This window comes from Providencia sp. wls1914, assembly GCF_009706645.1.
GTDB lineage: Bacteria > Pseudomonadota > Gammaproteobacteria > Enterobacterales > Enterobacteriaceae > Providencia > Providencia zhijiangensis.
This window is the reverse complement of the sequence record NZ_WLUN01000016.1, coordinates 1,153,429-1,198,737: the sequence shown is the minus strand read 5'-3', so window position 1 is coordinate 1,198,737 and position 45,309 is coordinate 1,153,429. Positions and strand designations below refer to the sequence as shown.

Annotated in this window: 33 protein-coding genes, 10 pseudogenes and 1 riboswitch (1 of these 44 only partly in view); of the genes and pseudogenes, 19 read left to right on the top strand and 24 right to left on the bottom strand. The window is 42.7% G+C overall.

Annotated elements, in window-relative coordinates:
- A pseudogene (locus GKR74_RS16395) lies at nt 1–961 on the top strand (Rpn family recombination-promoting nuclease/putative transposase); the annotation flags it as partial.
- 91 nt (nt 962–1,052) lie between these two features.
- On the opposite strand, the gene pgtP reads toward GKR74_RS16395, so the two are convergent.
- The gene (gene pgtP, locus GKR74_RS16390) at nt 1,053–2,432 is read right to left on the bottom strand and encodes a phosphoglycerate transporter PgtP (RefSeq protein ID WP_132494322.1); all 1,380 of its coding nucleotides are present in this window, start codon (nt 2,430–2,432) and stop codon (nt 1,053–1,055) included.
- 400 nt (nt 2,433–2,832) lie between these two features.
- Between pgtP and GKR74_RS16385 the strand changes: the two are divergent.
- From GKR74_RS16385 to pgtA, 3 genes and pseudogenes are all read left to right on the top strand, one after another.
- Nucleotides 2,833–4,074 (top strand): annotated as a pseudogene (locus GKR74_RS16385) (ABC transporter substrate-binding protein).
- A pseudogene (gene pgtB / locus GKR74_RS16380) lies at nt 4,059–6,101 on the top strand (two-component system sensor histidine kinase PgtB). The pseudogenes GKR74_RS16385 and pgtB overlap by 16 nt, the downstream one beginning before the upstream one ends.
- Nucleotides 6,058–7,305, top strand: coding sequence for a two-component system response regulator PgtA (pgtA, locus tag GKR74_RS16375; RefSeq protein ID WP_154604382.1), 1,248 nt, complete (start codon nt 6,058–6,060; stop codon nt 7,303–7,305). The pseudogene pgtB and the gene pgtA overlap by 44 nt, the downstream one beginning before the upstream one ends.
- 63 nt (nt 7,306–7,368) lie before the next feature.
- Here pgtA and GKR74_RS16370 read toward each other — a convergent pair whose 3' ends face one another.
- Entirely contained in the window at nt 7,369–8,277 is a 909-nt protein-coding gene (locus GKR74_RS16370) for a gluconeogenesis factor YvcK family protein (protein ID WP_154604381.1), read from the bottom strand.
- Nucleotides 8,278–8,758: 481 nt separating this feature from the next.
- A riboswitch (molybdenum cofactor riboswitch) is annotated at nt 8,759–8,894 on the top strand.
- Between GKR74_RS16370 and moaA the strand changes: the two genes are divergently transcribed.
- From moaA to GKR74_RS16345, 5 genes and pseudogenes are all read left to right on the top strand, one after another.
- On the top strand, nt 8,884–9,864 hold the full coding sequence (moaA, locus tag GKR74_RS16365; RefSeq protein WP_154604380.1) for a GTP 3',8-cyclase MoaA: 981 nt from the start codon (nt 8,884–8,886) through the stop codon (nt 9,862–9,864). It overlaps the preceding riboswitch by 11 nt.
- A 26-nt stretch (nt 9,865–9,890) precedes the next feature.
- Nucleotides 9,891–10,406: pseudogene (moaC, locus tag GKR74_RS16360) on the top strand (cyclic pyranopterin monophosphate synthase MoaC).
- Nucleotides 10,367–10,609: pseudogene (gene moaD / locus GKR74_RS16355) on the top strand (molybdopterin synthase sulfur carrier subunit); the annotation flags it as partial. The pseudogenes moaC and moaD, both read left to right, overlap by 40 nt.
- Nucleotides 10,610–10,614: 5 nt before the next feature.
- Nucleotides 10,615–11,067: a molybdopterin synthase catalytic subunit MoaE gene (gene moaE, locus GKR74_RS16350; RefSeq protein WP_154604377.1), complete on the top strand. Its 453-nt coding sequence runs from the start codon at nt 10,615–10,617 to the stop codon at nt 11,065–11,067.
- Nucleotides 11,068–11,220: 153 nt separating this feature from the next.
- Nucleotides 11,221–11,928: a Bax inhibitor-1/YccA family protein gene (locus GKR74_RS16345; RefSeq protein WP_036949765.1), complete on the top strand. Its 708-nt coding sequence runs from the start codon at nt 11,221–11,223 to the stop codon at nt 11,926–11,928.
- Nucleotides 11,929–12,010: 82 nt separating this feature from the next.
- On the opposite strand, the gene GKR74_RS16340 is transcribed toward GKR74_RS16345, so the two are convergent.
- The 5 genes and pseudogenes from GKR74_RS16340 to cecR all read right to left on the bottom strand — a co-directional run bounded on the left by GKR74_RS16340 (nt 12,011) and on the right by cecR (nt 17,785).
- The gene (locus tag GKR74_RS16340) at nt 12,011–13,117 is read right to left on the bottom strand and encodes an ABC transporter permease (protein ID WP_154604376.1); all 1,107 of its coding nucleotides are present in this window, start codon (nt 13,115–13,117) and stop codon (nt 12,011–12,013) included.
- Nucleotides 13,093–14,265 (bottom strand): annotated as a pseudogene (locus GKR74_RS16335) (ABC transporter permease). Before GKR74_RS16335 ends, GKR74_RS16340 begins: the two are co-directional and overlap by 25 nt.
- Nucleotides 14,265–16,019 (bottom strand): annotated as a pseudogene (locus GKR74_RS16330) (ATP-binding cassette domain-containing protein); the annotation flags it as partial. The pseudogenes GKR74_RS16335 and GKR74_RS16330, both read right to left, overlap by 1 nt.
- Before the next feature lie 8 nt (nt 16,020–16,027).
- Nucleotides 16,028–17,020, bottom strand: a complete 993-nt coding sequence (gene hlyD, locus GKR74_RS16325; RefSeq protein ID WP_154604373.1) for a secretion protein HlyD — start codon at nt 17,018–17,020, stop codon at nt 16,028–16,030.
- Nucleotides 17,021–17,047: 27 nt separating this feature from the next.
- A pseudogene (gene cecR, locus GKR74_RS16320) lies at nt 17,048–17,785 on the bottom strand (transcriptional regulator CecR).
- A 289-nt stretch (nt 17,786–18,074) separates the two neighbouring features.
- On the opposite strand from cecR, the gene rhlE reads away from it, so the two are divergent.
- From rhlE to GKR74_RS16305, 3 genes are all read left to right on the top strand, one after another.
- Complete coding sequence (rhlE, locus tag GKR74_RS16315; protein ID WP_154604371.1) at nt 18,075–19,478, top strand: ATP-dependent RNA helicase RhlE; 1,404 nt, start codon at nt 18,075–18,077, stop codon at nt 19,476–19,478.
- Nucleotides 19,478–20,437 (top strand): tRNA dihydrouridine(16) synthase DusC, encoded by a 960-nt coding sequence (gene dusC, locus GKR74_RS16310; protein WP_154604370.1) that lies wholly within the window; start codon nt 19,478–19,480, stop codon nt 20,435–20,437. The genes rhlE and dusC overlap by 1 nt, the downstream gene beginning before the upstream one ends.
- Nucleotides 20,438–20,604: 167 nt before the next feature.
- The gene (locus GKR74_RS16305) at nt 20,605–20,853 is read left to right on the top strand and encodes a GlsB/YeaQ/YmgE family stress response membrane protein (protein WP_006660163.1); all 249 of its coding nucleotides are present in this window, start codon (nt 20,605–20,607) and stop codon (nt 20,851–20,853) included.
- A 109-nt stretch (nt 20,854–20,962) separates the two neighbouring features.
- On the opposite strand, the gene GKR74_RS18275 is transcribed toward GKR74_RS16305, so the two are convergent.
- From GKR74_RS18275 to GKR74_RS17930, 4 genes are all read right to left on the bottom strand, one after another.
- Nucleotides 20,963–21,331: a hypothetical protein gene (locus tag GKR74_RS18275; RefSeq protein WP_154604369.1), complete on the bottom strand. Its 369-nt coding sequence runs from the start codon at nt 21,329–21,331 to the stop codon at nt 20,963–20,965.
- Nucleotides 21,332–21,341: 10 nt separating this feature from the next.
- Nucleotides 21,342–21,806, bottom strand: a complete 465-nt coding sequence (locus GKR74_RS16295) for a hypothetical protein (protein ID WP_154604368.1) — start codon at nt 21,804–21,806, stop codon at nt 21,342–21,344.
- A 133-nt stretch (nt 21,807–21,939) separates the two neighbouring features.
- Nucleotides 21,940–22,779 carry a 3-mercaptopyruvate sulfurtransferase gene (sseA, locus tag GKR74_RS16290; RefSeq protein WP_154604457.1) on the bottom strand — a complete coding sequence of 280 codons (840 nt, stop codon included), beginning with the start codon at nt 22,777–22,779 and terminating at the stop codon, nt 21,940–21,942.
- Nucleotides 22,780–22,815: 36 nt separating this feature from the next.
- The gene (locus GKR74_RS17930) at nt 22,816–22,977 is read right to left on the bottom strand and encodes a hypothetical protein (protein ID WP_165906914.1); all 162 of its coding nucleotides are present in this window, start codon (nt 22,975–22,977) and stop codon (nt 22,816–22,818) included.
- 240 nt (nt 22,978–23,217) lie between these two features.
- On the opposite strand from GKR74_RS17930, the gene dinG reads away from it, so the two are divergent.
- Entirely contained in the window at nt 23,218–25,329 is a 2,112-nt protein-coding gene (dinG, locus tag GKR74_RS16285) for an ATP-dependent DNA helicase DinG (protein ID WP_154604367.1), read from the top strand.
- An 81-nt stretch (nt 25,330–25,410) separates the two neighbouring features.
- On the opposite strand, the gene dps is transcribed toward dinG, so the two are convergent.
- The gene (gene dps / locus GKR74_RS16280; protein ID WP_154604366.1) at nt 25,411–25,914 is read right to left on the bottom strand and encodes a DNA starvation/stationary phase protection protein Dps; all 504 of its coding nucleotides are present in this window, start codon (nt 25,912–25,914) and stop codon (nt 25,411–25,413) included.
- Nucleotides 25,915–26,206: 292 nt separating this feature from the next.
- Nucleotides 26,207–27,094 (bottom strand): threonine/homoserine exporter RhtA, encoded by an 888-nt coding sequence (rhtA, locus tag GKR74_RS16275; RefSeq protein WP_154604365.1) that lies wholly within the window; start codon nt 27,092–27,094, stop codon nt 26,207–26,209.
- 301 nt (nt 27,095–27,395) lie between these two features.
- On the opposite strand from rhtA, the gene GKR74_RS16270 reads away from it, so the two are divergent.
- Complete coding sequence (locus tag GKR74_RS16270) at nt 27,396–27,974, top strand: TIGR00730 family Rossman fold protein (RefSeq protein ID WP_154604364.1); 579 nt, start codon at nt 27,396–27,398, stop codon at nt 27,972–27,974.
- Between the two features lie 180 nt (nt 27,975–28,154).
- Nucleotides 28,155–29,753 (top strand): ABC-F family ATPase, encoded by a 1,599-nt coding sequence (locus GKR74_RS16265; protein WP_108479408.1) that lies wholly within the window; start codon nt 28,155–28,157, stop codon nt 29,751–29,753.
- Between the two features lie 90 nt (nt 29,754–29,843).
- Here GKR74_RS16265 and GKR74_RS16260 read toward each other — a convergent pair whose 3' ends face one another.
- The 3 genes from GKR74_RS16260 to moeA form a co-directional block, all read right to left on the bottom strand.
- Nucleotides 29,844–30,179, bottom strand: a complete 336-nt coding sequence (locus GKR74_RS16260; RefSeq protein ID WP_036949717.1) for a zinc ribbon domain-containing protein YjdM — start codon at nt 30,177–30,179, stop codon at nt 29,844–29,846.
- Nucleotides 30,180–30,383: 204 nt separating this feature from the next.
- On the bottom strand, nt 30,384–31,130 hold the full coding sequence (moeB, locus tag GKR74_RS16255; RefSeq protein WP_336431347.1) for a molybdopterin-synthase adenylyltransferase MoeB: 747 nt from the start codon (nt 31,128–31,130) through the stop codon (nt 30,384–30,386).
- A 4-nt stretch (nt 31,131–31,134) separates the two neighbouring features.
- Nucleotides 31,135–32,376 carry a molybdopterin molybdotransferase MoeA gene (moeA, locus tag GKR74_RS16250; protein ID WP_154604363.1) on the bottom strand — a complete coding sequence of 414 codons (1,242 nt, stop codon included), beginning with the start codon at nt 32,374–32,376 and terminating at the stop codon, nt 31,135–31,137.
- Between the two features lie 426 nt (nt 32,377–32,802).
- Between moeA and folE the strand changes: the two genes are divergently transcribed.
- Together folE and yeiB are read left to right on the top strand one after the other, a co-directional pair.
- Nucleotides 32,803–33,462: a GTP cyclohydrolase I FolE gene (folE, locus tag GKR74_RS16245; protein ID WP_036949713.1), complete on the top strand. Its 660-nt coding sequence runs from the start codon at nt 32,803–32,805 to the stop codon at nt 33,460–33,462.
- 3 nt (nt 33,463–33,465) lie between these two features.
- Nucleotides 33,466–34,647: a DUF418 domain-containing protein YeiB gene (gene yeiB, locus GKR74_RS16240; RefSeq protein WP_154604362.1), complete on the top strand. Its 1,182-nt coding sequence runs from the start codon at nt 33,466–33,468 to the stop codon at nt 34,645–34,647.
- Here the strand turns inward: yeiB and sanA are convergent.
- From sanA to GKR74_RS16225, 4 genes and pseudogenes are all read right to left on the bottom strand, one after another.
- The gene (gene sanA / locus GKR74_RS16235) at nt 34,644–35,348 is read right to left on the bottom strand and encodes an outer membrane permeability protein SanA (protein WP_036949704.1); all 705 of its coding nucleotides are present in this window, start codon (nt 35,346–35,348) and stop codon (nt 34,644–34,646) included. The genes yeiB and sanA overlap by 4 nt on opposite strands.
- 202 nt (nt 35,349–35,550) lie before the next feature.
- Nucleotides 35,551–36,399: a YncE family protein gene (locus tag GKR74_RS18270; RefSeq protein WP_336431354.1), complete on the bottom strand. Its 849-nt coding sequence runs from the start codon at nt 36,397–36,399 to the stop codon at nt 35,551–35,553.
- A 294-nt stretch (nt 36,400–36,693) separates the two neighbouring features.
- Nucleotides 36,694–37,584: pseudogene (locus GKR74_RS18265) on the bottom strand (rhomboid family intramembrane serine protease); the annotation flags it as partial.
- Between the two features lie 168 nt (nt 37,585–37,752).
- The gene (locus tag GKR74_RS16225; RefSeq protein ID WP_154604360.1) at nt 37,753–39,450 is read right to left on the bottom strand and encodes an NAD-dependent malic enzyme; all 1,698 of its coding nucleotides are present in this window, start codon (nt 39,448–39,450) and stop codon (nt 37,753–37,755) included.
- A gap of 429 nt (nt 39,451–39,879) precedes the next feature.
- Between GKR74_RS16225 and GKR74_RS16220 the strand changes: the two genes are divergently transcribed.
- Entirely contained in the window at nt 39,880–40,476 is a 597-nt protein-coding gene (locus GKR74_RS16220) for a hypothetical protein (RefSeq protein WP_154604359.1), read from the top strand.
- A 27-nt stretch (nt 40,477–40,503) separates the two neighbouring features.
- A complete protein-coding gene (locus GKR74_RS16215) occupies nt 40,504–41,196 on the top strand; it encodes a hypothetical protein (protein WP_154604358.1) in 693 nt (230 codons plus the stop codon).
- A gap of 308 nt (nt 41,197–41,504) precedes the next feature.
- Here the strand turns inward: GKR74_RS16215 and cdd are convergent, their stop codons facing one another.
- From cdd to metG, 4 genes and pseudogenes are all read right to left on the bottom strand, one after another.
- Entirely contained in the window at nt 41,505–42,401 is an 897-nt protein-coding gene (cdd, locus tag GKR74_RS16210; RefSeq protein ID WP_154604357.1) for a cytidine deaminase, read from the bottom strand.
- 179 nt (nt 42,402–42,580) lie between these two features.
- Nucleotides 42,581–43,276 carry a CidB/LrgB family autolysis modulator gene (locus tag GKR74_RS16205; RefSeq protein ID WP_036949690.1) on the bottom strand — a complete coding sequence of 232 codons (696 nt, stop codon included), beginning with the start codon at nt 43,274–43,276 and terminating at the stop codon, nt 42,581–42,583.
- Nucleotides 43,270–43,743: pseudogene (locus GKR74_RS16200) on the bottom strand (CidA/LrgA family protein). Before GKR74_RS16200 ends, GKR74_RS16205 begins: the two are co-directional and overlap by 7 nt.
- 168 nt (nt 43,744–43,911) lie before the next feature.
- Nucleotides 43,912–45,309: the 3' portion of a methionine--tRNA ligase gene (gene metG, locus GKR74_RS16195; RefSeq protein ID WP_154604355.1), read on the bottom strand. 630 nt of this gene lie beyond the right edge of the window; 1,398 of the gene's 2,028 nt are visible here — the last part of the coding sequence; its start codon lies off the right edge, out of view; its stop codon occupies nt 43,912–43,914.

The following is a 45,309-nucleotide window of genomic DNA, read 5'->3' as shown; positions in this document are numbered from 1 at the left end:
GACCCAATCAATTGTAGCTCCTCATGATTCAACCTTTAAAGGCTTTATGAGCAAAGTGGATAATGCGCGGGATTTTTTTGAAGTCCATCTTCCTAATCGCATTAAACACCTTTGCAATTTTGATACGTTGAAGTTAGCCAGCGCTTCATTTGTGGATAAAACATTGCGCTCTCGTTTCTCGGACATGCTCTATTCCGTTCAAACGCTCAAGGGTAAGGGATATTTTTATTTCTTGGTGGAGCACCAATCTTCCCCCGATAAGCTGATGGGTTGGCGGCTGATGCATTACGCATTTTGCGCGATGAATCAGCATTTGCAGCAGGGGCACCAAACTTTGCCGCTGGTGGTTCCCATCCTGTTTTATCATGGAAATCAATCCCCTTATCCCTATTCCCAATCATGGACGGATTGCTTTGAGTGGTCTGATTTAGCTCATAGTTTGTACTGTAATCCATTGCCTTTAGTGGATGTGACAGTGGCAAGTGACGATGAACTGGTGAATCACCGAAAAGTCGCGGCGATGGAGTTAGTTCTCAAACATGCTTCTGTGAAAGATGACCTTATGGTGCTGTCAAAGCGCTTAGCGCAGGTGATCCATGAGAATGAAAACCACCGTGATGACGTTATTTTAATCATCAACTATCTGTTTAGTGTGATGGATACGCCGACATACAAGAAGATAGTCAAAACATTAATAGAAAAAACCGAAGGATATCAGGAGACCGTTATGACCATTGCCGATCGTTTAAGAATTGAAGGGTTAAAAAAAGGGTTTAGGCAAGGAAGAAGAGAGGGCAGAGAAGAAGGCAGACAAGAAGGTCGTGAAGAGGCTAGACAAGAGGAGCAGGAGAAGGCCAAACAACGTATTTATGCCCAAGTTTTGACCAGCTTAAGTTTAGGTTTAAACATTGAGGTCATTAGTCAAATTACAGGCTTATCCCCGACAGAAATCGAAGCAATTCATTGATACATCATTCATTGAGACATAAAGAAGGCGGAGTTCAGTGAGAAGCCGAACTCCGCCATATTTTTAGTCAAATTTTTTAGCGTGATTACGCGTTCGCTAATTGACCTTTTGCTATTACCGATTGACGGTTACGCTCAAGTTCTAATGCACCTAAGTGAGACAGCACACAGAAGATAATGCAGCAAACAATTCCCCCTAAGAGCAGATAGAAACCGGCATGCCAGCCCATACGGTCAACCACGAAACCAAATAAGCTAGTACCTAAAGTTGCGCCAAGGATATAGCTCATAAAACCACGTAGGCCGACGGCTGAACCAACTGCGAAGCTTGGCACGATTTCCATTGTTTGTACTGACGCTAAGAACTGAGGCACATAGATTAAGCAACCAACTACTGCAGCAAAGAAGGTGACGACAGCTAATGATTGGCTTTGCCAGTAACCGATGAGGCAGAAGAAAATCAGTGTCATACAGACAATAGCTAACGGCATTCTACGACCTTTAAACAGTTTGTCTGTTAACCAACCCGCTAATAAAGTGGATGGAATCGCTGCCCATTCGAAGAATAAAAATGCCACGCTCATCTGATCTTTAGAGAAGTTTTTCTCTGTCAGCAGGTAGATTGGTAGCCAACTGATCACGCCGAAACGCACCATATACACAAAGACATCAACAAAAGAGATATACCACGCATTTTTGTTTTTCAGCACATAGGTACAGAAAATTTGGAAGGCGCTCATATTCTCTGGTGATTGCTCTTTTTGCGCCGAAGTCAGGATCACTTTTTCTTCTGGCATCATTTGGTCAAGCGCTGGTAAACCCTCTTGTTTTGGGGAACCTTTACCTAATACCAACACAACCCCTGCAAATAAAATCGCAATACAAGCGGGAACCATGTAACTCGCACTTTGCCAGTGCTCAGTGCCTAATACAGCGAAAGCAGCACCGACGATTGGGGCAACAATACCACCGCCCACGTTATGAGAAATATTCCAAAATGCACCGATACGACCACGTTCACGACGCGGGAACCAGTTTGCAATGGTGATAAATGACGGACCCACACCCATGCCTTGGAACATACCATTAAGCACTACAAAACCAACGAATAACCAGAATGCGTTACTAAACCCCATTCCGAAGTTGACGATGGCACAGAGGATCAAACCAAATGCCATAAATGCTTTTGGGCTAGCTTTATCGGCAAGGCTACTCATCACGCCTTTGCTGATCCCGTAAGCAATCAGCATACAGCTGGTTAATAGACCAATTTGAGTCGTACTTAAATCTAAGTTTTCTTTCAAATATGGGGTAGAGAGCGTGAAGTTGTTACGAACAATATAGTAAGCCAAATAGCCTAAGAAAACGCTGAGCAGTGCTTGAACACGATAGCGTTTATAGGCGGCAGGAACTTTTTCTGGTGCAATTTGTTTTTTTGCCGTGGCTGGCGTTAAAAATGACAGCATAGGTTCACCTGTGAAATAGAGTAAAAAGAAATTCCCTGATGTTTTTTGTCGTTTTATTTCTGACAGGCTCATCATGTTCTTGTTGAAAAAATATCGCAATATGAAGGGTTTGGGTCAAAATTGACCCAATTTTGTATAGTGACGAGTCAAATTGACCCATTCATAAATTAACGGGAATGGATTTCAAAAAATGAACAACTAAGGGTTGATTTAATCGCATAACAATGAGAATAAAGCGGGTAAGTTTTGTCGTATGCCCATAAATCCGAAAAGGGTAAAATTTGTCTCAAATGCACTTTTTGACAAACTCACACTATTGTTACTTTCTTTGATATGAATCACATCTACCCAGGGGATGACTACGCTTATGAGACTAATAACACCAATTCGTCCACTGATAATGCAGCTCTGTTTTTTTATTATCTTTCTAAACAGCGTGGGAATTAGTCATGCGAAAAATGATGAGTTGGTGATAGCGACAACATTCTCACCCGAAGCGACACAGGCGATAGTCACGAATTGGAATGCGCGAGAGGATGGGATGCCTATCCGCACGATTAACCGAACCAGTGCATCATTAGAGCGCTTGTTAGATACCGATGCTTTGGAAAATGTCGATTTAATTCTGACCTCCTCGCCGATGCTGATGCACCATTTGCAGCAGCATAATCGGTTGAGTGCATTGCCGGATATTCCTGAGTATTCCCAGCGCTTAATTCCTGAATCTTTAAAAGGTTCCGTTGCTGCGGTGGCATTTTCTGGATATGGCATTTTGACTAACCGAAAATGGATGGAACAAAACAAATTACCCATTCCAAAGACATGGGATGACCTGACAAATAGCCAATATCAAGGCTCGTTACTGATAAGCAGTCCATCTCGCTCTGATACCTATCATTTAATGATTGAGTCGCTATTACAGCAGCGAGGATGGGAAGATGGATGGCGTATTTTACTGGGAATGTCGGGGAATTTAGCGACTGTTTCATCCCGCAGTTTTGGGGTTGCCGATAAAATCAAAGTGGGGTTAGGTGGGGCTGCACCGATTATTGATAACTATGCAAATGTGCTATTAACCGACCCTGAACTCGAGTTTCACTATCTGCCGGATTCAGCCACATCTCCAACATTTATTGCGATCACTCGCCATAGTTTAGCGCCAGAAAAAGCGCGAAAACTGATTGATTTTTTACTCAGTGAACAAGGGCAACAAGTGTTTGCAGACAGCAGCACAGGAAAATACCCAGTTACGCCTCTTGAGGATGATAACCCTCGAAAAGCGCAGCAAAGCCAACTATTAGATTCCCCTAAACCGCTAGATGTCCATTTGGTATTACAGCGTCAACGATTAGTTCAGCAACTGTTTGATGCGGCGATCACGTTTCGTTTAACGGAATCGAAAGATGCTTGGCGTGCGGTGTATATGGCGGAAGCTAAGTTAAAACATCCTTTACCAGAAGTTCGAGCACTACTGACGGCGATGCCAGTCAGTGCGAAAGAAAGTGAGGATCCTGCTTACTATTCGCGCTTTGAAGATAATCGCAAAGCGGAAGAGGAATATATGCGCTGGCAGCATTTTTTTCAGGAGCAGCAGCGCCAAGCCATCAGTGTATTGGAAGCGATTAAATGAAAACATCGATAGTGAAATTGATGGGGCGCTTTAGTATTACGGCTATTTTACGTGGAGCATTTATCGCGGGTGCATTGATGACATTGATCGTCAGCTGCGTCAGTTTGTATGCATGGCAAGAGCAAAATAAGCAGATCCGCTACGCACTTGGGGACTATTTTCCCAAAATGCAGGCTTCATTTTTGATTGAAGGACAGCTAAATACCTTAGTTAATGAGTTGAACGAATTTTTAAAAGCGCCAAATACAGCAACAAGATTACAACTACGCAACCAGATCACGGCACATTTGGCGCAAATCGCCGCGTTTAACCAACAATTAAATGGGGAGGATCAACAGCAGATTTCCTTGATTTTGTTGCAAAGTCAGGATCTTTTGCAGCGTCTGGATAAAGCGCTGTATGCCTTGTTTTTAGCACGGGAAAAAATTAATACGCTCTCTTCTCGGATCAACTGGCTACATGACGACTTTAGTACGGAGCTCAACTCGTTATCGCAAGATATCAGCCTGCAGCAAGGCTCTTTACTGGACAAAATTGAGCAAGATCCTCGTCAAGCAAAAGGGCTACAAAGTCGGTTACGTAACGTCCAAGGGGAGTTGCAGTTAATTTATACACTGGCGCGTTTGGAAGAGCAGATCACCAATATTTTGACGGGACGCTTGAAGGATATTCAAGGGGATAATGCTTTTGATGATCCCATCGATGTTGGCGGTTATGCCCGCTATTTAGGGTATTTAAAAACGAATTTGGCAGCCAATGAAGAGGCGTTGAATTTATACCCAAGTTCAGTAACGCTGCGTCAAACCATCGATGAGTTATTAGATATTGGCCTTTCTGATAACCAAATGCTTGAAGTCCTACAAAATTATCAAACAGCAAAAAGAGCCTTGAATGAAGCGACAACCGAAAAGGAGCGAATTTTGGCTGATTTTCGCTCTCAGCTTGATTTGCAACTTGGGAGTAGCCACTTTCAGCTACAAACACTAAACCAGCGTTTAGCGAACATTATGTCGTGGAGTGGCACAATTATTATTATTACCGCAGGGTTGGCGTTACTGTTGGTATTACTGTTCAATATGCTGTTTATTCGCCCTCGCTTGGTCAAGCGCTTTACCGCATTAAATCAGGCAGTGGCTCGGATCAGTATTGGGGATTTGACGACCCATATTCCTGTCGAAGGTCGCGATGAGTTAGGACGAATTGGCACACTGTTACAGCGCAGTATTGCTCAAATTAATCAACAGAAAATTCAGTTAGAACAAGAAATTGCAGAGCGTAAGGCAATAGAAGAAAACTTAAGAACCACGCAAAATGAGCTGATCCAAACGGCAAAACTCGCCGTCGTGGGGCAGACGATGACCACCTTAGCTCACGAAATTAACCAACCGCTAAATGCGCTCTCGATGCACCTGTTTATGGCGAAAAAAGGGTTGCCAGAGCAAGATGATGACACCTCGTTGATGGCGATAAATAAGTCAGAGCAACTTGTGGCTCGAATGGATGGCATTGTGCGTTCACTTCGCCAATTTGCTCGCAAACGTGATGATAATGAGCAATTACAACCTGTGAATTTACGCCAATCAATTCAAAGCGCTTGGGATGTTCTGAAGCTTCAACATAAAACCCGCAAAGTGATATTAAGTTATCCAGATATATTGCCTAAGGTGCTGGGGGATGAAATTGGTATTCAGCAGGTGTTGGTTAACTTGCTCTCTAACGCGCTTGATGCCAGCCCCACAGAGGCAGAAATCACCGTTGATTACAGCGAAACCGCGGATAATTTGTTGTTGACCTTGTGCGATAACGGAACGGGTTGGCCACTGCATTTGGCGGATACATTAATGAAACCCTTTACGACAAGTAAAGAGATTGGGCTGGGTGTTGGGTTATCCATTAGCCAATCGATTATGCAACAAATTGGTGGTGAGTTAAGAATCGCTTCTACACTGCGTGGAAATGGGTGTGTAATTTTAGAATTTAAAAAGGTACTTGAAGATGCTTGATGACAACCATGACATATTGCTGATTGATGATGATAAAGATGTATTGGAAGCGTATTGTCTATTACTCGAACAAGCGGGGTACCGAGTTCATGCGTGTGATAACCCATTGACAGCAAAAGAGTTAGTCCACCGCGATTGGTGTGGTATTGTTCTTAGTGATGTGTGTATGCCGGAATGTTCGGGCATTGAGCTAATGACACTCTTTCTCGCCAAAGACAAACATCTCCCTGTGGTATTGATCACTGGGCATGGGGATGTGCCAATGGCGGTGGAAGCGGTCAAAATGGGCGCATGGGATTTTCTACAAAAACCCATTAACCCGGAATATCTTTTAGAGCAAGTTGCCAAAGCGTTGGCGGCACGGAAACAGCGTGTATTGCAGCGCCGGTGGGGTAAAAACCAATTGATGCTCAATTTTGTAGGGAGCAGTGAATGGTCTTTACAAGTTCGCGGGCAGCTTCAAGGGTTATCGGAAACTCTTGCCGCCGTGTTTTTACAAGGAGAGTTAGGTAGCGGCCGCACTTATTTAGCTCGCTATCTACATCAAATTAGCACACCGCAGCACGCGCCATTGGTGATCAAAACATTATTAAATGAGCAAGAAGTGCCTGTTGAAACATGGGTCTCTGAGGCTCACTCAGGCACATTGGTGATTAAGAATATTGAGTTACTTCCTGTAAATCAACAGCGTTATTTGGTTCAGCATTTACAACAAGACCAACGGGGATTTCGCTTGATTGGGATTTCGGATCAGCCGCTGCTTACTTTGACTAAACAGCAGCAAATCATTGCGGAACTCTATTATTATTTCTCATTAACCCAAGTGAATTGCTTGCCACTATCTCAGCGTAAGGCGGATATTCCGGTTTTGTTCCAGTATTATTTAGAGCTGGCTTGTACTCGATTGAATCAGAAACTACCTGAACTGGATGAGTCTTTTGTCAAAAAATTGAGTCGGCGTCATTGGCCTGGAAATGTAACGGAGCTAGCCAACGCAGCGGAGCTATATGCGGTTGGCATTATGCCGATGGGGGAAACGGCGAATCCGTTATTAACGTCGGTAGCGCCAACGGCATTAGATCAACAAATTGAAAATTATGAACGGCAGATTATTACTGAAGCGCTGAATATTCATCAAGGGCGAATTAACGATGTGTCGGAATATCTGCAAATGCCGCGGAAAAAACTCTATTTGCGCATGAAAAAGTATGGATTAGATAAGCACCATTATCGGACATAAATTATTGGAGATAAATAGAGAGAAAGTTGCAGGGATTGACCTGCAACTTGAAATTTCAGTGAATTACAGAAGGGGAATGGTCTCTTCGATGGCTTTTAACAGTAAGTTTCTATCATGGCGATAAGGAATATCATCCGCCTCTAATACTCGCTGAGTCACTTTGCGTTCTTGGCGGATTGTCGTGACATCGGTACGCGGTCCAACAATCACCGCATCGATTTTTTTGCGGCCAATATAACGCTCCATCATCACTAATTTTTCAGGAAGTGTAAGGCTGGCAGCGGAGGTGCTGATTTCTTTGCCTAGATTACCGATATACACCATCGGCGCTTGGCTCTCTTTCAGGGCGCAGGCGATATCATCGAGTAATAACAGGGGCATTAAGCTGGTAAAAAAACTACCGGGGCCGATTAAAATCAAATCAGCACGATGGATAGCATCAAGGGCTTCAGTGGTCGCTTTAACGGGCGGGTATAAACGCAGTTCTTGCGGTAACTCCTGTAAAGCATCCACGTTAACTTCACCGTAGACTTCATTTCCCATATCATCAATAGCCATCAGGTCTACTGGTGATTCAGACATCGGGATTAATTGTGCATCCACTTTCAGCATATTGCGGATTAAATTGATGGCTTCAAGTGGGCGAACACTTAAATGGTCAAGGGATTTCAGCATTAGGTTACCGAGATTATGCCCTGATAATTCCCCTGTTCCCGCAAATCGGTATTCAAACATCTTAGAGGCAATGGATGGCTCTGTAATCAACTGATTCAAGCAATTACGCATATCACCCCAAGCAATCCCTCCTTCAGAACGACGAATTCGTCCTGTAGAGCCACCATTATCCGTGGTGGTGACAATGCCAGTTAGACGGGAGCCTAAAGATGAGAGAGAAGACATCACTCGACCAAGTCCATGTCCACCCCCAAGGGCGACGACGTGATTAAGATTTGTCAAACTACGGTTTGGCATAGTGTTCCTATTTAAACAATCAATCTATTTAAACTGTCAATCTAGCTAAATTATCAATCTAGAATCAGTGCTAAAACAAAATTGGCGCTAATCTATCATAAAACACGATTCGAAGTTTACTTGCTGTGATAAAAAACAATAAAAGAGAATATTCTCGATCGGTATCACAAATTTCTTGATTATGTTCTGAATAAAAGTACGAGATAAAACTGATCTACAACAAACAATGTGCACAGAGTTAACCTCATTTTGACGAGATTTTGACAGATAGGCGTTTGTCATCACATGGAAATAGCAAAAAATTATCCATAATAATAAGGACTTCTGAATCTAGCGGCTATTTTCTGTAAGTCGTTGTATATTAAGTTATATATCGTTTTTGGATTCGCTTTTTCATCTGCAATGGGCTAAAATCCTTACAGAAAATAAGTGAACCCAGTGATGATCGTCTTAACTCTCTAGGCTTAATCAACTCACAGGGTTCCAGATAAAACTCCTAGCCTTTGTGTCTAAGTTCTCCTGAATATGATGCTCTGGCCGTGACCTTGAGTCACCAGGGTGCAAGATAGAAATGTCTGCATCTCCCGTATTTGGAAAGGTGTGAATATGCAGCAACTTGTCGATCAATTTGACCGAAAATTTTACTATCTTCGTTTATCTATCACTGATGTTTGCAACTTCCGTTGCACATATTGCCTGCCTGATGGTTACAAACCGAGTGGCCGCCATGAATTTCTGACACTTGATGAAATCCGTCGAGTGAGCCGCGCTTTTGCTGAGTTAGGGACTGAAAAAGTCCGTATCACTGGCGGCGAGCCAACGATGCGTAAAGATTTCACCGATATCATCGCCGCTATCAAAGAAAATAATTCCATCAAAAAAATTGCCGTAACAACCAATGGTTATCGTATGGCGCGTGATGTACAAGCATGGCGAGATGCAGGTTTGAATGCCGTGAACGTGAGTGTGGATAGCCTTGATCCTCGCCAATTTGCCGCGATCACAGGGCAAGATAAATTTTTCCAAGTCATGAAAGGGATCGATGCGGCATTTGATGCAGGCTTCGAAAAAGTCAAAGTCAACGCGGTCTTGATGAAAAACGTCAATGATATCGCTCTTAAATCTTTCCTCAATTGGATCAAACACCGTCCAATTCAACTGCGTTTTATTGAACTTATGGAAACAGGGGAAGGCAGCAACCTATTCCAACGTTACCATGTGTCTGGTGAAACCGTTCGTGATCGCCTCATCGCAGAAGGCTGGTATATGCAGCCACGTTCTCGTAGCGATGGACCAGCTCAAGTCTTTAGTCACCCTGATTACCAAGGGGAAATTGGGCTGATCATGCCGTACGAAAAGGACTTTTGCCAAAGCTGTAACCGTCTCAGGGTCTCTTCTTTAGGCAATCTGCATTTGTGTTTATTTGGTGAAAATGGCATTCCACTGCGTGATTTACTGGGTGATGAAAACCAGAATGAAGCCCTAAAAGCACGTATCCAAAGTGGGTTAATGTCTAAGCGAGAAACCCATTTCCTTCACCAAGGCGACAGCGGGATCACCCCGAATCTTTCCGTTATCGGCGGTTAATAACTTTTTGATTTTCAGGAGTAATTATGTCCCAACTGACCCACCTCAATGCGTCGGGCGAGGCGCACATGGTTGATGTATCAGCTAAAGCAGAAACTGTCCGTGAAGCACGCGCAGAAGCGTTTGTGACGATGAACCCAGAAACTTTAGCCATGATTGTGGATGGCAGTCACCATAAAGGGGATGTTTTTGCGACGGCACGTATCGCGGGGATCCAAGCGGCAAAAAATACGTGGCAGTTGATCCCGCTGTGCCATCCTTTACTACTGACCAAAGTGGAAGTCATTCTTGAAGCTGAGCAAGCCCATAACCGTGTGCGCATCGAAACTTGTTGCCGATTGACAGGGAAAACGGGCGTCGAAATGGAAGCGTTAACGGCGGCTTCTGTCGCGGCATTAACTATCTACGACATGTGCAAAGCGGTACAAAAAGATATGGTTATTGGTCCTGTGCGTTTATTAGAAAAAACGGGCGGAAAGTCCGGTCATTTTAAGGTGGAAGCATGATCACTGTCCTCTTTTTTGCTCAAGTTCGTGAGTTAGTTGGCACTGACCGCTTAGAGTTAGTGGCACAGTACCCAACAGTAGAATCTTTGCGCCAAGCATTGGCACAAAAAGGGGATCGTTGGGCGCTGGCCTTGGAAGATGGCAAATTATTAGCTGCTGTTAATCAATCGTTTGTTTCTGCTGACCATCCCCTGAATGCGGGTGATGAAGTGGCTTTCTTCCCACCAGTTACCGGGGGATGATCATGGACAATACCCATATTGCGGTACAAACCGAGAATTTCAGTGTCGGCGAGCAGTATACGTGGCTCGCTGAATGTGACAGTGATGGCGCCGTAGTGACATTCACAGGTAAAGTTCGTAATCATAATTTAGGGGACAGCGTAGCGGCGCTGACTCTTGAACACTATCCCGGAATGACAGAAAAAGCCTTAGCGGACATTGTGATGCAATCTCGCGAACGCTGGCCGCTGCAACGCGTGAGTGTGATCCACCGTATCGGTACTTTACAACCCGGTGAAGAGATTGTATTCGTGGGTGTGACCAGCGCACATCGTAATGCCGCATTCCAAGCCGCTGAATTTATAATGGATTACCTGAAAACCAAAGCACCATTCTGGAAAAAAGAGTCTCTTCCTGATAATGAGCGTTGGGTGGAAGCCAAAGAGAGTGATGAAGCCTCTGCAAACCGTTGGTAGTCTTAAATAGTTACGCGGAAAATGCGAATAAGCCGAATGGTAATGTCAAAATATTGTGATAAACTTTGGAACAAATTTGTCCGATCACAGTAAGGATTACTCTGTTGGTGGTTTTGCTGGGTCGATTTTTCTTAAAATGGAAGGGTAACCATCATGGGTCAATTTGATCAACGTAATGATTCTCTTGTCCAGAATGCCAGTACTGGTGTTCAGGCATTTATGTCGCAAGTCTACGGTTGGATGACCGTCGGGTTATTACTGACAGCTTTTGTTGCTTGGTATTCCTTAAGCAGCGGTCTGTTTTTCACTATCGCAACGAACAAAGTTCTGTTCTTTGGAATGATCATCGCTGAACTCGGTTTAGTGATGGGCCTGTCTTTCTTACTGCCTAAAATGAGCGGCGCGATTGCAACTGGGATGTTTATGCTATACGCATTACTGACTGGTTTAACTATCTCCGTTATTTTAGCGGTTTATACGGGTGAGTCTGTTGTTGGAACGTTCATCATTACCGCAGTTATGTTTGGTGCGTTAAGCTTCTACGGCTACACTACTAAGCGTAGCTTAACAGGAATGGGTAACTTCCTGTTTATGGCGCTGATTGGTCTGGTTGTGGCTTCTCTAGTTAACATCTGGCTGCAAAGCTCCATGATGTACTGGGTGATTACTTACGGTGGTGTGTTACTGTTTGCTGCATTAACTGCCTATGACACTCAAAAACTGAAAGAAATGGGTGAGCAAATCAACCAAGATGACAGAGAAAATATGCGTAAATACTCCATTATGGGCGCGTTATCTCTGTACTTAGACTTCATCAACCTGTTCCTGATGTTACTGCGTATTTTCGGTGATCGCCGTTAATTGCTAATCAAGCAGATTGAAAATATGAAACCCCGCAATCAGTTAATGGTTGCGGGGTTTTTTTATGATATCAATCTGATTGCTAGGCTATCTTTTTGCGAAATAAGTAATAAGCCAGAGAGCTGGTTATCAGGAAGATAATCAGAAGAGGCCATAAGCTATGAAATACCACGGAAAAATCGGCATCTTTGAGGTAAATCTGCTTAGTGATATCTGTGAAGTGGCGGATGGGATTTACCCACGTAATATCCTGTAGCCAAACGGGCATATTCTCGACGGGGGAGATATAACCGGATAGTAACACCGCGGGCATCATAAACACGAACACACCAATAAACGCTTGCTGCTGGGTTGAGCACAATGCGGAGATAAGTAAACCAAATCCCACGAGTGATAAACCATAAAAAATCATCGTGCCATAGAACAGTAATAGTGAACCCGCGAACGGAATTTTGTAGCAAAAAATCCCAATCACTAACACCAATGTGGCTTGTGCAGTGGCAACGACTAAGGCAGGAATCGCTTTGCCAATAAAGATTTGCCATGTGGTGAGTGGCGAAACTAACAGTTGGTCGAGTGTCCCTTGCTCACGTTCCCTTGCAATAGACAACGAGGTGACGATAAGTACCCCAATCGTTGTAATCAATGCGACTAATGACGGCACAATAAACCATTTATAATCTAAATTTGGGTTGTACCAGTTGCGGACAATCAACTCACTGTTATTGGGCTGCGCTTGGGTTTGAGTGAGTTCCTGCTGATACTGCATGACAATTTGTTCGATATAGTTAGCCGCTATTTGGGAGCTATTCGAGTTTCGCCCATCCAGCAGCAACATCATATTCGCCGTATGATGGCTAGCGATATCGGCACTGAAATTTTGATTAAAGCGGACGACTAACAAGGCGTTACGGTTATCTAATGTCTCACGAATCTCAGGTTCATTTTTCAGTAACAGCACATGGGAAAATGCGCTGGTTTTCGCTAAGCGTTGAGTGAGTTCAATGGAATGCTCACCATTATCTTGGTCAAAAATGGCAATGGTGGTGTTAGTGACTTCTAAAGTCGCCGCCAGTGGGAAGAGGATCATTTGGAAAATGACGGGCATGATCAAAATAATTCGCGTCTGTTTTTCCTGCAATAGTGATTGCAACTCTTTCATAATTAAGGTGTAAAGACGATAAAACATATTTCACCTCAATCCAAACGGCGACGCGTTTTCAGCGCCGTTAAGCCAATGAATAATATCGCTGAAGCAATCAGCAATAAGAAATCGGTGAGTAACACCAAATAGATATCTCCCGCTAAAAATAAGGTTTGTAAGCTGCTGACAAAGTAGCGAGCAGGAATGAAGTAAGTCACAACTTGAATAAATACTGGCATGCTATCAATTTCAAAAATAAACCCAGAAAGCATAATAGCAGGCAAAAAGGCTGCATTTAGCGCCACCATCGCCGCATTGAACTGATTACGGGTAATGGTTGAAATCAGTAATCCCATCCCTAATGCGGTGGCTAAATAGAGGCTGGTTATCACAAATAAAATCAATAAAGAGCCTCGATAAGGAATATCGAGCACGAATGTCGTCACCAACATACACAGCACCATGACGAACGACCCAAGAATTTGATAGGGCAATAATTTGGAAAGCAGTAATTCAGTACGAGTTATTTGGGTGGAAAGTAGAGCTTCCATGGTGCCTCGTTCCCATTCTCGGGCTATCACCAGCGAGGTCAAAATCGCGCCCACAACGGTCATAATGATGCTAATGGCGCCGGGAATAATAAAATGTTGGCTGAGTGCCGCTTCGTTAAACCAATAGCGCATATTGAGTTCGATAAGCGGGTCGGTGGGATAACCTTGGTTTTCACCTTGTTGGATAAGCCATGTATGCCAAACTCCTTTGGTGTAGGCTTGCACAAAATTGGCGGTATTGGGTTCACTTCCATCGGTGATCACTTGGATCGCCGCATGTCCATCAGGGCGAGAAAGTTGCTCAGCAAAATTGACGGGGATCACCACAATGCCGCGAATTTCTCCCGCTTGCATTTTATTAATCAATAAATTGCGATTATCGCTAATGGTGGCATCAATAAAGGGGGAACCGGTAAACGTATCGACCAATTCACGAGCCGGTTGGCTTTGTTGATCCATTAGGATACCGACCCGTAATTTACTGGAGTCCAGATTGATCCCATAACCGAAAATAAACAGCAGCATCAGAGGAATAACAATGGCAATTAAGGCGCTGCTAGGGTCGCGAATTATTTGCTTACTTTCTTTCCAGCAGAGGGCTTTAAGTCTGCGCCATGAAAAACCAGAGGCGGTTGTCTTCATTGTGCCTCCCGCTGTTTATCGTAGTTGAAAATTAATTCAATAAAGGCATCTTCCATCGATGGGTTTGGATTTTCTGTGCTGGAGACCTGTTTTTTAAGCTCATCTGGAGTGCCTGCAGCAATAATTTTTCCGTGGTAAACCAACCCGATACGATCGCAATATTCAGCTTCATCCATAAAGTGGGTAGTAACCATAACGGTGACCCCCTTGTCTACCATGCCATTAATATGTAGCCAAAATTCTCGCCGAGTTAGTGGGTCAACCCCTGAAGTGGGTTCATCCAAAAACAGGATATCCGGTTCATGCATCAGTGAGCAGGCGAGGGCAAGGCGCTGCTTATAACCCAGCGGGAGTGAGTCAGTAATCTGGCTGATAATGGGCGTAAAATTAAACGCGTTAATCATCTCCTGCATTTTGGTAGCTTGCTGTTTATGATGCAAACCGTATACGCCGGAGAAAAATTTTAAGTTTTGCCCAACTTTGAGGTTGCCATAGAGGGAAAATTTTTGTGCCATATACCCAAGGTGCTGGCGGGCTTTGTTTGAACTGGTTTTTAAATCCATACCAAGCACCAGAGCTTGTCCATCCGTGGGTTTCATTAATCCACACATCATTTTAAAGGTAGTGGATTTGCCTGCACCGTTAGGCCCTAATAATCCAAAAATTTCACCCCGTTTTACTTGAAAGTTGACGGTATCCGTCGCAGCAAAATCCCCAAATTTTTTGGTCAGATTGCGGGCTTCAATGACGGTTTCATTGGGGGCGGGGGGAATTTGTGGAACGATAGCGGCGAGTTCAGAACGATGGGATGGTCCACCACCTAAAAGGTCAATAAACGCATCTTCAAAGCGCGGCTGGGCTTCAATCAGCGTTTGGTTTCCCATATTTAAGGCATTAAGTAAATTCTCTTGGGATGCGTGAGGCTTTAAAATTAAGCGAATATAGCGACCTTGGATCACGCCATCAGTGGTTTCAGGTAACACTAAGGCATTTTGCAGAATGGTACGTTTTTGTGTTGCGGGAACATCGAGTAAAAATGAGCGTCCCGCCATCTTTTGGGTGAGCTGCTCGGGTTTTCCGCTGTACAGTAACTTGCCTTCATTGAGTAGCAGCACCTCTTTGCACTGCTCAGCCTCATCCAGATACGATGTGCTCCAGAGGATCAACATGCCATCGTCAGCAAGGGTGTGTACCATTTGCCATAGTTCTCGTCTGGCAATAGGATCCACGCCGACACCCGGCTCATCCAGCAGTAAAACTTTCGGTTTACCTAATAGGGTGCAGGCGAGCCCCAATTTCTGTTTCATTCCCCCAGAAAGCTTACCGGCAAGGCGAGCGGTAAAGGGGGCTAGGCTAGTAAAGGCGAGTAATTGTTTATAGGTTTGTTGGCGCTCTTCACCAATAACGCCGCGCAGATCGGCATATAAATCAAGGTTTTCTTGAACCGTTAAATCTTCATATAGGCCGAATTTTTGCGGCATATAACCGAGGTTTGCCCGCACTTCGATACTGTCTTTAATTGGGTCTAATCCCATTAAGCGGATTTGCCCTGAATCGGGTTTGAGTAGCCCAGCCAGCATGCGCATCAGCGTCGTTTTCCCTGCACCATCGGGACCGACTAGCCCCGTCACGGAGCCGCCGTGAATTTCGGTAGTTAGGCTTTCAACCGCAGGGTTATTCAGTCCAATAAAGCGTTTTTCGACGCTGTTTAACGAAATAACGCTGTTTAATGAGTGAGTATCTTGCTGAGCCATAATGCGCCCTATTGCTGAGGTGCCGCAAACTGAACGGTGACGGGCATTCCTTGACGCAGCTTATCATTAGGATCATCGACAATAATTCGTAATCGATAGACTAAGTCGGTGCGTAAATCCGGTGTTTGTACACTTTTAGGGGTAAATTCGGCAGTGGGGGAGACAAAACCAATCGTGCCATGATAAGGGGTATTGGGCTGGCTATCCGTAAAGAGTAAGACTTTACTTCCGGGAACAGCATCACCTAAGTGAGCCTCACTCACATAGGCACGTACCCAAACAGGGTGAGTTAATGTCACACTAAAAACGGTATTGCCCGCACCAATGATGGTGCCAGGTTCGATGGCGCGAGTCAGGATTGTACCGTCAGATGGGGCGATAAGCAGTGTGTCTGAGAGGTCAAGCTCCGCTTGAGCAACGGCGGCTTCTGCTTGTAGCCATTCCCCTCGGGCTGCTGCTATCTCTTCTTGGCGAAATCCGCTCTGATATTGATTTAGTTTATCTTGGGACGCTTTTAGCGCCGCAAGAGTTTGATTGCGATTGTTTTTGGCATTATCTAAATCATTGGCAGAAATCAGTTTTTGAGCGGCTAAGCCTTGCTGACGTTTATAAAAGTTATCTGCATATTGCCAAGCAGCTTGGCGCTGAGCCACTTCAGATTCGACTTGCGCAATTTCTTGTGTTCGGTAGCCTTTTTCTTTGAGGGCTAACTGGGCTTTGGCGCTATCACGCAATCCTTTGGCTTTATTTAATGCGTTGATGTAAGGCGCATCATCCAATTTCCCGAGTAATTGTCCCGCAGTGACTTTCGCCCCTTCATCAACATCTAAAGAGGCGAGTTTACCATTGACTCGAAAACTAAGGTTAACGGTGCGCACATCCACATTCCCGTATAAGGCGAATGTTTTATCTTTAAGTGACTGATAATAGTAGCCCCCTGCAATGGCGGCAATCAGCATGATAATCAGTAAAATAACCAGTGCACGGCGTTTTGTGTTCATAGCTAACCTTAGTGACGGATAAAAACATTACTCAGGATTATGATTCAATTTTATCCATATATCATATCACTTTTCTGCTAGTTGGCGATGACGTAACCCCAATAATAAAATGTCGATATGCTCAATAAGAACCTGATTAATAATTTTAAATTCGTTTTCGTTGATGTGTTTCCAACCTGTTTGCCTGAGTAATGTTTCTCGCGCAATACGGAAAGAGAGGGTTTCCCCCAAAATGGCATGCGTGTGGATCAAGGTCGCTAGATTATTGGGATCCGCGCCAATATAGATGGAAATTAAGCGATTAAGCCGTGAGTGAATAGGTCCTAACGCTTGTTCGTGGATCAATCCGTATGCTTCAGTTGGGTTCAGTTGTTCGCGAGCTAGAATGCGTGAAAAGCTTAAGTTTTCTTTTTTAAGTTGAAAAAAATTGTACGAAATAATGGTTTCTTTGAATAATTCGAGCGCTTCTTCAGAATTTTGTAACTCTGCAGGTTGATTAATAAAGTTATCTATTTGAGTGATACTCTCAGCGAAACTCTCTTTGATATTGTTAGCAATTTGCTGAGCAACGGCGAGATATAAACCTTCTTTAGAACCAAAATAATAAGAAATTGCTGCGATGTTTTGCCCTGAGGCTTGGGCAATTTGGCGGGTGGTAGCCCCGTCGATGCCTTGTTCTCCATAAACATCGGCAGCGGCGAGAAGAAGTTGGAGTTTGGCGCTCTCTCCGCGTAATGTTGGCGACGAATTTGTGTTCATAAACATTCCTTTTTATTCAGAATTAAATAATTTTTAGCATGCTCTTAGTTGGCATTTATTCATTGTGCAGGATGAAAACGGATGTATCTTTAGTTTTGTGTACGTATATATACTATATAAAGCAGATTTTGTATTAGTTTATTCATCAATCTAAATTAATATATTTATCACGGTCAAATGATGGTAGAATTTTTGCGTGTCGCATGGCAGTTTGCGCTTTTCTTCTATTGAATATCGAATCTTCCCCCCTAGAGCTGCCCAGTAAATTGAAGCGGTGGAGCCCGGAGTAATTAATTTGACTAGTTTTTCTGACCTCGCGTTAAACGAGGAAATCTTGCGTGCCATTAATGAATTAGGCTATGAAAGCCCTACGCCTATTCAACAACAAGCTATTCCTGCTGTTTTAGCGGGCAAAGACCTATTAGCCAGCGCTCAAACAGGTACGGGTAAAACTGCTGGTTTTACTTTACCTATTTTGCAAAAGCTGGTGGACAATCCACGCGGTAATAACCGTCGCCCTATTCGCGCATTGATTTTAACCCCGACCCGTGAACTTGCGGCTCAAGTGGCTGAAAATGTAAAAGAATATAGCCGTCATTTGAGAATTCGTTCATTTGTTGTGTTTGGTGGTGTCAGTATTAACCCGCAGATGATGAAATTGCGCGGCGGTGTAGATGTGTTGATCGCAACACCCGGTCGTTTACTGGACTTGGAACATCAAAACGCGGTGGATTTATCGCAGGTTGAAGTTTTCGTCTTGGATGAAGCTGACCGAATGTTAGATATGGGCTTTATTCACGATATTCGCCGTGTAATCACGAAATTACCTAAAAAGCGCCAAAATCTTCTGTTCTCAGCGACGTTCTCTGATGAGATCAAACAGTTGGCGAGCAAGTTATTGAACAATCCAGTTTCCATTGAAGTGGCTCCGCGTAACTCAGCTTCTGAGCAAGTGACGCAATATGTTCATTTAGTGGATAAAAAACGTAAAGCCGAATTACTGTCGTTTATGATTGGGCGTGAAAACTGGCAGCAAGTACTGGTGTTTACGCGTACCAAACATGGCGCTAACCGCTTAGCTGAGCATTTAAACAAAGATGGTGTTAAAGCGGCGGCGATTCATGGTAATAAGAGCCAAGGCGCTCGTACTCGTGCTTTAGCTGATTTTAAATCCGGGGATATCCGTGTATTAGTGGCGACAGATATTGCGGCTCGTGGCTTAGATATCGAACAGCTTCCTTATGTCGTTAACTTTGAGCTACCGAATGTGGCGGAAGATTACGTTCACCGTATTGGTCGTACAGGACGTGCGGAAGCCACGGGTATGGCGGTATCTTTAGTGTGTATCGATGAAGCTAAACTGCTTAAAGATATCGAGAAATTATTGAAAAAATCCATCCCACAGATGGAGATTGAAGGCTACGAGCCAGACCCATCAATCAAAGCTGAGCCGATTCAAAAGCCTTCTCAGCGTAATGATCGTCGTGGTTCTGATAGCCGCCGTGGGTCTGATAACCGTCGTGGTTCGGATAATCGCCGTAGCTCTGAGGATAGCCGCGGTGAGCGCAGCAGCAATAAAGGTCCAAGCCGTCCTCGTCGCCAAAATGCAAATTCCGAGAAAGGTCAATCTGAATCGACTTCAGGTTCACCATGGAAAAATGCACAGAAGCGCGTTAGACAAGGGCGTAATGATAGCTAATGCGTGTACTACTCGCCCCAATGGAGGGCGTACTCGATTCTCTGGTTCGCCGTTTATTGAGTGAGGTGAACGACTACGACTTGTGCATTACTGAGTTTGTGCGAGTTGTCGATACCCTGTTGCCAGCAAAAACGTTTTATCGGTTATGTCCGGAGTTGCAACAGGGTAGTCGAACACCATCGGGAACACTGGTTCGAGTACAGCTCTTAGGGCAGCATCCTGAGTGGTTGGCTGAAAATGCCAACCGCGCGGTTGAATTAGGCTCTTGGGGCGTCGATCTCAATTGCGGTTGTCCATCAAAAACGGTAAATGGTAGCGGTGGCGGTGCGACGTTATTGAAGCAGCCAGAGCTTATTTATCACGCCGCTAAAGCTATGAGGACGGCGGTACCGAAAGATTTACCCGTTTCTGTGAAAGTCCGTTTGGGTTGGGATAGCAGCCAGTTTGCTCACGAAATTGCGGATGCTGTACAGCAAGCGGGAGCAACCGAATTGACCGTTCACGGGCGCACAAAGGAAGATGGCTATAAAGCGGAATGTATTAACTGGCAGGCGATTGGTGAGCTTCGTCAGAAACTGTCGATTCCCGTGATTGCCAATGGCGAAATTTGGGATTATGAAAGCGCTAAACGCTGTATGGAAATCACTGGGTGCGATTCGATTATGATCGGTCGAGGTGCTTTAAATACACCGAATTTGAGCCGTGTGATCAAACACAATGTCGCGAAGATGCCTTGGGAACAGGTCGGGAAAATACTCTTAAAGTATACGGAACTAGAAAAACTGGGAGATACAGGGCATTATCATGCGGCTCGTATCAAACAGTGGCTGAGTTATTTACGTAAAGAGTATCAGCAGGCGGATGAGCTATTTTCTCAAGTAAGAGCGTTGAAAACGGCGGAGCAAATAGCGGATGTTATTGCGCTGCATGTGGAGCCGCTTTCTGTCGCATCACCTTAACATGATGAAATTTGCCAAAATTTGAGATTAGGTCTTTAATTACAATGTACGGTGGTGATTAATTCAAAATACTGTCATCACCGTATGTAATGATTAAAGAGTCTATATCGTGTAACAAAGTTATCGTGCTAGGAAATTTAGAGCAACAGAGATATTGGAGGCCTCAAATGGGCGTTATTGCTTGGATTATCTTTGGTTTAATCGCAGGTGTTTTAGCTAAATGGTTAATGCCTGGAACCTATCAAATGGGTTTTATCATGACGACCGTATTGGGGATCGTCGGGGCGGTTGTCGGGGGATATATCAGCACATTCTTTGGTAAAGGCAAGGTGGATGGCTTTAACTTCGGTAGTTTTATTGTTGCCGTGATCGGTGCCATTGTCGTGCTCTTCCTTGCGGGAATGTTTATTAAGTAGTGTTTTTCAAATAGCTACTTTGCGGAAAAACGACTTTCAACCGCACAATCAAATATTTATTAAAGCCACCTATTATGATGTTCGCTAAATAATGATTGGCTTTAATTTTTTAGTTTTCACATGATTCCATGAATTTATGTATTGATGATTTATCAAATGCAGTAATTTCAAATAGCTGAGTTAATAGTCTATCATCATGAAATGTATTCCAAGTGATGCAGTTATTTTCAATTAATGTAAGAGAAAATTTCACTACAGAATTATGTGTCTCAGTGTAATGATTAAAATCAATAGTACGATATGAGTATAAGTAGAAAGCCATGTTATCTAAGTTCGTTGTATTATAACATCCGAGAATGCAAAAATTTGGAGACTGGTTAATGGCTGGATGGATATCTTTTGTTTGCTCCCATTCTATTTGGCGCTTTAGGCTTTTTAAAAATACGTTAGATATGACTTTGCGTTCTGTTGGACTCATTAGTTTTTCCTCATATTTTTCTAGCTGAAATATCAATGATATTATCAAGATAATTAAGTAGAAGATTTACTTCATCTAACATATCAAAATATAGGTTAATATCTAAATCATGATGATCTTTTATTGATGTTATTTTTGTGGTTTTTCTTTTATATTGTTTTATTGATGATATTAGTTTTTTATCTTTAGAGTCAATGAATAGAATATAATGGTGTAATGATTGTATTCTACTATGTAACTTCCTTCTATGCATTTCTTCATGAAAGGTGTTTTTATTATGAACTTCTGATAAGTGTTTATAATAATCATTAAGTAGCTTAGATAGCTTTTCTTTATGAAAATAAATAGAAGCCTTACGATTAAATTTAATCGTTAATCTTGATGTTTGTAATAGAACCCATAAAGTTGCTGCTGTACCTACAAAGGTAGACAGCGTCCCTAGGTTTATTACCCAGAGTTCCCATATTGTATTCATTAATTATTAGCTCCATAAAAATAGAGTAATAGAAATTCTAATTAATTTAATTAACTTTTTATAATATTATATTTAAATAGAATAAATAAATCCCCTCATAATTAACATTTATTTATGAGGGAATAAAAAATGATTAAGGTTCGATTGGTAACTCGTTGTCTTGCCCCCATTGCGCCCATGAACCATCATAGAGGCGCACATGTGGGTTACCTAATAATACCAATGCCAGTAAAACTACGGCAGCCGTCATGCCAGAGCCACAGGTTGTGACTGTAGGTGCGGTAATATCAACACCTTGCTGCGCAAAAATAGCTTTTAACTGTTCAGGAGATTTATATTCCCCATTATCGACTAATAAATCCCAAGGCACATTTTTACTGCCGGGAATATGGCCCATTCTTAAACCCGGACGAGGTTCAGGGGCTTGAGCCAGAAAACGGGCAGCTGCACGCGCATCAATAATTTGGATTTTACCTTCAGTGGCAACCTCTAACATTTGCTGTTGATTCAGCGCATTGGCATCTTGTCTATCCGCAATAAAGGTTTGTGCAGCGGGTGGGGTGACTTTACCTGATTGAGTTGCAAAGCCTGCCGCTTTCCAGGCGTTAATTCCGCCCGCTAAAATTTTAACCTGTTTACAGCCCAAAGTGCGGAAAGTCCACCATGCACGTGGAGATGAAAATAAATTATTTTGTGCGTAAATAATGACTTGTGTTTGATTATTAATCCCCATCGCTCCAACAGCTTGACTGAATGTGGCGGCGTCAGGGAGCATATGAGGTAAGTCGCAGCTCTTATCGGCGACTTCATCTTGATTAAAAAATTGAGCTTGGGGAATATGCTCATCAAGGTAGCTTTGGTAGCAATCATAAGGGGCGGTAGGTGGTGGCGTAGAGACATCAAGCACAATAATATTACTGTCTGAAAGGTGTGAATTTAACCACTCTGGTGTTACAAAATAATCGTTGTACATCATAACTCACCGTCCCGTTTGATTAATAATGGATGATTACTGGATCTGATTAGGTGCAGGTAATATCGATGGCGATTGAGCCTGATTTTGCTCTATAGGTGTCGTGGAGCGGGTGTAAATATTCATCCCAGCAAGCACAATACCCCCAATAGAACTCAATGCGCATAATGCGCACAGTGCGATGACGACTTTTTTCATTTTTATTAGCCTGATTTGACACGAAGATGCCAAAGTATAACTGGATGGTGATAGCAAACAAGTTTTACGGGGTATTTTCTTGGCTCGATTTGGTGTTTTGCGAAAGGCTTTCCAGAATTTGTGTATAATGGAAATTAATACAGTAGTTTTGCGAAGGGTTTCGCAAAAGAGAAATAGGGGCTTTCCAGCCTCTTTTTTGATTGATTATCATCTCCTTTTTACTTGGTCTTCTGCGTATCTATGTCTCTGTCAAATAAAATCAAAGAACAAATAACTCAATGGTATAAGGGGTTATCTAATCAAATCGAGGGGTTCGTCTCTCGGGCACCTCAGCGGCAGATGATTGCTGAAGTGGCGAAAAATTTGTCGGATGCGCAGGGGCGTCATTTAGTTATTGAAGCACCCACAGGGGTGGGAAAAACCTTATCCTATTTGATACCAGGCATTGCGGTTGGGCGCGAAGAAGGCAAAACCTTGGTCGTGAGTACCGCCAACGTCGCCCTACAGGATCAAATATTTAGTAAGGATTTGCCATTACTGAGCAAAATTATTCCTGACTTAAAATATACAGGCGCATTTGGGCGAGCGCGTTATGTGTGCCCCCGAAATTTAGAAGCTATCTGCGCTGCGGAAGGGGAACAAATAGATTTAATGCTGTTGGTGGAAGACAAAACTGAAATTGCCAACAGCGAAGAGAGAGCGCAATGCCAGCAATTACGCAATGATTTTCATAGCTTTGCTTGGGATGGCTTGCGTGACCACCATAAAAAAGCATTTAGCGATAGTCTATGGCGTAAAGTTAGCACCGATAAGATGAACTGTCTTGGGCGTAATTGTCAGTTTTATCAACGATGTCCCTTTTTTATTGCCCGTCGTGAAATTGAAGATGTAGATGTGGTTGTTGCTAACCACGCTTTAGTGATGGCGGCAATGGAAACAGAATCGGTATTGCCGGATCCCAAAAAATTATTGTTAGTTCTTGATGAAGGGCATCACGTTCCCGATGTGGCGAGAGATGCCTTAGAAGTGGAGGGGGAAATTACGCTAGTTCAGCTTACCGCACAGGTGGATAATTTTATTCACCATGTGGGGCAGTATGTAGCGCAGTTCCGCCCTGCAAAGCCACCTAAGTTAACTAATCCCGATAAGCTACAGCAACACGCCGAAAAATTGCGAGAATGTTTCCGTGATTTTTCATTGTTAGCGAACGGGCTATTACCGGAAACATCCAAAGAGTCAGAATATTTGTTCCCAATGGGGATCTTGCCCGAGGTCATGCAGCAATGTTGCCAAGAGCTATTTAAGCTCACAGATGCATTGCGTGGGCTATCAGAGGCGATTCTTAGTGACTTAACGGAACAAACGGCAAAGCAAGATATTGTGCGTTTACACCGTTCAATTTTAGTGACAAGCCGAGCTATGGGTTATTTTGAAAATATGACCAAATTGTGGCGCTTAGCCTCACTTGATCAAAGCTCGGGTGCACCTGTTTCGAAATGGCTTAGCCGCCGTTATGAAAAAAATCAGTCCCGGATTTTTATGCATTGCGCAGGGATCCGCGTGAGTGAGCAGCTACAACATTTATTATGGAAAAATGTGCCTCATATTGTGGTGACATCGGCAACACTTCGCTCTTTGAACAGCTATTCACGTTTTATGGAATTAACGGGGTTATCCGAAAAGAGTGATGACCGTTTTGTGACGCTCACCTCGCCGTTTAATCATGTTGAACAGGGTAAGTTGGTGATCCCAAAAATGCAGCATGAGCCAACCATGGCAACTGAAGCTGAGCATTTAAAAGAGATGGCAACTTATTTTCGCCATCAATTTACCGAAAGTGACCATCGTGGGGTATTGATCTTATTTAGTAGCCAGCGAGCGATGGACGGGTTTCTTGAACATGTGAAGGATTTGCGCCTTCAACTCTTAGTGCAGGGGGATCAGCCACGCTACCGTTTAGTGGAGACGCACTGTGAACGTATTAAACAAGGGCAAAAAAGCGCGTTAATCGGCTTACAATCATTTGCGGAAGGCTTGGATTTAAAAGGGGAATTTTTAACTCAGGTGCATATTCACAAGATTGCATTTCCACCTGTGACAAACCCGGTGATTATTACTGAAGGGGACTGGCTGAAGTCCTTAAAGCGTTATCCATTCGAGGTACAAAGTTTACCTAGCGCTTCATTTAATTTGATCCAGCAAGCAGGGCGTTTGATTCGTAGTCATGAATGTTATGGTGAAATTATCATTTATGATAAACGTTTATTAACCAAAAGCTATGGTAAACGTTTATTAAATTCGTTACCCATTTTCCCTATTGAACAACCTGAAATGCCAACATCAGAGAAGTAGGACGATAAAGAAGTAGGGTGATAAATAATTGAGACCACCGAAGTGGTCTCATGGTCAATATATTGACTCTATTTTACGACACTACTCAATATTGGCTTCTAATAACCACAGGAATTTATCCAGATCGCGAGAGGCGGCGGTAAACATATCTGCGGTATTTTCATCTTCAACTTCGTCGATGGCTTTACGAATATCATTCGCAACAACGGCATATCGTTCTGCCAACGCTTTTAAATGGTCTTGTACAGAATGAATATCCAAAGGATAAGCTTCTAACGACGTGAATTTATTGACTTGCTGTGATGTTCCTGTGGCGACGCCACCCAACTGAACCGCACGCTCAGCGAATTCATCCAAGTGCCCGACGATACTATCTCTAAAGCCATCTAACATCTCATGTACCGCGATAAAGTTACGACCGCGCATATTCCAATGGGCTTGTTTAGTGATTAAAGAGAGATCGGTGAAATGGATAACCATCATGTTTAAGATACCAATGGTTTCTAATTTAACGCTATCTTCAATATCATTACGGGTATATAAAAGTTCAGTTGAAGAGGTTTTAAATAATTTTGCAGTATTCATAGAATTTCCTCTCTTAAATATAAATTGATTCAATTATCTTGTCTGCGTATAAATATAGAGTGTAAAGCTAGGAATGTCATAAAGTAATAATCTATTACTTTAATAGGCAAGGTGATGATATTTTTTTTAGATATTTGTTTATTTAGGTTTTACCAATTGAATCTATCGGTATGACATTTCAAATAAATGAATATTACCTTACAAGATAATGAAATAAAGAAATGAGTAAAAAAGCAAAAAGGCTAATAGAAATACCTATTAGCCTTTGATAAAAGTGAATATCACTAATTATTTACGATACTTTTTCAATCTTTGATTTGGGTACCGAAGTTGATGTTGAACCAATCGACGCGCATACAATACACAGCAGTGCTAACCACTGGGTCATAGTTAAATGCTCTTGCAGGAAGACAATACCTAAAAACGCCCCCATACAAGGCTCTAGGCTCATTAGGGTACCGAAGGTTTTCGCTGGCAGCTTGGTTAACGCTATCATCTCCAACGTATATGGAAATGCGGTGGATAAAATGGCTACACCTAACGCGATAGGGAGAATGGCAGGATCAAACATCGCCTCAACCCCAGTTTGCATTAACCCAATAGGGAAGAAAATGAGTGCCGAAATCAATGAACCCACTGCAACGGTAGCGGCACCGTAACCCGCACCAGCGCGTTGCCCAAAGATAATATAAATCGCCCAGCAGACACCGGCACCTAAGGCATAAGCGGCACCAACCAGGTCGAGAGAGTCAATGTTATTGCCGATAGGCAGTAAGAACAGGAGCCCAGCAATCACGAGCCCAATCCATAAAAAATCGATAGGGCGGCGAGAAGAAAACATCGCAACGGCTAATGGGCCCGTAAACTCAAGTGCGACCGCAATCCCTAAAGGGATACGCTCAAGCGCTAAATAAAACAGGTAGTTCATGGTTCCGAGAGATAAACCATAAGCAAGCAGTGGCCCCAGTGAGCTTTTTCTGAAATTTAAACGCCATGGTTTAAAGATCACGCACAAAATAATCGTGGCAAGCAACAAACGTAAACCGGTAACACCTGGTGCGCCGATAAGTGGGAACAATGTTTTAGCTAAAGAGGCCCCGCTTTGGATTGACATCATTGCCAGTAATAGCAAGCCTATCGGTAATAGCGGAAAAGCACTCTTTTTAGTATCGGCAGACATGAATAAAAAACCTCAGAAAAACGTTGGGAACGTCGATAAAACCCGCACTGTATATACAGATAAAATGGGTGAATCTAAATAATAATGGTGGTTTATTGGGATATTTACCCTAAGCCAGCAAATTGACGTGAATTATCTCACAGAATTCATGCAGATTATATTGCTTTGTTTAGAGTGGAAAATTCATCATATTATTTAATATTGGATAACGAATAAAAATAAAATAATGTGAGTTGAGCTTCTTTGTGGGTGCCGTATAATTTTGTGCTTACAAGAATGATAATAGGAATGAAAATAGAACATGAAAAAAATTAAAAGTGTTGCGGTTTATTGTGGTTCTAGCCTAGGTGTTAACGAGATTTATCAAAAACAAGCTATTGAGTTTGCAAAAGAGCTGGTAAAACGTGATATCGCTTTAGTCTACGGTGGTGCGAGTGTTGGGTTGATGGGAACGGTTGCCGATACGGTATTATCTTTAGGTGGTAAGGCTATTGGTGTGATCCCATCCCTGCTTGAAGAGCGTGAAATCTCCCATAAAAATCTGACTGAACTGTACAAAGTTGACACCATGCATCAGCGCAAAAGCAAAATGATTGAATTAGCTGACGGTTTTGTCGCCATGCCGGGCGGTTATGGGACTTTAGAAGAATACAGTGAAGTGTTTACCTGGAGCCAAATTGGCTTACATACAAAGCCTTGCGCTCTGTTCAATATTAATAATTACTGGCAGCCTCTGATTGATATGACCAATAAAATGGCGGATGAGGGATTTTTACATGAAAAATATCGTCATATGGCGATTGTGGAATCATCCCCAGCCAGTTTATTAGACCAGTTTGAAACCTATGTAGCGCCGCCAGTGAAAACCTACGAAAAATAAATAATCATCCATTTACCCCTTTTTTCTAAATAGCTGCGTGCCAAAATCAGCACAAGATCTAAACGCGGGATTATGGCATAATGCGCGGCTATTTATACTTATCAGACTTCAAGTCGGCGAGATAAGGGCACTTAAGCCAATCTCGGGGCGACTCTACAAAGATCAATTTAAGGCATCGCAGTGTTAACAACCAACAATATCACTATGCAGTTTGGCAGTAAGCCGCTGTTTGAAAACATCTCAGTTAAATTCGGTACCGGTAACCGCTATGGTCTGATCGGTGCGAATGGTGCGGGTAAATCCACATTTATGAAAATTCTGGGTGGGGATTTAACGCCAACCGCAGGGAATGTGAGCACCACGGATCCTAACGAGCGTTTAGGTAAATTACGCCAAGACCAGTTTGCATTCGAAGAGTTCACCGTTCTAGATACCGTTATCATGGGACATGCTGAGCTTTGGGATGTAAAGCAAGAACGTGACAGAATTTATGCGATGCCAGAAATGAGCGAAGAAGATGGCTATCGCGTTGCGGATCTCGAGGTGGCTTACGGTGAGATGGATGGCTATAGCGCGGAAGCGCGTGCGGGTGAGCTGTTATTAGGCGTCGGTATTCCGGTTGAGCAACATTATGGCCCAATGAGCGAAGTGGCGCCGGGTTGGAAACTGCGTGTGCTATTGGCTCAGGCATTGTTTGCAGACCCAGATATTCTGTTACTTGATGAACCGACGAACAACTTGGATATCGATACCATCCGTTGGTTAGAGCAAGTGCTGAATGACCGTAACTGCACCATGGTCATCATTTCCCATGATAGACACTTCTTAAACACCGTTTGTACGCACATGGCGGACTTAGACTACGGTGAGCTGCGTTTATTCCCGGGCAACTACGATGAATACATGATCGCAGCAACTCAAGCAAGAGAGCGTCTGTTATCTGATAACGCCAAGAAGAAAGCGCAAATTGCTGAATTACAATCGTTCGTCAGCCGTTTCAGTGCGAACGCATCAAAATCGAAACAAGCAACGTCTCGTGCTCGTCAAATTGATAAAATTCAATTGGATGAAGTTAAAGCCTCTAGCCGTCAAAACCCATTCATTCGTTTTGAACAAGAGAAAAAACTGTTCCGTAACGCTTTAGAATTAGAAGCGGTCACCAACGGTTATGATCAAGGTCCTCTGTTTAAAAATGTGAACCTGTTAATGGAAGTGGGTGAAAAGATGGCCGTTATCGGTGCTAACGGTATCGGTAAAACCACATTCTTAAAAACCTTAGTCGGTGAGCAACCTGCGACAAGCGGGATCGTCAAATGGTCTGAAAACCATAACATTGGTTATTATGCGCAAGACCACGCAGAAGACTTTGATACTGACCTGAACGTATTTGACTGGATGAGCCAGTGGAAAAGTGAAGGGGATGACGAGCAGGCGGTTCGTAGTATTTTAGGTCGTTTACTGTTCTCTCAAGACGATATCAAGAAAAAAGTGTCGGTCTTATCCGGTGGTGAGCAGGGTCGTATGTTATTTGGTAAGCTGATGATGCAACAGCCAAATATCTTGATTATGGATGAACCGACCAACCACTTAGATATGGAATCCATTGAATCATTGAACTTAGCGTTAGAAATGTATCAAGGAACGCTGATTTTCGTTTCTCATGACCGTGAGTTTGTGAGTTCACTGGCAACTCGTATTCTTGAGATTAAAGAAGATAAAGTTATTGATTTTAAAGGTACTTATGATGAGTACCTGAAAAGCCAAGGCGTTGTTATCTAATCTTGCTTGAATCAAAAAATAGCCCCGCCGGAGTGATACCCGCGGGGCTATTTTTATTTAGCCGTTCAAAATGGCTGAACAGCCTCAAAATTAGTTTTTCTTCACAAACTCAGATTTCAGTTTCATTTGACCAAAACCATCGATTTTGCAATCGATATTGTGGTCGCCTTCCACTAAACGGATACCTTTAACGCGGGTTCCGATTTTCAGCATTGAAGAACTACCTTTTACTTTAAGATCTTTGATTACGGTAACAGTATCGCCATCAGCTAATAAGTTGCCGTTAGCATCTTTTACGATGAGTTCATCAATGTCAGTAACTGGCTCAGCATCATTCCATTCGTGCGCGCACTCAGGGCAGATGTACATATCGTTGTCAGTATAGGTGTATTCAGACTGACATTTTGGGCAAGGAGGTAATGACATATTTATATTCTCAGTGATGACTAACTTCTCAGTGACGATGAATGTAGTCATAGTTCAAATCAGTAGGGATAACGAGGTTCCCCGAAAGGGGGATAGTATAAGACCAAAGACAAGATAAATGAATTTTTAGGAATATTCCTAATTTTGTATCTTAAAAAATGGTGAGATAGAAAAATGGCGAGACTTAGCTCGCCATGGATAATCTTAAGAGCAAACCTCACAGTGTGGGTCTTTATTGAGTTTAAATTGGCGAAAATCCAGCGTCATCGCATCAAATAGCAGCACTTTTCCGACATTGACTTTGCCGTATTGCGCCAGCAACTTGATGGTTTCCATCGCTTCTAATGTGCCAATTGTTCCCACCAGTGGCGCCATGACGCCAGCTTCTACACATGTCAGGCTATTTTCTCCAAACAGTCGACTTAGGCAGTGATAGCAGGGCATTCCTTCTTCGTAGGTAAATACGGAAAGTTGCCCTTCCATACGAATCGCGGCACCCGAAACAAAAGGGATTTTGTGCTTAAAGCAGAGGCGATTAAGCTGCTCACGAATGGCTACATTATCCGTGCAATCTAAGATCACATGATGCTGTTGAACTAATTGCTCTAGCTCAGGATCATTCAATTGCGTATTAACCGTATCAATCTGGATATGGGGATTGATGGCCGCTAGCTGCGCTTTGGCTGAATCTACTTTAGGATCACCAATAGTGGCGTCGCGGTGCAGGGTTTGCCGCTGTAAGTTTGATAGGGAAACGGTATCAAAATCTACGAGGGTTAAATGCCCAACACCCGCTGCAGCAAGGTATTGCGTCGCAGCACAGCCAAGTCCACCAAGCCCAACGACCAAGACTTTACCTGCCTTCAGCTTTTCCTGCCCGTCAAAATCGAAGCCGCGTAAGATAATTTGGCGGTTATAACGCAGCATTTCCTGATCAGTCAGTTCTTGCACAGTTTTACTCACTTTTTAATAAGTAATTGAACATTTCCACATCAACCATTTCGCCTGCCGCGATTTTCCCACGCTCGCGTTCTAATACGATAAAGCAGTTTGCTTGGCTAAAAGAACTGAAAACATGTGAGCCTTGGTGCCCAGTAGTCGCCACTTGTAGTTGGCCTTGTTCATCGACGCTTAAAATACCTCGTTGGAAATCAAGGCGTCCCGGAGATTTTTTCAGCGGTGTAGTGACAGGTACTTTGAAGCGGACAGGGGCTTTCCATTGGCTATGACCACCGAGACGAGCAATTAATGGCTGAACTAACTGATAGAAAGTCAGTGCGGCAGAGACAGGATTACCCGGTAAGCCACAGAACCATGCTGAACTTAGCTTGCCGAATGCAAAAGGTTTACCTGGCTTGATGGCTAATTTCCAAAAGCCAATCTCGCCCAGTTCATCCAAAATTTGTTTGGTGTAATCCGCTTCACCGACAGAGACGCCGCCGCTGCTGATAACTAAATCAGCACATTGGTTAGCTTCGATAAAGGTTTGCTTGAGTTTTTCGGGTGAGTCGGGGATCACGCCGAAATCCAGCACTTCACAATTGAGTTTTTCTAACATTAAGCGAACGGCAAAACGGTTGGTGTCATAAATTTGACCTTCAGCCAGAGGTTCGCCTACCGCTTGAAGTTCATCGCCGGTTGAGAACACGGCAACTTTCAAACGGCGCTGGACAGTAACATTCGCAATTCCGAGAGACGCTATCAATGGAAGCTGTGCGGTGGACAATAAGGTTCCCGCTGGAAATACCGCGCTACCTTGGGCAATATCTTCGCCAGCTTTACGGATATTGTTTCCTTGCTTGACGCTTTCCGTAAAAATAATTCCTTGGTCAGTTTGCTCTGTTGCTTCTTGCATGACAACGGTATCAACGCCTTCTGGGATAGGCGCTCCCGTCATGATACGTACGCAACTACCTGCGGGTAACTTCCCTTCCATTGGGTTGCCGGCAAAGGACTTTCCAGCGACGGGCATCGGGGTTTTTCCATCCCAATCAGCAAAGCGAAAACCATAACCATCCATCGCGGAGTTATCGAACGGTGGGACATTTATAGGAGATATGAGGTCTTCGGCAATAATACGTTGGGCAGACTCAGTTAATGGGATGATTTCAGTGCTAGTGACCGTTGTGGTGTTTGAAAGTAATTTTTCTAATGCAAGCTCTAGTGAAATCAAACCGTTAGTATGACACTGGTCCATAAATCGTTACCCCTTAATCTTGTTATTGGCCTTCGAGGCTTAAAATAAATTGTTGGCGGTATTATGTCAGATATAGCGCATTGGGTGAATGAATAGAAATTGATTACTGATAGCTTTTGAGTGGATAGTTTGTGTCATTTGAGTCACGCATTGCGTTGTTTTAATAAACTCACGATTAAATAACACGATTTTTGCTAAAACAGGTCTATTAAAAAGGATAAAATAAAGCATGTTATTAATCGCATTTAAATAATGAAATAGTTATTTAAATTGCAAGGAGTATTCTGGATCGAGTCGCGCGATAACCTGCAAATATTTCATGCTGTTGATAGATGTATTACTGGATTATCTGCACTTGCTGCTTTAGAGTACCGCGCACACCTGCATTTTTATAAAAATAGCGTTATACCATCTGTGGAGGATCCTATGTCATCTCTGAGTAAAGAGGCCGAATTAGTTCATGCTGCTTTGGAAGCCAGAGGGCTTGAAACCCCGTTACGTATCCAGCCAAAATCCGGAGAGGATCGTAAGCAACTGATTGAAGGGCATATGACCGAAATTATGAAGTTGCTGAACTTAGATTTAACCGATGATAGCTTGGCTGATACCCCGCGCCGTATCGCAAAAATGTATGTGGATGAGATTTTTTCAGGTCTTGACTACGCAAACTTCCCAAAAATCACATTAATTGAAAATAAAATGAATGTGGATGAAATGGTCACTGTGCGTGATATTACTCTGACCAGTACGTGTGAGCATCACTTTGTGACGATCGACGGTAAAGCGATTGTGGCATATATCCCTAAAGACAAAGTGATTGGTTTATCGAAAATTAACCGTATTGTGCAGTTTTTCTCACAGCGTCCACAAGTTCAAGAACGTTTAACTCAGCAAATTTTAGTGGCTTTGCAAACGTTGCTAGGCACCATGAATGTCGCGGTTTCTATTGATGCAGTTCACTACTGTGTGAAAGCCCGTGGTATACGTGATGCGACGAGTGCAACGACCACTACATCATTAGGTGGGCTGTTCAAGTCTAGCCAAAACACACGTCAAGAATTCTTACGTGCGGTTCGCCATCTCTAATTTATGACCTCTACCGTTTCAGTTGCCCCTAAAAGCCGTATCGGGCAACTTGATACAGTACGTGGCATTGCCATCCTCGGTATTTTATTGCTGAATATCTTTGGATTTGCATTGCCACAAGCGGCCTATCTTAATCCCTACTACACCCCTGAAGTATCATCCTCTGATGCGGCGGTTTGGGTGTTTTTTAATCTTTTCTTTCAAGGGAAGTTTCTGGGTATTTTTTCCCTACTTTTTGGCGCTACATTAGGCTTACTAAGTTATCGCGCAATATTGTGGCAACGTAGCCGACTGATTGTTTTAGCGATTATTGGATTGATTCATGGAATTGGTTTTTGGGATGGGGATATTCTTCTCGCCTATTCCTTGACGGGGCTGATTGCGATAATGGTGCTGCCGCACTATGCAGTTTCCACCTTGTTTAAAATTGCCATTTCTATCTATTTGATTGGTTTGGTTATTCTATTTGCCATTGGCAGTAATGTGGTGGATACCAGTTTTTGGCAGATCACAGCAGACCAAGCGTTTCTTGATGCTTGGCAACATCGCATTGGCGGAATGACAGGGGTAGCATATCGCGCGGGTGAAGTGGCGATGATGGTTGAGTTGCTGGTGATCCAGTATGGCTGGCAACTGGTTGCAATGATGATCCTTGGAGCGCTGTTACTGAAAAATGGTTGGCTAAAAGGGCAGTTTACCGAGCAGCATTATCGCCGAATAGCCATTATATTCATTCTCCCAGCGGTAGCGATTCAGTCCGTGGCTCTCTATGTTCAAAGTCTTTTCGGTTGGCGTTACTTTGATACCTCGATTGTTGGTTATATCATTAATGAGCTATCGGTGCCGTTTCAGTCTTTGGGCTATATTGCGTTAGTGTATGGGTTTTGGGGGGCATTGAGCCGAAGTGTGCTCGCGAAAGCATTACAAAATGTAGGGCGGATGGCACTGAGTAATTACTTACTTCAAACACTGATTTGTACCACCATTTTTTACCATTTGGGCTATTTTTATCAGTTTACCCGAGTGGAACTGTTAGCGTTCATTCCACCCATTTGGTGTGCCAATTTACTGTTTTCTTATTGCTGGTTGAGCTTCTTTAAGCAAGGGCCTGTGGAATGGTGTTGGCGACAACTGACAGACAAGCTGTTTTATCTTTTAAATCGCCATTCACCATCCGAAGATTAATTGAGTTTGTTTAGCTCATCGGGGGTTACTGCAGGGTAGCCCTTTGTGCCATCAGGCATTTTTATTGGAGCAGGAATGGATTCTTGCTCCCCTAAAAATTTAGGTTCACGCTGGAGAATATAGAGATCGGCAAGTGCACCTAAACGGGCAAACACTTCACGTATCCGCACTTTAAACATACCTTCTGGCGTCGGTACCGCTAAACATTGGGCATCAATCCCTTTGTGCTTAGCAATGAATAGCGCTCTTTCACAATGAAAACGCTGGGTGATAATGGTGAAGTTATCGGTATCGAACACTTTTTTCGTACGAACCACGGAGTCTAAGGTTCTAAAACCAGCAAAGTCGAGCACAATTTTTGAAGCGGGTACGCCAGCTTTGATGAGGTCTTTACGCATGGCGATAGGCTCATTGTAATTGTGCGCGCCGTTGTCACCACTCAGGAGTAAGTACTTCACTTTGCCGCTGTGATAGGCATCCGCAGCACCTTTAATTCGATAGGTATAATAGAGGTTAGTGGCACCGGAGGCATAATATTTCGATGTGCCGAGAACCATCCCAACATCGCGGGCAGGCAGTTGCTCTACATCTTCATAGATATAGGGCGCGGTTTCCCAACTGATCCAGCGGTCGAGTAAAATAACAGTGGCGAAAGCTATCCCTGCCAGTATTAATAGACCATAAAGCAGACGTTTCCTCATGTCCTCGCCTTGAATAATTAATGCCTATAATAATTAATGGTAACAATTAATAGGCTACTTGACTTAATTTCGTGACGCAAGTCGCGTAACGTAAAATCGTGTCAATATGGCTCATAATGTTTCGGTTGACGATATCGTCTAAGACAATATCGTATAAGGTAATGGTATCGAATTGAAAAACAATAAGATGCCGTATATTGGTTTATTCGTTTGGTGTTCCACCAAAACAGAGTAATGGGCTAATAGTATTCCTATCGACGGATTTTTGTTTATCAACCACATAAAATGATTTTGGATAAGTCACCACCCAAGCGTTCTCCGTTTCAGCGATCCCTTGAATATAGTCGCCGTTTGTTGGGATCGGCAGAACATTATGGATATTCAATGTCTTGAGGCTGGTGGTGACCAGCGGAACTTGGGCCTCACTAGGATATTGTGGCAAATAGTAAGCTTGTGTTAATGCCGTATTGATGCCATATCGACCATACTGTATATCGCTATTATTTCCACACCAATGATATTCCGTGATAGGTGAGGTTGGTGCTGTGACATGAGCGAAAACAAAGCGAGTATCTGTCACCATCCAGATGGATTGGCTATCTGGTGTGAAATAAAACTCTCTAACAGAGTCATAATAATTCTCTACCGTAAACCAAGGTTTTTCACTAAACGTAAGTGTTTGAGTATCTAACAGATAGGCAGCTTGGGTGACATTGTCATACAGCGCTAGATGTTTTCCATCGGGGGAAAGCGCGGCTGGCATCTGAACGCCGAAAGCACCTTGATATTCTTGGCTATCAGGGAAGGTGAGTTTTTTCTCGACAGTATTATTGGCAAGGTTAATCACTGCGATACTGTTTTCTACTCCGCTTGTGACAAATGCGCGAGGGCTATTTTTCATCACATAAATTTGGCGTGGGAAAAAGTTGGTTTCAATATTAGCTTCCACTTTTTGCGTGTCGATATCAATCACACTGACGCTATTTGGTTGAAGTGAAGCAACATACAGTTTCTTTCCATCGGTGCTGAGCGAAGCCCCATAGGCACCCATTCCACGGCAGCGATTAGAGCTGCAACCCGTTTCATTTTTAGGTAATGGAAGCTGGATAGTAAATAGTAGTTTCCAATCACCATTAGCAGAAGAGTAAGCACTAACCAGGTTGGCTTCTTCATCCGTGATAAAGACTCGCTGGTGGGCATCATCACTGAGAATAAAGCTTGGTTCAATTAATTGAGGGGCTTGAACTTGAATACCAGCAACTTGCTCTTCAGATTGTGCTGCGGGAAGTGATGCAAGCTCCTTTTCGGCAGTTTTTTCCATCACTCGCTTAGCTTGCTCTGCTTTGGCTGAGTTAAGCTCTTTATCCAGTTCTTGGTAGATAAATTCACGCTCAGCAACAAGATCTTCATCGGTCGAAAATGATTGCTGGTGGATAACGAGCGCTAAAATACCCCCCATGATTAACACGACGAGTAAATCTAATACGTATTTTTTGGCAGGAATAAGAACGAAAGCAAACCCAATAACAGTACCTGCAAGCGCGCCACCAATATGAGCTGCATTATCTACCTCCGATTGCATCCCATTAATTAAGGTTAATGCAATCATGGCAATAATATTATAGAGCGGGCGCTTAAGGGTATCGCGAGCGTCTTTAGTGAGGTCAGGGTTATTGAGCTGTTTTAAAAGGTCAATTACGGATGCGGCAGCGAGACCCATAATCGCCCCAGAAGCGCCCAAACTGACTGTGATATAGACGGTATTATCATTTTGCAGCAGGCTACTCCATGACATCATATCAAAGCGACGCATTGCGCTATTTAAGGCTTCTTGATATTGCCAAGCTGCACTGACAAATGACCCAACAATCCCTGCAAATAGGTAGATAGCAAGGTAACGAAATTTGCCAAAAGCACGTTCACATTCAATACCAATAACCAGTAAGGCAAGGGTATTTAGCCCTAAATGTAACCATCCAGAATGTAGCACTATGCTTATAGGATAACGCCACCAATCACCGGTGAGAGAAAGTTGATAGACGCTTGCCCCGAAGAGCAACAAATTGTATTCCTGAGATTCAAGTGGGGCAGCAAAGTTAATTTGATAAAAATAAACACCAATATTAAGAATCGCAATAAATAGCGTGAGTGCTATCGCCCATAGGGAAAATTTACGCGTGTTTTTTTTCGGCGCTGATTCAGGCGGCGTTGATTCAGGTATGGTTGGCTCTGACATGAGCGGATCCTATGTAAACAGGTTATGTTTGCATCTTAAATAACTCTGGTGGCTATCTCAATCGCAAGTTATAGAAACGGGATACTTTCAGACAATGTTGAAATACAGAAAAAAGAGAAAACAAAAAAAGAGCACCGAAGTGCTCTTTAATTTAGCAAAAACAATTAATTAGAATGAGGTGCGTTTATAGACACGATATTCTGGTTTCCAGAAATTGTGCTCAATCGCTTCATCTAATGCGCTATCTGATGTCATGGTCGCCACGCCTTGAACTTGCGCTTCTTTAGCCACTTGTTTTGCTATCACGCGGGAGACTTCTTGGATCTCAGATAACAGTGGTAATAGAGGACCTTCACCCTTTTGTGCCAGTGGTGAGCAGCTTGCTAATGCACGGCTTGCCGCCATCAACATGCCATCAGTCACACGTTTCGCTCCAGATGCAATCACGCCTAAACCAATACCAGGGAAGATATAGGAGTTGTTGCATTGTGCAATAGCAAAGACTTTGTCTTTATAAGCTACTGGTGGGAATGGGCTACCTGTTGCCACTAATGCCTGGCCTTCAGTCCAGTTGATAATATCTTCTGGGCGCGCTTCAACACGAGATGTCGGGTTAGATAATGGCATCACGATTGGGCGAGGGCAGTGCTTGTGCATCTCTTTAATGATCTCTTCGGTGAATAGACCCGCTTGACCAGAAACACCAATCAGCACAGTTGGTTTCGCATTGCGCACAACATCTAACAGTGAAATAGAGTCACTGTTGACATCCCAATCTTGCAAGTTAGCGCTGTTTTGCGTCAATTTGCTTTGGAAATCCAGCAAGTTTGGCAGTTTGTCGGTCAGTAATCCGAAACGGTCAACCATGTAGATGCGTGCACGTGCTTCTTCATCGCTTAAACCTTCTGATTTCATCTGAGCAATAATTTGTTCTGCGATACCACAGCCTGCCGAACCTGCGCCTAAGAATGTGACGCGTTGGTCGCTCAGTTTGCTGCCTGCTGCATGGCTAGCGGCAATTAAGCTACCCAGAGTCACGGAAGCGGTACCTTGAATATCATCGTTGAAGCAGCACAGCTCGTCGCGATAGCGATTTAATAATGGCATCGCATTCTTTTGTGCAAAGTCTTCAAATTGCAGCAGCACATTTGGCCAGCGGCGTTTTACGGCTTGGATAAATTCTTCAAGGAATTCATCGTATTCTTCGCCCGTAATACGTGGATGACGCCAACCCATGTACAGAGGGTCATTCAGGCGTTGTGGGTTGTTGGTACCCACATCAATAACAACTGGTAAAGTATACGCAGGGCTAATACCACCACAGGCGGTATACAGAGATAGTTTACCGATTGGAATACCCATACCACCGATACCTTGGTCACCTAAACCAAGAATACGTTCGCCATCTGTCACAACGATAACTTTTACGTTTTGTTTAGTGGCGTTTTGCAGCATGTCATCGATGTATTCACGGTTTGGATAAGAGATAAACAAACCACGCGCACGGCGATAGATATCAGAGAAATGTTCGCAAGCTTCACCCACAGTTGGCGTGTAAATGAGCGGCATCACTTCGGTTAAGTGTGCATCAATCAGGCGATAAAATAGGGTTTCGTTGGTGTCTTGAATATTACGCAGGTAGATATGCTTATCAATATCTGTTTTAAAATCAATTAATTGGCGATAAGCACGTTCAACTTGTTCTTCAATAGTTTCAACTTGTTCAGGCAGTAAACCATACAGGTTGAAATTAGCGCGTTCTTCTTCTGTAAAAGCGCTTCCTTTATTCAGTAAAGGAAATTCGAGTAAGATTGGACCAGCGTAAGGAATGTATAGGGGACGTTTTGTTTCGTGTTCATGTTCCATGAAATATCACTCTTCGGACGATTAGTAAGCAACAGTCAGGTTAGATCCTAAGCTAAACAAAAAATATGTACAGTAAATAATGCTACAAAACAGTTAAATTTTTTACTGAATATTATGGTTTATATGATAAGGAAATTATTCACCGAAGGGAATTTTAGGCGGGATTTGTTTTACCATTACAACGAGTGGATCACGCTTATTTAAGTTCGCCGATGCTTTTATCAGGATATCAATCTTTTCAACGTAGTATGTCATTTTGTTATAGATTAAATTTATTTAACTGTTAGGTGAGGGATTAATGCTAATGGCGTGGTTGGCCGCTAGATGCTTATCCTGCTAAATATATTTTTATATATCATATATTGCCGCATGTTTTTAATTCATTTAGGTTTTGTTTCTTACCTAAATAATTAATCAGTGGTGGTGTTTATGAAAAAATATCTTGTATTTATATTTTTAATTTTCTCCTTTCAAGCTCAAAGTATAGAGCCTAAAGATAATAATCAAAGCATGTTTAAATTAATTGTTCATGAATATATGAGAGTGACTATGGAAGAATATAATCAGCCATTATCACAAGAAAAACGAGAGAAATATAAATACGAATTGTCTTTAGCATATGCAAATTTTTTGAAAAATTGGTTCGAATTAAACGGAAATAATAATCCTAGAACGGAAGATATTAAATTCCATGAAGCTGTTGTTATTCATGAAAATGGGCATGAAGCATCAGGAATACCCTATGATGCTTGGTTTTTTGCTGATATCTATGATGTTTTAAATGAGGTGGATAGAGATAAGCTTTGGGGTGAAGTGTTAGATTTAATGTCTGGAAACCAAGGAAAGCAAGAGGCGAAAGTGTTTATTAATCTATGGCTAAAAATGAAATCAGAAGCACAAAGCAAAAATGCGGAAAAGCGTGAAAAAAGCCAACGATGGTTAAATAGAATGAGAAAAGTCCCTTTAGTTATTGAGATAGAAAAAACGCTAAAAAAGGTAGATGAAGGTTTTTATCATAAAAAATAAATATCCAGTCTAAATTGGGATTTAAATATGAAAATAAAATTTATTTTTTCTATATTTATCTTGTTAATTTCAACTCTATCAATGGCAGATAATCGCCCCGGTTTTGTTTGTGGGAGGTTTAATGGGAATATTGTTGAAGTAACTAGGAATTATGTTGATTTTATCGCTGAATATGAGGGGTACAGTTATTTTGACCGTAGATCAGTCAAAAATAAAAAAGGGTGTGATGCTAATTTTACAATATTACCTTTACGTATGACATGGCCGGAAATGCACCCCGTCGATAGAATGAAATCAGATCAAAATGAAAAGGAGATACGCATATCGGTGACACCAATGACGGATAATACAGCGTCAATGAACATGTTTAGAGATAATTCAATTAATGAAGATTTTTTTGGTAAAAGAAGTGGTGTTTATTATGATGATGAGCTTGATTTATATTTCGTTGAACAGGAAGATAAGATTTTAATGAAGGATGAAATTGAGCCTTATATAAAAAAAAGGAGGGTTTATTGGTCCGAAAATAAAAATGAAGTAACGAGTATTATTCGTTGTAGTTGGGTTCAAATAAAAAGTGAATATTACTTTTGTGATATTAATTCACGCATTCCGGAAATTGATGCTTCTATTCAAGTAAATATAAAGTGGAATCAAATGCATCAGTGGAGGAAAATCTTATTAAAATCAAAAAGTTTTGTAATAATTCATCTTAAATAGAAAAGGATTTTTAATGTCAAATAATACAAGATACAGTGCAAGTAGAGTGTTTACAAAAAAATGATCTTATTACGATTAAAAAACTATTAAGGGAAGATAAAAGCCCAAAGGAGATGTATCAGTATCTAGCGAGCAGAGGTAATAGTGATGTACCGCTATCAAATAATTTTCTCAAAAACTCTTCTAGTATATGAACATTATCTGAATAAAAAACGGCGGTTATTGAAGTTAATAAACTCACAATAACCGCCGTCTTAATTTTGAATATTTAATTTTTTCAATTAAAAATGGTTTAAATGAAATAGTATTTAAATGGATTCATCCAAATAAACACGTTCCACTTTTTGGCAACCTAATGCGTGCAAGGTATTTTCCGTAGTACACCACTGCTGCACCGTTGCATTTTGTTTTTCTACTAATACCGCTTGTTCGATGGCGTGAATATCTTTACCCGCTAAATTCACCATAATTAGCGCCGCTTGTAATGGCGGTAAGCTCGGGTTAAACGCAGCGTTTTCCGCGTAACGGCCTGTAAACAATGAGCCATCTTTTAACTGCACGGCAATACCAGAATGAGATTCACTGTAGGGTGCATGAGATTGGTTTGCCGCTTCAACCGCAGCAGATAGCAGTCTATCGCGGCTTTGATTTTGATAACCATGATCCACGCTATCAAGCAGTAATGTGGTGATATTCAGGTCTGATGGACCAAATGAATCGGGTAAATATTCATGAAGTGTAGCTGCTTGGCGTTTTGGTAAATGCACCATAATCTTACCGCCTTCACGCAGCTCATTCATAAATTGTCGGCAGTGACCGCAAGGCGTGTAGTTGACGGTAATGGAGGTTAATTGCTTTTCGCCTTTTAACCACGCATGGGTAATGGCACATTGTTCAGCATGGATAGTTTGACCAATCGAAACATGGTTAAATTCCATATTTGCGCCGAAATAGAGATTACCGCTGATACCGCAAGCGATTGCGCCTACATTAAAGCGAGAAATTGGTGTAACAGCGTAAGCCGCTGCGAAAGGCAATAATGAAAAAGCGAGTTCGCTGTCCGTGCATCCACTCTCAGCTTTAATTTGCTTTACTTGCTCAGCGGTTAACATGGCTGAGAAATCAGGTTTGTCCATAATAGGCTTTAGGACAGACTGTAACTTTTCTGGAAGTTCGGCCCAAGCGGCCTTGAATCTTGAATGCATAAGTAACCCTCCCTATTTAATTGTTTTCATTCTATTCAATTAATAGGGGGATTGGATGTGATCGCGATCACTTCATGAATGCAATCAATGAAACAAATTCATTAAATGAGAGATGTATCTCAAGTTTTTACACTGAAATTTGCATAAGAGAGGTACATGACCTCTCTTATTGATTCAGTTTAGCTAAATAAGTGAAGAATGACAGGGAAGATAAAAGGTGCAATCAACGAAGTGATTACCCCGCAGGTCATTAATGCTAATGAACTGTAAGCCCCTTCAATATAGTTAACTTCCGCGCAACGTGCTGTTCCCAAGGCGTGAGAAGCGGTACCCATCGCCAAACCTCGCGATGCGTGGGTGCGAATACGTAAAACATCAAATAGGCTATGACCGAACATCGCCCCTAAAATCCCGACAAAAAGGACGCAAGCTGCACTAATTGCTGGGATGCCTCCGACTGAATCGGCAACTGCCATGGCTATCGGTGTTGTCACTGATTTAGGTAATATTGAACCTGCAATATCCGGTGTTGCTCCTAGCCACAGTGCAATAGTCGCGCCCGTAAACATCGCCACAATACTGCCAGCAAAACAGATACTAAATAGGGATTTCCATTGCGCCCGAATCTGGTGCATTTGCTCGTAGAGCGGAAAGGCAAGGGCGACGACAGCCGGCTGCAATAAATCATTGAGTATTTTACTGCCCGCAAAATAGTGCTCATAAGAGGTGTTTGTCAGGATCAGTAACGGAATAATAATCGCGATAGTTAACAATAATGGGTTCAGAATGGGCAATTTGCACTTGATCGACAGCGCTCTTGCCAAATAGAAAACAACGATAGTTAATGGCAGTGACCACCAAATATGTTCTAACATCACTCTTTCCCCTTGGTTTTATCATTATTGATGGTTGAAGATATGGGTTCTTCAGGAGGAAGAGGAACTTCATCAGGCTTCACACCCACAATCGGGCGCTCTTTATGGATATAGTTTGAGCTGACTGCGACAACAATCATGACGATTAATGTACTGGCAATGCAGGAGACGACAATCGGGATCATCTGTTGGCTGAGTAAATCATAATAATTCATAATCCCCACACCGATGGGAACGAATAAAATCGTCATGTTTTTCAGCAGGATACTACATCCAGGTTTTGCCCAGTGAGCAGGGACTATTTGCAATGCTAGCAAGACAAACAACAGCAACATACCGACAATACTGCCGGGAATGGAAAAAGGAAGCAGTTTGGAAATCACATTTCCGATGATCAGGCAGAGGTAAAGTATTGCGAAGGCTCGCAAATATTGCCATCCGGTATTCAATACTTGTTTTAATGACATGGGACTTGTCCTATTACTCGACAGGCATTCATCATACAATTAACTTGGAAATTGTGCCAGAGATCACAAATAAAAACCCATAAAAAAACGGAGCTCACTAAAGTGGCTCCGTTTCGTACTGATATGGCCTAAGTTTGTTGCTCAATTTTTCGAGCGACAATCAATGACTTATTTAACTTGCATACCCGGCTGTGCACCATTATCTGGGCTCAGTAGGTAAATATCTTTACCACCAGGGCCTGCTGCCATCACCATACCTTCAGAGATACCAAAGCGCATTTTACGTGGGGCAAGGTTTGCCACCATCACGGTTAAACGACCTTCCAAGACTTTTGGATCTGGGTAGGCACTACGGATGCCAGAGAATACTTGGCGAGTCTCACCACCGATATCTAACTGTAATTTCAGCAGCTTATCTGAACCTTCAACAAATTCTGCTTGTTTTATCAGCGCAATGCGCAGGTCAATTTTAGCGAAATCATCAAAAGTGATGGTTTCTTGAATTGGGTCATCTGCCAGAGGGCCTGTCAGTTGCTTCGCTGGCTGAGCACTTTGCTTTGACGCTTCTACCATCGCTTCCGCTTTCGCTAATTCGATACGGTTGAATAGTGCTTTAAATGGCGCTACGTCGTGATTCAGTAATGGCGTATTGATGGAATCCCACGTTAATTCAACTTTCAGGAACTCTTCCACGCGCTTGGTTAAGCTTGGCAGAATTGGTTTCAAGTAAGTCATTAATATGCGGAATAAGTTGATGCCCATCGAGCAGATATCTTGCAGCTCTTGGTCTTTACCTTCTTGTTTCGCAACGACCCAAGGCGCTTTCTCATCCACATAGCGGTTTGCAATATCCGCTAATGCCATAATTTCACGCACAGCTTTGCCGTATTCACGGTTAGTAAAATCGTCACCGATCACTTTTGCCGCATCAACAAATTGTTGGTATAGCTCTGGCTCGGCTAAGTTTGCGGATAATTTTCCAGCAAAACGTTTAGCAATAAAGCCTGCGTTACGTGATGCTAAGTTCACCACTTTGTTTACGATATCGCTGTTCACACGCTGTACGAAATCTTCTAAATTCAAGTCGATATCGTCGATGCGTGAAGAGAGTTTCGCTGCATAGTAATAACGTAGGCAGTCAGCATCGAAATGGTCTAAGTAAGCGCGAGCGGTAATAAATGTGCCGCGAGACTTAGACATTTTTGCACCATTAACGGTGACATAACCGTGAACAAACAGGTTAGTTGGTTTACGGTAGTTGCTGCCTTCTAACATGGCTGGCCAGAATAGGCTATGGAAATAGACGATATCTTTACCGATAAAGTGGTAAAGATCCGCTTTAGAATCTTTATTCCAGAATTCATCAAAGTTTAAATCGCTGCGTTTGTCACACAGGTTTTTAAACGAGCCCATATAGCCGATTGGCGCATCCAGCCAAACGTAGAAATATTTACCCGGTGCATCTGGAATTTCAAAGCCGAAATACGGGGAATCACGGGTGATATCCCACTGTTGCAAACCAGATTCAAACCATTCTTGCATTTTGTTAGCCACTTGCTCTTGCAG

Coding starts and splice junctions, on each gene's coding strand:
- pgtP (WP_132494322.1), bottom strand. CDS start 2,432: ATGCTGTCATTTTTAACGCCAGCCACGGCAAAAAAACAAATTGCACCA.
- pgtA (WP_154604382.1), top strand. CDS start 6,058: ATGCTTGATGACAACCATGACATATTGCTGATTGATGATGATAAAGAT.
- GKR74_RS16370 (WP_154604381.1), bottom strand. CDS start 8,277: ATGCCAAACCGTAGTTTGACAAATCTTAATCACGTCGTCGCCCTTGGG.
- moaA (WP_154604380.1), top strand. CDS start 8,884: ATGCAGCAACTTGTCGATCAATTTGACCGAAAATTTTACTATCTTCGT.
- moaE (WP_154604377.1), top strand. CDS start 10,615: ATGGACAATACCCATATTGCGGTACAAACCGAGAATTTCAGTGTCGGC.
- GKR74_RS16345 (WP_036949765.1), top strand. CDS start 11,221: ATGGGTCAATTTGATCAACGTAATGATTCTCTTGTCCAGAATGCCAGT.
- GKR74_RS16340 (WP_154604376.1), bottom strand. CDS start 13,117: ATGTTTTATCGTCTTTACACCTTAATTATGAAAGAGTTGCAATCACTA.
- hlyD (WP_154604373.1), bottom strand. CDS start 17,020: ATGAACACAAAACGCCGTGCACTGGTTATTTTACTGATTATCATGCTG.
- dusC (WP_154604370.1), top strand. CDS start 19,478: ATGCGTGTACTACTCGCCCCAATGGAGGGCGTACTCGATTCTCTGGTT.
- GKR74_RS16305 (WP_006660163.1), top strand. CDS start 20,605: ATGGGCGTTATTGCTTGGATTATCTTTGGTTTAATCGCAGGTGTTTTA.
- GKR74_RS18275 (WP_154604369.1), bottom strand. CDS start 21,331: ATGAGTCCAACAGAACGCAAAGTCATATCTAACGTATTTTTAAAAAGC.
- GKR74_RS16295 (WP_154604368.1), bottom strand. CDS start 21,806: ATGAATACAATATGGGAACTCTGGGTAATAAACCTAGGGACGCTGTCT.
- sseA (WP_154604457.1), bottom strand. CDS start 22,779: ATGTACAACGATTATTTTGTAACACCAGAGTGGTTAAATTCACACCTT.
- GKR74_RS17930 (WP_165906914.1), bottom strand. CDS start 22,977: ATGAAAAAAGTCGTCATCGCACTGTGCGCATTATGCGCATTGAGTTCT.
- dinG (WP_154604367.1), top strand. CDS start 23,218: ATGTCTCTGTCAAATAAAATCAAAGAACAAATAACTCAATGGTATAAG.
- dps (WP_154604366.1), bottom strand. CDS start 25,914: ATGAATACTGCAAAATTATTTAAAACCTCTTCAACTGAACTTTTATAT.
- rhtA (WP_154604365.1), bottom strand. CDS start 27,094: ATGTCTGCCGATACTAAAAAGAGTGCTTTTCCGCTATTACCGATAGGC.
- GKR74_RS16270 (WP_154604364.1), top strand. CDS start 27,396: ATGAAAAAAATTAAAAGTGTTGCGGTTTATTGTGGTTCTAGCCTAGGT.
- GKR74_RS16260 (WP_036949717.1), bottom strand. CDS start 30,179: ATGTCATTACCTCCTTGCCCAAAATGTCAGTCTGAATACACCTATACT.
- moeA (WP_154604363.1), bottom strand. CDS start 32,376: ATGGACCAGTGTCATACTAACGGTTTGATTTCACTAGAGCTTGCATTA.
- folE (WP_036949713.1), top strand. CDS start 32,803: ATGTCATCTCTGAGTAAAGAGGCCGAATTAGTTCATGCTGCTTTGGAA.
- yeiB (WP_154604362.1), top strand. CDS start 33,466: ATGACCTCTACCGTTTCAGTTGCCCCTAAAAGCCGTATCGGGCAACTT.
- sanA (WP_036949704.1), bottom strand. CDS start 35,348: ATGAGGAAACGTCTGCTTTATGGTCTATTAATACTGGCAGGGATAGCT.
- GKR74_RS18270 (WP_336431354.1), bottom strand. CDS start 36,399: ATGGGTGCCTATGGGGCTTCGCTCAGCACCGATGGAAAGAAACTGTAT.
- GKR74_RS16225 (WP_154604360.1), bottom strand. CDS start 39,450: ATGGAACATGAACACGAAACAAAACGTCCCCTATACATTCCTTACGCT.
- GKR74_RS16220 (WP_154604359.1), top strand. CDS start 39,880: ATGAAAAAATATCTTGTATTTATATTTTTAATTTTCTCCTTTCAAGCT.
- GKR74_RS16215 (WP_154604358.1), top strand. CDS start 40,504: ATGAAAATAAAATTTATTTTTTCTATATTTATCTTGTTAATTTCAACT.
- cdd (WP_154604357.1), bottom strand. CDS start 42,401: ATGCATTCAAGATTCAAGGCCGCTTGGGCCGAACTTCCAGAAAAGTTA.
- GKR74_RS16205 (WP_036949690.1), bottom strand. CDS start 43,276: ATGTTAGAACATATTTGGTGGTCACTGCCATTAACTATCGTTGTTTTC.